This window comes from Streptomyces sp. NPDC060002, from assembly GCF_042737245.1.
Classification (GTDB): Bacteria; Actinomycetota; Actinomycetes; order Streptomycetales; family Streptomycetaceae; genus Streptomyces.
In genome coordinates, this window is the sequence record NZ_JBHWUW010000044.1 from 1 (window position 1) to 56839 (window position 56839).

The following is a 56839-nucleotide window of genomic DNA, read 5'->3' on the forward strand; positions in this document are numbered from 1 at the left end:
CAGCACCCGATCCGGGTGGGGGCGTCCGGGCCTGCCGACGCGGCCGGCGAGGAAGGAAGGCGGCTCACCGCACGGGTGTGAAGTCCCGCGCGCCGATGAAGTCCGGCCTGCGCACCGGCGCCGCGAACGGCTCCACGGCCGTGTTCTCCACGCTGTTGAACACGATGAACACATTGCTGCGCGGGAACGGCGTGATGTTGTCGCCGGACCCGTGCATGCAGTTGCAGTCGAACCAGGTCGCCGAACCGGCCTTGCCCGTGAACAACTTGATGCCGTGGTCGCCGGCCATCGCGGTCAGCGCCTCGTCCGACGGCGTGCCCGCGTCCTGCATCTGCAGCGACTTCTTGTAGTTGTCCTCGGGCGTGGCCCCGGCGCAGCCGAGGAACGTCCGGTGCGAGCCCGGCATGATCATGAGCCCGCCGTTGGTGTCGCGGTTCTCGGTGAGCGCGATCGACACGGACACCGTCCGCATGTTCGGCAGACCGTCCTCGGCGTGCCAGGTCTCGAAGTCGGAGTGCCAGTAGAAGCCCCTGGCCCCGAAGCCCGGCTTGACGTTGATCCGCGACTGGTGGACGTACACGTCCGAACCGAGGATCTGCCGGGCCCGCCCCACGACCCGCTCGTCGCGCACCAGCGCGGCGAACACCTCACTGAGCTTGTGCACCTCGAAGACGGAGCGGATCTCCTTGGACTTCGGCTCGACGATCGACCGCCCGTCGGCCCGGATCTCCGGGTCGGCGACCAGCCGCTCCAGCTCCCGCCGGCAGACGGTGACCTCGTCGTCGGTGATCAGCTGGTCGACGGTGAGGAAGCCGTCGCGCTCGTACTCCTGGAGGCCGGCCGCCGGGATCGGGCCGGGCGTGTCGGGGGAGCCCCAGACGACGGGGTCCTGACGGGGGACGGACACCTCGGTGGTGCCACGGGTGGGGTAGAGATCGGTGAGGGTGGTCACGATGCTCACACCTCCTCGGGCTCGGTCAACAGGGGGTACACGCCGTTCTCGTCGTGGTCCTCCCGGCCCGTGACGGGCGGGTTGAACACGCAGATGCAGCGGAAGTCCTCCTTGACGCGGAGCGTGTGCCGCTCGTGCCCGTCGAGGAGGTACATGGTGCCGGGCGTGATGCTGTGCGTCCGCCCGCTCTCGTGGTCGGTCAGTTCGGCAGCGCCCTCGACGCAGACGACGGCCTCGATGTGGTTCGCGTACCACATCGACGTCTCGGTACCCGCGTACAGAATCGTTTCGTGCAGCGAGAACCCGACCCGTTCCTGAGCGAGCACGATGCGCTTGCTCTCCCAGGTGCCGGACGCCGCCCGCACATGCCGGTCGGTGCCTTCGATGTCCTTGAACGAACGGACGATCACTGTGGTGCGATGCCTCCTAGGTAGGGGATACGGGGTCCGAGGGCGTCAGACGGTTTCCCGTACGGCGCGGGCGATGACACTGAGGCCCTCGTCCAGTTCCTCGGGGGTGATGGTCAGGGCCGGCAGCAGTTTGACGACCTCGCTCTCCGGGCCGGACGTCTCGATCAGCAGCCCGAGTTCGAAGGCCCGCTTCGCGACCCGCCCGGCCCGCGCCTTCTCGTGGAACTCCAGGCCCCACACCAGACCGCGGCCCCGGTACTCCTTGACGTCGGCGAGGTTCTCCTCGGTGATCGAGATGAGCCCCTGCTCGATCTGCTCGCCACGCGTCCGGGTCTGCTTCTCCATGGCGGACCCGTCGGCCCAGTACGTCTCGAGGGCGGCGGTGGCGGTGACGAAGGCCGGGTTGTTGCCGCGGAAGGTGCCGTTGTGCTCACCCGGCTCCCACACGTCCAGCTCGGGCCTGAACAGGCAGAGCGACATGGGCAGTCCGTAGCCGCTGATCGACTTGGAGACGGTCACGATGTCCGGGACGATCCCGGACTCCTCGAAGGAGAAGAAGGCCCCGGTGCGCCCGCATCCCATCTGGATGTCGTCGACGATCAGCAGCATGTCCTGCCGCTCGCACAGTTCCTTGAGCGCCCGCAGCCACTCCGGACGCGCGGCGTTGATGCCGCCCTCGCCCTGCACGGTCTCGACGATCACGGCGGCGGGCTTGTTGAGCCCGGACCCCTGGTCCTCGAGCAGCCGCTCGAACCACAGGAAGTCGGGGACCTGGCCCTCGAAGTAGTTGTCGAACGGCATCGGCGTGCCGTGCACCAGCGGGACCCCGGCCCCGGCCCGCTTGAAGGCGTTGCCGGTCACCGCGAGCGCCCCGAGGGACATCCCGTGGAAGGCGTTGGTGAACGACACGATGGCCTCGCGTCCCTTCACCTTCCGCGCCAGCTTCAGGGCCGACTCCACGGCGTTGGTGCCGGTCGGGCCCGGGAACATCACCTTGTAGGGCAGGTCACGCGGCCGCAGCACCAGATCCTGGAAGGTCTGGAGGAAGGTCCGCTTGGCCACGGTCGACATGTCGAGCCCGTGCGTGACGCCGTCCCGCATCAGATAGTCGACCAACGCCCGTTTCAGCACGGGGTTGTTGTGGCCGTAGTTGAGGGACCCGGCACCGGCGAAGAAGTCCAGGTAGCCATGACCGTCCTCGTCGTACATACGGCTGCCCTGCGCGCGGTCGAAGACGGCGGGCCAGCTGCGGCAGTAGCTGCGCACCTCGGACTCGAGGGTCTCGAACACGCTCAGGTCGGGCGGGGTGATGGTCACGACGAAACGCTCCTCGGGGTGGGGGTCGGAAGGGGAGACGGGCGGAGGCGGGGTGGGGTGGTCAGAAGGCGAGGGGGCCGATGCGGTACAGCACCTCGGGGTCGTGCGGGCCGTCGGGGAACAGCCCGGCGTCGAACAGCACCTCACGGGTGACGGTCGCCCCGTGCCGCTCGGCGTACGAGGTGAACAGCCGCTCGGAGGCGGTGTTGCCCGGTGTGATCGTGGTCTCCACGGCGGTGAGCGGGCGTTCGGCGGCGACGCGCGTGGTCAGCCCGTCCAGCAGAGCGGCGGCGAGGCCGCGTCCACGGTGCGCGGCGTCGACGGCCACCTGCCAGACCAGTAGGGTGTGCGGGTCCTCCGGCCGTACGTACCCGGTGACGAACCCGACCGGCTCACCGCCCTCCGCGCGGGCCACCGCCGAGGTGGCGGCGAAGTCGCGGCACCACAGCAGATAGCTGTAGGACGAGTTCAGGTCGAGCGTTCCGGAATCCTTCGCGAGACGCCAGAGCGCTGCTCCGTCTTCCACCGACGGGCGGTCGATACGTAGGTCTGCTTGTGCGGCAGTCATGCGGGTTGAACTTACCCAGCGAAATTCAAAAGCGCATGGAGAGGCCGTGGTGATTCCGTGATGCCGCCGGGGCAGGTTGCCGTTTCATCCGCTTTTGCACCGCGCAAAAGGGGCATATCGCCCTGCTTGTGCAATGCGTCACGCGCTTGAGACCTGCCCCAGATTCCCCGCGTTTAGGTGCGGTGAATCCGGGCAGACGAACTCAGGAAACCTATCGTGGAGAAAGAACTCGAGAAGGAACTCGATAAAAGTCTCGACGATAATTCGTGGATAACCCTGAATTCAGGTTCCGGTCACCCCGTCGATACGCTCCCGGAGAATGTCCGCGTGGCCGTTGTGCCGGGCGTACTCCTCGATCATGTGGAGCAGCATCCAGCGCAGGCTGACCTCGAGTCCGGCCATCGGCCCGTCGACGATCCGGCCGGTGGCCTCCAGTGGCCGCCCGGCGATCAGCTCACGCCCGCGCGCGATCTCCCGCCGCCAGACGGCCAGTGTCTCGTCGAGACCCCGCCCGGCGTCGAGGGCGTACCCGGTCCTCTCCTCGAAGACGGGCGGTACGTCGAGCCCGGCGAACGCCCGCTGGAACCAGTTCCGTTCGACCTCGGCGAGATGCTGGACGAGACCGAGCAGGGTCAACTCGGACGGCTCGGCCGCCGGTTGCCGGACCTGCTCGTCGTCCAGCCCCACGCACTTCAGCTCGAGCGTGGCCCGGTGGAACGCCAGCCAGCTCTCCAGCATGGGGAGTTCGTCACCGGTCAGCAGGGGGACGGGGCGGCCGTCGGGGAGGGCGAGGGGAGTGTCGGTTGTCATGCGGGGCAGCATGCCAGCCGCCACCGACAAGCGGGTCCCGGCGGCGGCCCAGCGGCGGCCCGGCGGCGCCTACCGCCAGGCGCCCTCCGCGGCCCGCCGGGCCCCTTCGAGATCCACGTCCCGCCCCTGCTCCGCCAGCGCGGCGCCCAGCGCCGCCAGACACCCCTGCACCACCCCGACGGTCGCGTCGCCCCCGTAGTGGTTGACCCGGATCATCTCCCTGGCCAGCGCGCCCCCACCCGCGGCCAGCGGCAGCGCCGGGTCGCTCGCCAGCGCCCGGGCCACCAGCTCCGACGCCACCACGCCCGACGGCGTCCGCAGCGTCGTGGCGACGGGCGCCGCCTCCGCCGCGTCGCGCACGTACGGCTCCAGTCCGCCGCCCAGCGCGAGCGCGCCCGCGCGCGTCGCGGCGGCGGCGGACGCGTGCCGGGCCATCACCGTCTCCGGCCGCTCCGCCTCGATCCGCTCGACGCACGCCTCCAGCGCCAGCATCTCCAGCTGCGCCGGCGCGTGCAGCAGCGTCTTGCGGCCGCCGTCGACCCACCGCTCCTTCCAGTCCAGCAGGGACAGGTACGACCGGCGCGGCGCCCCCGGGTTGGCGGCCATCCGCGCCCACGCCCGCTCGCTCACCGACACCGCCGACACGCCCGCGGGACCGCCCATCGCCTTCTGCGCGCCGATCACACACAGGTCCACGCCCCACGCGTCCGGCAGCACCGGTTCCGCACCGATCGAGGCGACCGCGTCCAGGTAGAACAGCGCGCCGTGCTCCCGTACCACCTCGCCGATCTCCGCGACCGGGTTGGTGTTGCCGGTCGCCGCCTCCGCGTGCACCAGCGACACGAAGTCGATCCCGGGGTGCTCGGCGAAGGCCTCCCGGATCTGCGCGGCCGTCACCGCCGTGTGGAAGGGCACCGCCAGATCGATCACCGTGGCGCCGCAGTCGCGCAGCCAGTCCCCGAAGGTCTGCCCGTACGGACCGGTGATCACGTTCAGCGCGGTGGTGCCCGGACCGGCCGTACCGCGGATCGCGCCCTCGAGCGGCAGCAGCGCCTCGCCCTGCATGATCACGACGTCCTGCCGGGTGTCCAGCAGCCGGGCCACCCGGTCCTCGATCGAGGCGAAATGTGCGGCGTTCAGCGGGGCAAGATCGAGGAACGGGTGTGTCACGGCGGTGCTCTCTTCACTCACTGGGTAGAGGTGACGAGACTAACCGGCACGCGCCCCACGCTTCCCGCCCTCCCCGCTCGTGACTTCGTAGGTCGCACGGCGCTGTAGCCATCGGTTTGATTTGAGAGCCTCAAACCTCTCCTTATAATCGGAACCCACAGTTCCCTTACAGGAAGGCCCGCCGTGAACACCCTCCCCGGCCGCCGGACCCGCGTCCTGGCCGCCACCACCGTGACGGCCGGACTGATGCTCGTCGCCGCCTGCACCTCCACCGATGACGGCGGCAGCGGCTCCAAGACCGCCGCCGGCGGGGTCGAGCTCGCCAAGGCGGGCCGGCTCACCACCTGCACCCACCTGCCCTACCCGCCGTTCCAGTCGGAGATCGACGGCAAGGTGCAGGGCTTCGACGTGTCCCTGATCGACCTGGTCGCCAAGGACCTGGGGGTGAAGCAGGCAATCCTCGACACGCCCTTCGAGAACTTCAAGACCGGCGCCTTCCTCAACTCCGGCGAGTGCGACCTGGCCGCGGCCGGCATGACCATCACCGACGAGCGCAAGAAGAACGTCGACTTCTCCGACCCGTACTTCGAGGCCACCCAGGCCGTCCTGGTCGACAAGGGCGCGGGTGTCACCTCGCTCGCCGACGTGAAGTCCAAGGACGTCAAGCTCGGCGCCCAGGCGCAGACCACCGGCGAGGACTACGCCAAGAAGCAGGGCTTCGACCCGGTCTCCTTCGAGTCCTCCGACGCCGTCCTCAACGGTCTGCGCACCGGCCAGGTCAAGGCCGTCATCATCGACTTCCCGGTCGTCCAGGGCTGGCTGAAGGACAAGGCCAACGCCGACGCCTACAAGGTCGTCGACAACCTCAACACCGGTGAGCAGTACGGCTTCACGGTGAAGAAGGGCAACACCAAGCTGGTCGCCGCGATCAACAAGGCGCTGGCGGACGCGAAGGCCGACGGCACCTACAAGAAGCTGTACGAGAAGTGGATCGGGCCGTACGACGAGTCGGCCGCCTCCCCGTCGGCCGCCGCCTCGGCCTCCTGACCCCGTGGCCGGCAGCGACGTACGACTCCAACCGAAGAAGAAGGGCCTGACCCGGCGGCAGAAGCGCAGCCTCTCGCGCGGCGCGCAGTACGTCGTCTTCACCGCCGCCGTGATCGTCTTCGCGGTCACGGCGGACTGGGGCCGGCTGAAGAACCAGTTCGCCCAGTGGGACATCGCCAGGGAGATGTTCCCGGACGTCATCACGCTGGCGTTGAAGAACACCGTGCTGTACACGGCGTCCGGCTTCGTCCTCGGCCTGGTGCTCGGTCTGGTCGTCGCCCTGATGCGGCTGTCCTCCGTGGGCCCGTACCGCTGGGTGGCCGGTGTCTACATCGAGATCTTCCGCGGTCTGCCCGCCCTGCTGATCTTCGTGTTCATCGGCGTGGCCGTGCCGCTGGCCTTCCCCGGCACGGAGATCGTCGGCGGCACCTACGGCAAGGCGGCCCTCGGGCTCGGCCTGATCGGGGCCGCGTACATGGCGGAGACGTTCCGCGCGGGCATCCAGGCCGTGCCCAAGGGACAGCTGGAGGCGGCCCGGTCGCTGGGCTTCTCGCCCGCCCGCGCGATGGTCTCTGTCATCATCCCGCAGGCGTTCCGGATCATCCTCCCGCCGCTCACCAACGAGCTGATCATGCTCTTCAAGGACTCCTCCCTGGTCCTGCTCCTCGGGGTGACGCTGGAGGAGCGCGAACTGTCCAAGTACGGCCGTGACCTGGCCAGCACGACCGCCAACTCCACGCCGATCCTCGTCGCCGGCCTGTGCTACCTGCTGGTGACCATTCCGCTCGGCTTCGTCGTGCGGCGCATGGAGGCCAAGGCCCAGGAGGCCGTGAAATGAGCCGACCGGAGATCGAAGTCCGCGACCTGCACAAGTCGTTCGGCGCCAACGAGGTGCTGCGCGGCATCGACCTGGAGATCGGCCAGGGCGAGGTCGTCTGTGTGATCGGCCCGTCCGGCTCCGGCAAGTCGACGCTGCTGCGCTGTGTGAACCTGCTGGAGGAGCCCACCAAGGGCCAGGTCTTCGTCGGCGGCACCGAACTCACCGACCCCGACGTCGACATCGACGCCGTACGCCGCCGTATCGGGATGGTGTTCCAGCAGTTCAACCTCTTCCCGCACCTGTCGGTGACCGAGAACCTCACGCTGCCGCAGCGCCGGGTGCTCAGGCGCGGCAAGGCGGAGGCGGCGAGGGTGGCCGCCGAGAACCTGGAGCGGGTGGGTCTGTCGGAGAAGGCGGCCGCCTACCCCGCCTCCCTCTCCGGCGGCCAGCAGCAGCGCGTCGCGATCGCCCGCGCGCTGGCCATGGGCCCCGAGGTGATGCTGTTCGACGAGCCGACGTCGGCGCTCGACCCGGAGCTGGTCGGCGATGTCCTCGCGGTCATGCGGATGCTCGCCGACGAGGGCATGACGATGATGGTCGTCACCCACGAGATGACCTTCGCCCGGGAGGTCGCCGACCGGGTCGTCTTCATGGACGGCGGGGTGATCGTGGAGGACGGCACCCCGGCCGAGGTCATCGCGAACCCCAGCCACGAGCGGACCCGCCACTTCCTCTCCCGCCTCCTCGACCCCGCGATGGCCGACGTGGAGGAGGGCTCCTCGGGCCAGGCGGCCGGCCGGACGGGCGACCGGAAGGGCGAGCCGGGGCAGTAGTTAGGGTGCACGGCATGAGCGATCGCGCGGTGCTGCACGTGAAGGGCCGGATCCTGACCGGATCCGACGAGGTCCGCGACGGGCTGTGGGTCGTCGACGGCCGGGTCTCCTACGACCGTCCCGTCGGCGCCCGTGACGTGCGGACCGTCGAGGGCTGGGCGCTGCCCGGGCTGGTCGACGCCCACTGCCACGTGGGCCTGGGCGCGCACGGCCCCGTCGACACCGACGTCGCCGAGAAGCAGGCGCTGACCGACCGCGAGGCGGGCACCCTGCTGATCCGCGACGCCGGCTCGCCCTCGGACACCCGCTGGGTCGACGACCGTGAGGACCTCCCGAAGATCATCCGGGCCGGCCGGCACATCGCCCGCACCCGCCGGTACATCCGCGGCTACGCGCACGAGATCGAGCCAGGCGACCTGGTCGCGTACGTCGCGCGGGAGGCCCGGCGCGGCGACGGCTGGGTCAAGCTGGTCGGCGACTGGATCGACCGCGAGGTGGGCGACCTGGCCCCCAGCTGGCCACGGGAGGCGGCCGAGGCGGCCATCGCGGAGGCCCACCGGCTGGGCGCGCGGGTCACGGCGCACTGCTTCGCCGAGAACTCGCTCCGCGACCTCGTCGAGTCGGGCATCGACTGCGTCGAGCACGCGACAGGCCTGACCGAGGAGCTGATCCCGCTGTTCGCCTCACGAGGCGTGGCGATCGTGCCGACCCTCGTCAACATCGCCACCTTCCCGGACCTCGCCGCCGGCGGCGAGTCCAGGTTCCCGCGCTGGTCGGCCCATATGCGCCGGCTCCATGAACGCCGTTACGACACCGTTCGCTCCGCCTACGACGCCGGCATCCCGGTCTTCGTCGGCACGGACGCGGGCGGCACGCTGCCGCACGGTCTGGTGGCCGCGGAGGTCGCGGAACTGGTGACGGCGGGCATCCCGCCGCTGGCGGCGCTCTCGGCGACGACCTGGGGCGCGCGCGAGTGGCTCGGGCGCCCCGGCCTGGTCGAGGGCGCACCGGCGGACCTGGTGGTCTACGACAGCGACCCGCGCGCCGACGTACGGGTGCTCGCGGCACCGCGCCGGGTGGTACTGAACGGCGCGGTGGTGAGCTGAAAGGCGCTGTGACACGGGCGGTCGTGGAGAACGTGCGTGCCGATGGATTCGAAGACATGCACGGAAAACTCACGTTGGAGTGAACTCGCGTCACCCTGCTGACCGTTCACCCCTCGTGACGTCAAGGCACAGGGCGCGCCCGCCCAGGCGGACCTGGCCCGGACCGGCGGCAGCTCGACGACCCCGTACATGGCGGGCGGCGCGCTGGCGCTGCTGGCGGCGGGCGGGGGAGCGGTGGCACTGGCCCGCCGCCGCGGCTGACCGGACGGAGCGCGGGGTACCGACCGGGGACGTCCCGCCCGGGTCCGTACCCCGCCCTCATCCCCGGGTCAGGGCCAACGCCTGGTCCAGCGCCTGGAGGAAACGGTTCACCGTCACCCGGTCCCGTACCGCCAGCCGCAGCCACTCCTCGTCCAGCCCCGGGAAGGTGTCACCGCGCCGGACCGCGAACCCCAGGGTGCGCAGCCGCCGGCGGACGGCGTCGGCCCCGGGCAGCCGCACCAGGACGAACGGTCCCTCCGCGGGTCCCGCGACCCGCACCCCGTCGACGCCGAACTCCTCGAGACCGGCCACGAGATGCGCCCGGTCCGCGGCGACGCGGTGGGCGGCGTGGGCGGCCTCCGCCAGTGCCTGGGCCCCCATGCAGGCCTCGGCCGCCACCAGTGCCGGCGTGGACACCGGCCACAGCGGCTGCGCCCGTTCCAGGTCGGCGACGGTCTCCGGCGCGGCCAGCACGTAGCCGATCCGCAGCCCCGCCAGTCCCCAGGTCTTGGTCAGGCTGCGCAGTACCACCAGGCCGGGCACGTCCGTGTGTGCGGCGAGGGCCTCCCGTTCGCCCGGCACCGCGTCCATGAACGCCTCGTCGACCACCAGCGTCCGCCCGGGCCGGGCCAGCCGCCTGATCGTCTCCGCCGGGTGCAGCACCGACGTGGGGTTCGTCGGATTGCCGATGACCACCAGGTCCGCCGTCTCCGGTACGGCCGCCGGATCCAGCCGGAAGCCGTCCTCGGGGCGCAGCAGCACCCGGTCCACGCTGTGCCCCGCGTCCCGCAGCGCCGCCTCCGGCTCCGTGAACTGCGGATGCACGACGACGGGCCGCCGGACCTTCAGGGCGCGCGCCAGCAGCACGAACGCCTCCGCCGCGCCCGCCGTCAGCAGCACCCGCTCGACGGGCAGCCCGTGCCGTGCCGCGACCGCCGCCCGCGCGGGCCGCCCGTCCGGGTAGGACGCCAGGCCGCTCAGGGACGCGGCGACGCGCTCCCGCAGCCACCGCGGGGGTGTGTCCGCGCGGACGTTCACCGCGAGGTCGACGAGTGCCGAGCCGTCGTCGCGCACCTCGGCGTCCCCGTGGTGGCGCAGATCGTGGGCGCCGGCCCGCCCCTCGGCGGGTCCCTCAGTGCGCATGGGAGTGCGCGTGTCCGTGATGGTGGTGGCCGTCGTGGTCGTGTCCCTCGTCGTCCGGGTGGAAGTGCGGCTGCTGCGCCAGCCCCACCTTGTCCTCGAAGCCCGGCAGCGCGATCCGGTACACGCACGAGTCGCAGTTCATCCGCAGGTCGCCCTTGACGGCCTCCTCGTACCGCTCCATCACCAGGTCGAGCAGCTCCGGCTCGGGACCGATGACGTCCGCCGAGCGCACCTCGACCTCCGGGTGCGCGGCCGCCCAGCCCTCGGTCTGGTGCCGTACCCGCTCGGGCAGGATCCCGGTGAACAGGAAGTAGGGGAGCACGACGATCCGCTTCGCCCCCAGCTTCACGCACCGGTCGAGCCCGCTCGGCACGTCCGGCGCGGCCAGCGACACGAACGCGGTCTCCACACCCGCGTATCCGCGTCCCTCCCACAGCAGCCGTGCCGCCTTGTACACCTCGGCGTTGGCGTCCGGGTCCGTCGACCCGCGCCCGACCAGCAGCACGGTCACGTCGGCCAGGTCCCCGGGGGTGCGTCCCACGGTGCCCAGCGCCTCTTCCAGCCGCCGCTCCAGCACGTTCAGCAGTGCCGGGTGCGGGCCCAGCGGGCGCCCGTACGTGTAGGAGATCCCCGGATGCCGCTCCTTCTCGCGGGACAGCGCCGCCGGGATGTCGCCCTTGGCGTGCCCGGCGGACACCAGCATCAGCGGAACGGCGGCGAACCGCCGTACGCCACGTTCCACCAGCTCCGTCACCGCCTCGCCCAGCGGCGGCGGGGACAGCTCGATGAAGCCGCCCGCGACGGGCAGTTCGGGGTGGCGGCGGCCCAGCTCCCGTACGAAGTCACGGAACGCCTCGGCTCCGGCTTCGTCCCGGGTGCCATGGCCGGCGATGAGCAGGGCGGGCGGCGGGGTGATCACTGTTTCTCCTCGTAGGGCGAAGCGGGGGACGAAAGAGGTGTGTACAGCAGGGCGTTGAGTGCGGCGGCGGCGACCGCCGACCCGCCCTTCTCGGACACGTTGCTCACGGCGGGCAGTCCGCTCTCGCGGAGCGCGGCCTTCGATTCGGCCGCCCCGACGAAGCCGACGGGCAGGCCGATGACCAGCGCGGGGGAGGTGTCGAGCGTCAACAGCTCCTCCAGGGCGGTCGGCGCGCAGCCGATCACCCAGAGGGCGCCGGGCCCGACCTCCTCGAACGCCAGCCGGATCGCGTGGGCGGACCGGGTCAGTCCGGGGCCGGACGTGGCGTCCCCGAGCCGGCAGACGGTGTCCCGCCGGGTGATGCCCGCGGCCACCATCTCCACGTCGACGACGACGGGCGCCCCGGCGTGCAGCGCGGTGTGCGCTTTCGCCAACTCGCCCTCGTCCAGCACGAGATCGCTCGCGTACTCCAGATCGGCGGCGGAGTGGATGACCCGCTCCACCACCGCCCGGCTCAGCGGAGCGAAGTGCGAGGTGTCCAGGCGGGCGCGCAGCCGCCGGAAGGACTCCTGCTCGATCGGATGGACTTCACGGTTCACAGGGCGCCCTCCTGGGAGCTTTCCTGGGAGCTGCTTTCGGAGGAGCTGCTTTCGGAGGAGCTGCTTTCGGAGGAGCTGCTCTCGGGGGAGTTCTCCTGCCAGCGGTAGCCGCGGGGCGTCACCATGCGCCCCGCGATGTTCCGGGTCGCCGTGTTCCCCACGGTCACGACCGTCATCATGTCGACCCACGCCGGGTCGAGTTCCGTGAGCGTCGTCAGCCGGGCGGTGCCGTCCGGGCGCGAGGCGTTGCGCACGACACCGACCGGCGTCGTCGGCTCCCGGTGCCCGGCGAGGATCGAGAGCGCCTTGGGGAGCTGCCAGTCGCGGCCCCGGGAACGGGGGTTGTAGAAGGTGACGACGATGTCCGCCTCGGCGGCCGCCCGCACCCGCCGCTCGATGACCTCCCACGGCGTGTGCAGATCGGACAGGCTGATCGACACGTGGTCGTGGCCCAGCGGCGCGCCGAGGATCGCACCGGCCGCGAGCGCGGCGGTCACCCCCGGCACCCCGACCACGTCGATGTCGTCGGACGCCTCGGCGAGCGCGGGGGAGGCCATCGCGTACACGCCCGCGTCCCCGCTGCCGATCAGCGCGACGCTCTGCCCGCGCCGGGCCTCCGCCACGGCGGTCCGGGCCCGCTCCTCCTCGGCGCCGAGCCCGGACTCCAGGATCCGGGTGCCGGGCCGCAGCAGGTCGCGGATCTGGTCGACGTACTGGTCGAGGCCGACGAGCACCGAGGCCCGCTCCAGTTCCGCCTTCGCGCGCGGTGTCAGCAGGTCCCGCGCGCCGGGCCCGAGCCCGACGACCGCGAGCCGCCCGCGCGCGGGACGCCGTACGACGGCGCAGGTGGCCATCGCGGGCCGCCCGTCCGCACGCTCCGACTTCCTTTTGGGGACGAGGAGTTCGCCCCCGCCGACGAGAGCGGCGGCCTCCGCCACGGACGGCGTGCCGACGGCGGCGAGCGGTGCGTCGGACGGGTTCGGAACCTCGACGACGGCCAGCTCCTCGGCGGAGTACGTCACCACGGGCACGCCGAGCCGACGGGCGGCCTCGACGATCCCCGGCTCGTCCGCCTTCGCGTCGACGGTGGCCAGCCCGGCGACGCTCGCGGGAGCCAGTCCCGCGTCCCGCAGGACACCCGTCACCAGGCCGAGCACCTCCTCGGCCGGGACCCCCCGGGACGCGCCGACACCGACGACCAGGGACGGCGGACGCAGCAGCACCTCGCGGGCGGCGGGCGCGACCGCGCGGTCCGTGAGCCGCACGGTGTACTCGCCCCGCTCCGCGAACGGCACCGGCGGCAGCGGCCACGCCACCTCGGCGGCCAGCGCGACCGGCTCACCGTCCAGCAGGGCCCGCGTCACGCCGGCCACATCGCCCTCCACGGGAAGGCCGAGCGTGTCGAGTCCGGGGATGCCGACGGCGTCCGTGGCCGTGGTCACCACGGGCTGCGCCCCCAGCAACTCGCCCACCGCCAGCGCGAGTTCATTGGCGCCGCCGGCGTGCCCGCCGACCACCGGGACGGCGAACCGACCGGCCTCGTCGACGCACACCACACCCGGGTCGGACGCCTTGTCGGACAGCAGGGGCGCGACCAGCCGGACAACCGCTCCGGTCGCCAGGAAGCACACGAGCTGCTCGCACTCGGCGAACGCCCGCCGGACGGCGTCCCCGACCGGGCCGTCGTACACGCGCGTGCGGTCCGGCCAGGCCGCGGCCAGCCGGTCGCGCGCCGCCGCCCCCGCCGCGGTGGCGGAAATGAGGCCGATCACAGGGCTACTCCTTCTCGGTGAACAGGGTGCGCGCCGACGGCGTTTCTGACACCCCACAGCAGGAAAACGGGATTGGTCGCGGCCAGCCGGGTCACATCGCCCGGCAGCGGCGCGAGCCGTGAGGAGTGCAGCAGCACACCGTCGCAGTCGAACCCGGCGTCGGCGAGCGCGGCGCGCACCGCCGGGACCCGGTCCAGCGCGGCCATCGCGACGACCACGGTCCGCCGGGCCCGCCGCGCGCACGCGCCGACGATGCCGGGCAGCTCGCGGCCGCCACCGCCGACGAACACGGCGTCGGGATCGTCGAGTCCGGCCAGCGCGTCGGGCGCGGTGCCGTGCACCACGTGCAGGTCGACGCCGTGCGCCTCGGCGTTGGCGCGGATCCGGGCGACCCCGTCCGCCGCCTTCTCGACGGCGCTGACGGCGGCGCCGAGCCGCGCGCACTCCACGGCCACGGACCCCGACCCCGAGCCCACGTCCCAGACCAGGTCGCCGGAGCGCGGCCCGAGCCGGGCCAGGGCCAGCGCCCGCACCTCGAACTTGGTGATCATCGAGTCCCGGTGGGCGAAGTCGCCCTCGTCCAGCGCCCACCCGGCGGGCCGGACCCCGGGCCCGGCCAGCGTCCGTACCGGACCGGGCGTCCGCGCCTCGTCCAGACACAGGACGACACTGACCGCCGTACCCCAGTCGCGTCCGGCGGCCTCGCCGGGGGAGACGCGCTCCACGCGCTCGCCCGCAGGGTCGCCCAGCGCGGAGGCCACGACGAGCACCCGCCCGGGCGCGCTGCGCGCGAGCGCGGCGCCCAGCTCGGCGGGCCCGGCGCCCGGACCGGTCAGGACGGCGACCTTCGGGTGCGCCCGGCACACGTTGACGGCCGTCCGCGGATCCCGCCCGTGCGCGCTGACGACGACGGCGTCGTCCCAGGTCAGTCCGAGCCGGGCGAAGGCGGTGGCCACGGAGGAGACACCGGGCCTGACGTCCAGCCGGTGCGCCCCGAACCGTTCGGCCAGCGCCCGCACGATCCCGAAGAACCCGGGGTCGCCCGAGGCCAGCACGACCACCCGCCGGTCCTTCCCGACGTACTCCCCGACGGCGTCGAGGGCCGGCGCCAGCGGACCGAGCACGATCCGCTCGACGGACGCGGGTAGCGGTACGGCGTCCAGATGGCGCCGGCCGCCCACGACGAGCTCGGCGCCGGCCACCGCGTCGGGAGGCACCGCCGCTCCCGTCCCCGTGCCGACGACGGTGATCAGCCGGCTCACGTACCGGCACCCCGCGACCGCAGCGCCCGGCGGGCCTCCGGGTCGGCCTTGCGATAGCCGTGGAAGTGACCGGGGTGGTACAGGTGCGAGCGGGTGCCGTGCGCGTCGAGCGCCGGGCCGACCAGGAAGAGGGTGTGCTTCCAGAGCTTGTGCTCCTTGACCGTCGCCTCCAGCGTCTCGATCGTGCACTTCACGACCAGCTCCTCCGGCCAGGTCGCCTGATAGGCGATGACCACCGGGGTGGCGGTCGGGTAGCCGCCCTCCAGCAGCTCCCGCACCAGCTGACCGCTGCGCGCGGCCGACAGGAAGATCGCCATGGTCGTGCCGTGCCGGGCGAACTCCCGCACCTCCTCGCCGGGCGGCATCGGCGTCTTGCCGCCGCCGAGCCGGGTGAGGACGACCGACTGCGCGACCTCGGGGATCGTCAGCTCGCGCCGGGCGAGCGCGGCGACGGCCGAGAAGGAGGACACGCCGGGCACGATCTCGGTCTCGACGCCGAGCTCCTCGCACCGGTCGAGCTGCTCCTGCGTACCGCCCCACAGGGCGGGGTCGCCGGAGTGGATGCGGGCGACCCTCAGCCCCTCCCGGCGGGCCCGCTCGTACACGGCGACGACGTCCTCCAGGGACATGGTCGCCGAGTCGAGGATCTCCGCGCCCTCGCGCGCGTGCTCGAGAACCTCCGCCTGGACCAGGCTCGCGGCCCAGATCACGACGTCGGCGTCGGCGATGGCACGCGCGGCACGGAACGTCAGCAGGTCGGCGGCGCCGGGGCCGGCACCGACGAAGGTCACCTTGCCGGTGGGGGCATCGGCCATGGGTTCGGGTCCTCTCATAGCGGGCTTTGTACGTGTTTTCCGGCGTCAGCGGGCGGCGCGGATGTGCGCGAACGGTGGTTGATCGGATAGCAAGGGCCTATGGCGGTCTTCGTCGCGCTCGGCGCGTTCCTCATGACGCTGGCCGGCGGCTGGACGGCACAACGCGTGACCGACCGCCGCCACCTGGTGCTGGGCCTGGCCGGCGGCCTGATGCTGGGCGTCGTCGGCCTGGATCTGCTGCCGGAGGCTCTGGAGGCGGCCGGCACGGAGGTCTTCGGCGTCCCGGCCGCGCTGCTGCTCTTCGTGGCCGGCTTCCTGCTGGCCCATCTGGTGGAACGTCTGCTGGCGGTGCGCCAGGCCGCGCACGGCGCCGAGGAGCACGACGGCAGGGCCCCCGAGGTCGGCCTGACGGCGGCCGCGGCGATGGTCGGCCACAGCGCCATGGACGGCGTGGCGATCGGCGCGGCCTTTCAGGTGGGCGGCGGTATGGGAACCGCCGTGGCCCTCGCGGTCGTCGCCCACGACTTCGCGGACGGCTTCAACACCTACACGATCACGAGCCTGTACGGGAACGCCCGCCGCAAGGCCCTGTTCATGCTGTTCGCGGACGCGGCCGCACCGGTGGTGGGCGCGGCCTCGACGTCCTTCGTCACCATCCCCGAGCAGGTGCTCGGCAGCTATCTGGGCTTCTTCGGCGGTGCGCTGCTGTACCTGGCGGCCGCCGAGATCCTTCCCGAGGCGCACCACGAACACCCCGCCCGCTCGACCGTGCTGTGCACGATCGCGGGCGCGGCCTTCATCTGGCTGGTGGTGGGCCTGGCCTCGTGACCGGGCGGCGGACGGACTCACAGCTTGCCGCCCCGGCCGCCCTCGCGCCGCGCGGGCGCGATGAGCGTGGAGAGGTAGGGCAGCGGCTCGCCGTCCAGCTCCCCGGCGGGCCGGATGGACTCCTCCGCGAGCCCGAGCGCCGACCCCCATACGGCGTCCCCGATCCGCCCGGTCTCCCGCAGCGCCTCGACGACCTCGGCGGCCTGCCGTCCGAACTTGTAGGCCACGACGGTCCCCGGCCCGGCCAGCGCGTCCTTCAGCACGGCCGAACCCGCGGTCACCGGCACCAGCGTCAACGGCTCGGTGCCCTCGGTCAGCACGGCACCCGACCGTGCCGCGAGATCCTGCATGGCGGTGATCCCGGGGACGGTCTCGATCACCACGCCCGGCACCGACTCCACGATGGTCTGCGCGAGGTAGGTGAAGGTGGAGTACACGTTGGGATCGCCGATGGTCGCGAAGGCGACGACGCCGTGCTGCCGCAGCAACTCGGCGACCCGCTCCCCGGCGGCGTCCCAGGCGGCCTCCCGCCGCGCCCGGTCGGTCCGTTCGTTGAGTGCGAAGACGACCCGGACGATTCTGTCCGCGGGCGCGTAGTGCAGCACGGTGGCCTCGGCCCGCCCGCGCTCCCCGCTGTCCATCACGGGCACGACGACGACCTCGGCGGCCCGCAGCGCGTTGACACCCTTGACGGTCACCAGCTCCGGATCCCCGGGGCCCACCCCGACTCCGACCAGCTTGCTGCTCATGACGTCCGGCACCTCTCCACGAACCGACGGGCCACACCGGGCTCGGACGCCCAGTGCGTGTGCAGATAGCTCGCGTGCACACCGCGCTCCACAAAACCCTCGACCCGCCGCGGGGCCAGCACCCCCCAGGCGGGAGCCGCCCCCGAGCCGGGCTCGACGACGGTCCGATGGAACTCGTGGCCCCGCATGCGCGTCCCGGCCACGGCCAGCACACTGTCGCTCACGGCCACGGCGTCCCGATATCCGAGCGTGAGCCGCTCGCTCATCCGCGCGGTGGCGTCCAGCACCCCGCACATGGGCCGCCCGTCCAGTTCCCGGCACAGGTAGAGCAGTCCTGCGCACTCCGCGGCGACCGGGGCGCCGGACTCCGCGAGCGCGGCGACCTCCTTGCGCAGCGCCTCGTTCCCGGACAGCTCGGCGGCGTACACCTCGGGGAACCCGCCCCCGACGACCAGCCCACGCGTCCCGTCGGGAAGTCCCTCGTCCCGAAGCGGATCGAACACGACCACCTCGGCCCCGGCAGCGCTGAGCAATTCGGCATGCTCGGCGTAGGAGAAGGTGAACGCAGGCCCCCCGGCAACGGCAACCCGCACTTTGCCTGCCGGGCCGCCCCCAACCAGCCTGTGTGGGGGCGCAGCCCCCGGGGTCGGGGCGGGAAGGGGCGGCGGGGGCGAGGAAACAAGCGCCTCAGCCGCGTCCCAGGCCGCACCCGACAAGACCCCCGCGGACCGCGCCAGCGCGACCAACGCCTCGAGATCGCACCCGTGCGAAACCTGCGCGGCCATGGCCGCAACCGCCTCCACCGCCGAAGCCCGCCGCTCGGCGACCGGCACCAGCCCCAGATGCCGGGACGGCGTCTCCACCTGAGCCACCCGCCGCAGCACGCCCAGCACCGGCACCCCGGCCGACTCGAGCGCCTCCCGCAGCAACTCCTCGTGCCGGTCGGAAGCGACCTTGTTCAAGATCACGCCCCCGATCCGCACCTCGGGATCCCAGGAGGCGAACCCGTGCACGAGCGCGGCCACGGACCGCGACTGGGACGACGCGTCGACCACGAGAACGACCGGCGCCCGCAGCAGCTTCGCCACCTGGGCGGTGGACGCCAGCTCACCCTCCCCGGCGGCGCCGTCGAACATCCCCATGACCCCCTCGACCACGGCGATGTCACATCCGTGCGCACCATGCGCGAACAACGGCCCCACCAGCTCGGGCCCGCACAGGTACGCGTCGAGGTTGCGTCCCGTCCGCCCGGTCGCGAGCGAGTGGTACCCGGGGTCGATGTAGTCCGGCCCGACCTTGTGCGGGGACACGGCGAGCCCCCGCGCGGTGAGCGCGGCCATCAGCCCGGTGGCGACGGTGGTCTTGCCGCTGCCCGAGGAGGGCGCGGCGATGACCAGCCGGGGGACGGAGGACGGGGAGGTCAGCACGGCTTCACCACTCGATACCCCGCTGCCCCTTCTGGCCCGCGTCCATCGGGTGCTTGACCTTGGACATGTCGGTGACGAGGTCGGCGAGGCCGACGAGCTTCTCCGGCGCGTTGCGCCCGGTGATCACGACATGCTGGGTGCCCGGCCGGTCCCGGAGCACGGAGACGACCTCGTCGACGTCGACCCATCCCCAGTGCATCGGATACGCGAACTCGTCGAGCACGTACAGCTTGTACGTCTCGGCGGCGAGATCCCGCTTGACCTGCTCCCAGCCTTCCCGGGCCTTCTCCTCGTTGTCCATCTGGGAGTCCCGCTGGACCCAGGACCACCCCTCGCCCATCTTGTGCCAGTCGACGGAACCGCCCTCCCCGGACGCTCCCAGCACGCGCAGCGCGTTCTCCTCGCCGACCTTCCACTTCGCCGACTTGACGAACTGGAACACCCCGATGGGCCACCCCTGGTTCCAGGCCCGCAGCGCCAGCCCGAAGGCGGCGGTGGACTTGCCCTTGCCGACTCCCGTGTGCACGACGACCAGCGGCCGGTTGCGTCGCTGACGCGTGGTCAGCCCGTCGTCCGGCACCACACTCGGCTGTCCCTGAGGCATTACGCGGCCCTCCTCGAAGTCCCCTGCACGTCCCTGACCAGCCCGGCGATGGAGTCCGCCCGCAACTCGTCCAGCGTCACGGCGGTACCCCCCAGCTCACCCGCGAGCTGCCCCGCGAGCCCCAGCCGGACGGGCCCCGACTCGCAGTCGACGACCACGGACGCGATCCCCTCGGCGGCGAACAGGCGTGCCGCCCGTCCGGCGAGAGCGACCGGTTCGGGGCCGCCGGTGGCCCGTCCGTCCGTCACCACGACGACCAGCGCCCGCCGCGCCGGATCCCGCAGCCGCTCGATCCGCAGCACGTCGTGCGCCTTGAGCAGCCCGGCGGCGAGCGGCGTCCGCCCGCCGGTGGGCAGCGACTCCAGCCGTACGGCGGCGGCGTCCACCGACGAGGTGGGCGGCAGCGCCAGGTCCGCGGTCGTCCCCCGGAAGCTGACGAGCCCCACCTTGTCGCGCCGCTGGTAGGCGTCGAGCAGCAGCGACAGCACGGCACCCTTCACCGCGCTCATCCGCTGCCGGGCCGCCATCGACCCGGACGCGTCGACGACGAACAGCACGAGGTTCCCCTCACGCCCCTCCCGGGTCGCCTGCCGCAGATCGTCCCGGCGGACGACGAGGCCGCGCCCGGACCTTCCCCGCTCCCGCTGGTGCGGTGCGGCGGCCATCACCGTCGCGGCCAGGTGCAGCTTGGTCAGCGTTCCCCGGGGCCGTCGCGCACCCGTCGTCCGCCCGTGCTCGGTCCGTGCCCGTGAGCGCCGTCCGGCGGCACCCTCACCGATCCCGGGCACGCTCAGCACCTTCGTGCGGAACGGCTCGGCGGCCCGTACGGCGGACTGCTCCGCGGCACCGGAACCGGCGGGCCGCGGCTCCCCGCCCTCCCCGCCTTCTCCGTTCTCCGTGCCTTCCGTGCTCTGTGTGCTTTGCGTGCTCTCGTCCGTCTCGGCCCGGGCGGCGGTGTCGTCGTCCCGCGGACCGTCGCCGTCGGACTGCGGCGGCTGCCCGCCGTCCCCGCCGCCGGGCCCGTCGGGGTCGGGGTCGGGGTCGGGATCCTTGTCGTCCGAGCCGCCGAACTCCTCCAGCGTCTCGTCCAGCTTGTCCTCGTCGAGGCCCGGCGCGTCGAAGGGGTTGCGGCGCCGGCGGTGCGGCAGCGCCAGCAGCGCGGCCTGCCGCACGTCCTCCGCGAGCACGTCCGTCCGCCCGGCCCAGGCGGCCAGCGCCGTGGCCGTCCGCGCCATCACGATGTCGGCCCGCATGCCGTCCACCTCGAAGGCGGCACAGGTCGCCGCGATCTGCCGCAGCGCCCCGTCGCCCAGCCGCACCGACGGCAACAGCTTCCGCGCCGCCACGATCCGCCCGCGTACGGCGCTCTCCTCGTCCGCCCACCGCTCGGCGAAACCGGCCGGATCGTCGTCGTGGGCGAGCCTGCGCCGTACGACCTCCACCCGCTGGTCGGGATCGCGCGAGGCGGCCACCTCCACCGTCAGCCCGAACCGGTCGAGCAACTGCGGCCGCAGCTCGCCCTCCTCGGGGTTCATCGTCCCGACGAGCAGGAACCGCGCGGCGTGGCGCACGGAGACGCCCTCGCGCTCCACGTACGAGGCACCCATCGCGGCCGCGTCGAGCAGCAGGTCGACGAGGTGGTCGTGGAGGAGGTTGACCTCGTCGACGTACAGGATCCCGCGGTGCGCGCCGGCGAGGAGCCCCGGCTCGAAGGCCTTGACGCCCTCGGCGAGCGCCCGCTCGATGTCGAGGGCGCCGACCAGCCGGTCCTCCGAGGCGCCGACGGGCAGCTCGACCATCCGGGCCGGCCGGGTCTCGAAGGCCCCCGGCTCGTGCGGCCCGTCCGGGCAGGCGGGGTCGGGGGAGTCGGGGTCGCAGGAGAACCGGCAGCCGCAGACCACGTCGAGGCTGGGCATGAGCGCCGCGAGGGCGCGGACCGCCGTGGACTTGGCGGTGCCCTTCTCACCACGGACCAGCACACCGCCCACCGCCGGCGAGACGGCGTTCAGCAGCAGCGCGAGCCGCAGGTCGTCCTGGCCGACGACGGCCGTGAACGGGAATGGGGTACTCACTTCTCGTCGCCCTCCAGGTCGCCTTCCAGCTCCAGGTAGGTGGCGCGCAGCCGCTCGATCGTGTCGGCGTCCGGCTCGGCCCACAGCCCGCGGTCGGCGGCTTCGAGGAGCCGCTCGGTGATGCCCCGCAGGGCCCACGGGTTGGACTTCTTCATGAAGTCCCGGTTCTCCGCGTCGAAGACGTACTCGGCGCTGAGTTTCTCGTACATCCAGTCGTCGACGACTCCGGCGGTGGCGTCGTACCCGAAGAGGTAGTCGACGGTCGCCGCCATCTCGAAGGCGCCCTTGTAGCCGTGCCGGCGCATGGCCGCCATCCAGCGCGGGTTGACCACCCGGGCCCGGAAGACCCGGTGCGTCTCCTCGCCCAGCGTGCGCGTCTTCACCTGGTCCGGTGTCGCCGAATCACCCACGTACGCCTCGGGGTTGGCGCCCGTCAGGTGCCGCACCATGGCGACCATGCCGCCGTGGTACTGGAAGTAGTCGTCGGCGTCGACGAGGTCGTGCTCGCGCGTGTCCACGTTCTTGGCCGCGACGGCGATCCGCTTGAACGCCGTCTCCATGTCCCCGCGCGCCGCCCGCCCGTCGAGCCCGCGTCCGTAGGCGTAGCCGCCCCAGACGGCGTACACCTCGGCGAGGTCCGCGTCCGAGCGCCAGTTGCGGGCGTCGATCAGCGGCAGCAGCCCCGCCCCGTAGGCCCCCGGCTTGGAGCCGAAGATACGGGCCGTCGCGCGTCGCCGGTCGCCGTGCGACGCGGAGTCCTCGTCCACGTGGGCGCGCACGAAGTTGGACTCGGCGGGCTCGGCCAGCTCGGCCACCGCCCGCACCGCGTCGTCGATCAGCCCCACCACGTGCGGGAACGCGTCCCGGAAGAACCCGGAGATACGGACGGTCACGTCGATGCGCGGCCGGCCAAGCTCGTCCAGGGGCACGATCTCGAAGCCCGTCACCCGGCGCGAGGCGTCGTCCCACACCGGACGGCAGCCGAGCAGCGCCAGGATCTCGGCGATGTCGTCGCCCTGGGTGCGCATCGCGGACGTGCCCCACACCGTGAGGCCGACGGACTTCGGGTACTCGCCCGTGTCCTGGAGGTACCGCTGCACGAGGGAGTCCGCGAGAGCCTGCCCGACCTCCCAACTCAGCCTGGAGGGAATGGCCTTGGGGTCGACCGAGTAGAAGTTGCGCCCGGTCGGCAGGACGTTGACCAGGCCGCGCGTCGGAGAGCCCGACGGGCCGGCCGGGACGTAACCGCCGTCCAGCGCCTTGAGGATGTGCCCGATCTCGTCGGTGGTCCTCGCGAGTCGCGGTACGACCTCCGCGCACGCGAACTCCAGCACCGCGACGGCGTCCGGGAGTTCGGTGCCCAGGACCTCACGCACGAGGGCCCGGCTCCCGGCGGCCTCCCACCCGCGCTCCTCCGCGCCCTCCGCGATCCGCCGGCACAGCTGCTCCAGCAGGTCGATGGCGTCGGCGGCGGTACGGGAGGGGCCGTCGACGAGGTCCGACAGCTCGACCGGCACCTTCACCGGCGCACCCGGCTCGGCGAGCAACTCCTTCTCGACCAGCCCGAAACGGTCGGCCAGCGCCGCCCGCAGCCCCGGCAGCGCGTTCGCCTGCCCGCCCCACACCTGTGAGGCGCGCAGCACGGCCAGCACGAGGTTCACCCGCGCCTCGCCGACCGGACCGCCGCCGAGGATGTGCAGCCCGTCCCTGATCTGCACGTCCTTGATCTCGCACAGATAGCCGTCGATGTGCATGACGAACGAGTCGAAGTCGTCGTCGCCCGGCTGCTCGTCCACGTGCAGGTCGTTGTGCAGCTCCGCAGCCTTGACCAGCGTCCAGATCTGCGCGCGCACGGCCGGCGCCTTCGTCGGATCCAGGTCGGAGACGAGCGCGTACTCGTCGAGGAGCTGCTCCAGCTTGGCCAGGTCGCCGTAGGTGTCGGCGCGCGCCATCGGCGGCACGAGGTGGTCGACGACGGTGGCGTGCCCGCGCCGCTTGGCCTGGGTGCCCTCACCGGGGTCGTTGACGATGAACGGGTAGACGAGCGGCAGATCCCCGAGGACCGCGTCCGGGGCACAGCCCCCGCTCAGCCCGAGCCCCTTGCCCGGCAGCCACTCCATCGTGCCGTGCTTGCCCATGTGCACGATCGCGTCGGCGCCGAAACTGTTCTCCAGCCACCGGTAGGCCGCCATGTAGTGGTGCGACGGCGGCATGTCGGGGTCGTGGTAGATCGCGATCGGGTTCTCGCCGAATCCGCGCGGCGGCTGGATCATCACGACGACGTTCCCGAACTGGAGGGAGGCCAGCACGACGTCGTCCCCGTCGACGTACAGCGAGCCCGGCGGCTCGCCCCACGCCTGGAGCATGCCGTCGCGCAGTCCCGGGTCGAGCTTGTCGAACCACGCCCGGTAGTCGGCCAGCGGCACCCGGGCGGGCGCTGCGGCCAGCTGCTCCTCGGTGAGCCATTCGACGTCGTGGCCACCGGCGTTGATGAGCCGGTGGATCAGCTCGTCGCCGTTGTCCGGATGCCCCGTGACGCCGTACCCGGCGTCCCGCAGCGCGTCGAGCACCCGGATGGCGGAGGCGGGGGTGTCGAGGCCGACCGCGTTGCCGACCCGCGAGTGCTTGGTCGGGTAGGCGGTGAAGACCAGTGCGAGCTTCTTGTCGCTGTTCGGCTTGTGCCGCAACCGGGCGTGCCGTACGGCGATTCCGGCGACGCGTCCGGCCCGCTCGGGATCGGCGATGTACACCGGCACGTCGTCCGGGCCCTGCTCCTTGAAGGAGAAGGGAACGGTGATGATCCGCCCGTCGAACTCCGGGATGGCGACCTGCATCGCCGCGTCCATGGGGGAGAGGGCGGCGTCGGACGCCTCCCAGACGCTCTTCGACGAGGTGAGGCAGAGTCCTTGCAGCACGGGGACGTCGAGTTCGGCGAGCGCGCCGATGTCCCAGGCCTCCTCGTCCCCGCCCGCCGAGGCCTGCGAGGCGTGCGTGCCGCCGGCGGCGAGGACCGTGGCGACGAGGGTGTCGGTGCGTCCGAGGATCTCGTACAGCCCCGGGTCCGCCCCGCGCAGCGAACCGCAGTACACGGGCAGGGCGTTGGCGCCCCGTGCCTCGACGGCGTCGCACAGCGTGTCCACGAAGGCGGTGTTGCCGCTCAGCTCGTGCGCCCGGTAGAAGAGCACCCCGATGGTCGGCCGCCCCTCGACGAAGACACGCTCGCCGTGGACGCCGTACTCGGGCATCTTCTGCGGCTCGACGAAACCCTCACCGGTCAGCAGCACGGTGTCGGAGAGGAACCGGGCCAGCTCGGTCAGGTTGTCCGGGCCGCCCTCGACGAGATACCGCAGCGCCTCCGCCACCACACCGGCCGGCACCGACGACTCGGCCATCAACTCCGCGTCGGGCACGGCCTCGCCGCCCAGCAGCACGGTCGGCACGCCGGACGCCCTGAGCGCGGCGAGCCCGTCCTCCCAGGCACGCTTCCCGCCGAGCAGCCGGACGACCGCGATGTCGGCGCCGTCGAGGAGCGCGGGGAGTTCCCCGGCGACGTCCACCCGGGTCGGGTTGCCGATCCGGTACGAGGCACCGGAAGCGGCCCGGGCCGCCAGCAGATCGGTGTCGGCGGTCGACAACAACAACACTGTGCTCATGCGGGCGCTCCCGGTGGAATGAAAGGCAGTCCTTGCGGCGCGCCCGACTCGATGAGCCGCCAGAGCGCGTCGGTGTCCGCGTGCTGTTCGATCAGGTCGCCGAGCCGGTCGAGCTGCTCCTCGCGCAGCCCGGCGAACGAGGTGTCGGCGGCGGGCACGAAACGACGGCCCGCGGCGGCCGCCACCTCGCGCAGGAAGGCCCGCCGGAATCCGTCGGACTCCAGTGAGCCGTGCCAGTGCGTGCCCCAGGTCTGGCCGACCCGGCAGCCGTCGAGGCTGTGCCCCTCGTCATCGGAGATGAACGGCTCCCCGCCGGTGACGTCGGCGACCCCGTGATGGATCTCGTACCCCTCGACCCGCTCGCCGAGGGCTTCCCCGACCGGCCGGGTGAGGGTCTTCTCGCGGGCGAACCGAACCCGGACGGGAAGGACTCCGAGCCCCTCCACGTGTCCGAGCCGGCTCTCGACCTCGTCCTCGATGTGTTCGCCGAGGATCTGGAAACCCCCGCAGACACCGAGGACGGGCCGCCGCTCGGCGGCCCTGCGGAGGATGGCCTGCGCGAGCCCCCGCTCCCGCAGCCACTCCAGGGCGCGCACGGTCCCCCGGGTCCCCGGAATCACCACCAGGTCGGCGTCGGCCAGTTCCTCGGGCCGGTCCACGAACCGCACGACGACGCCGGGTTCGGCGGCCAGCGCGTCCACGTCCGTGAAGTTGGACATGAGGGGGACGGCGCAGACGGCGACCCGCAGCACGTCCTCGCCGACGGGCGGGGCGGTGTTCGACTCCCGCACGGTTCCCCGCAGCGAGACCCTCAGCCCGTCCTCCTCGTCGATCCCGAGCCCGTGCCGGAACGGCAGCACGCCGTACGTCCGCCGCCCGGTGAGCCCGTGCAGCATGTCCAGGCCCGGCTCCAGCAGGGAGACGTCCCCCCGGAACTTGTTGACCAGGAACCCGGCGACCAGCTCCTGGTCCTCGGGCGAGAGCAGGGCGACGGTGCCGAAGAAGGAGGCGAAGACGCCGCCGCGGTCGATGTCGCCGACGACGAGCACGGGCAGCCGCGCGCCCCGCGCGATCCCCATGTTCACGATGTCGGTCCGCCGCAGATTGATCTCGGCCGGACTGCCCGCCCCCTCACAGATCACCGCGTCATACGTGCCCCGCAACTCGGCGAGGCAGTCGAGAACGGTTCCGAGGAGTTTCTGCTGCCGTCCCCCGTGATACCCACGGGCGCTCATCTCGCCCACCGGCTTCCCGAGCAGCACGACCTGGCTGCTCTGTTCACCGCCCGGCTTGAGCAGCACGGGGTTCATCAGCGTGGTCGGCTCCACCCGGCAGGCCTGGGCCTGCATGGCCTGCGCCCGCCCGATCTCGGCGCCCTCCGTCGTCACGAACGAGTTGAGGGACATGTTCTGCGCCTTGAAGGGCGCGACCTTCACCCCCTGCCGCACCAGCCACCGGCAGATCCCGGCCGTGACGACGCTCTTGCCGGCGTCGGAGGTGGTGCCGGCGACGAGGAGTCCCCCGCCCAGACCCCCGCTCATGTCGTACGCCCCTTCGGCTGGTTGCTCCGGTTGCTCTGGTTCCACGCGACGACGCTCGTGGCGACGACGCGCGCGGCGACGGTCACGCCGAGCGCGAGCAGAGCGACGCGGCGGGAGAGCCACGCGGCACGTTCGATGTCCCGGGCGACGACGGGCCGCCCGGCCGCGCCGTTCAGCACGGGCCGGTGCTCGACCCGGCCGGCGTACGACAGGGTCCCGCCCAGCCGCACCCCGAGGGCGCCCGCGAACGACGCCTCCACCGGACCGGCGTTGGGGCTCGGATGCTTGCGGGCGTCGGCCCGCCAGGCCCGCAGGGCGCCCCGGGGATCGTCCCCCGCGACGGCGGCGAGGACGGCGGTCAGCCGGGCTCCCGGCCATCCGGCGACGTCGTCGAGGCGGGCGGCGGCCCAGCCGTACCGCAGATACCTCGGCGACCGGTGACCGACCATGGCGTCCAGGGTGTTGACGGCCCGGAACCCGACCAGGCCCGGCACCCCGCCCACGGCCCCCCACACGAGCGCCCCCACGACGGCGTCGGAGGTGTTCTCGGCGACGGACTCCACGACGGCCCGGGCGATCCCGTCGGCGTCCAGTGCGTGCGGATCCCGCCCGCACAGACGCGGCAGCCGCTCCCGGGCGGCCTCGACGTCCCCCGCTTCGAGCGCCCGCCCGATGGCCCGGGCCTCCCGGACCAGGGAACTGCCCCCGACCACGGCCCAGGTGGCGGCGGAGACCAGAGCGACGGAAGCGGCGGGGGAACGGCGTACGGCCTGCTCGGCGACGGCTCCCAGGGCCACGGCCCCGCCCGCGCACACGACGGCGTGGAGGGCGCCCTGTCCTCGGTGGTCCCGCCACAGCAGTCGCTCGACGGCACCGGCGACCCGCCCGAACGCGGCGACCGGATGCCCCCGGCGTGGATCGCCGAGCAGCAGGTCGCCCAGAAGGCCGGTGGCGGCGCCGTACGCGTAGAGGCGATCGGCACGCATCGGCTCAGCCGGCCGTGGGGTCGGGGAGCGACCTGGTGCTGTACCTCAACGGCCGAGCGAGCATGGCGATATGTCCTCACTCAGGGTGTCCACGCCCTGGTTCGACGAGACCGGCGGCGAGAGTTCCTGGCTCCCGGGGGTTTCTACCCCGGTGACAGTGGCGGGACCGCGCCGGATTCGCACCGGCTTCCTCTTCTGCCGCCGTACATGGCTCGGGCAGTCCACCACGGCCCGCAGGACCCGTCAACTTGCTGTTGACCTGCGAGGCTGGAGTGTGCAGAACCCCACACAGGGCCGGTCGGCGATGCCACGAACGCCAAGGGGTGCGGGACGGTGATCCGTCCCGCACCCCAGGGGTGTTCGGATGGTGCGTCAGGCGACGATCAGTGAGATCCCGTACGCCACCGCCGCCGCGCAGGCCGCGAAGCACGCGTACGCGCCGGTCACCGCGAGGGTGGCCGAGTCGCCCTGCGCCGACGCGCGTTCCTGCCGCGACAGGCCCATGATTCCGAGGGTGAACAGGGCGACGAGGCCTACGGTGATCACGAGGCTGACGCCGAACACGGAGCCCAGGGCTGCCCAGTCGATCTTCATGCTGCTTCTCTTCCTTCGTGCCGGGTGCGCGGGCTCAGACGGCCGCGGCCGGGGGAGCGGCGGGGGTCGCGGGCTCTGCGGCCGGGCCGGGGATCGTGGCCGTCAGGTCCGTCGTGCGGCCGGCCGTGAGGTCCTCGGCCAGGGTGCCCGTGGGCGGCGGGGTGACGGCGGCGATCGCCGTCGTGACGACGCCCGCGGGCTCCTCGGGCTCGTTGACGTTCGAGGCGTCGACGACCTCGCGCCGGGAGACCTTCCAGATGGCCGCGCTGGAGGCGATCAGGAAGACCGCGACGACGGCCGTGCCCCAGTCGCCCAGGCCGGTGACGGCCTCGGCGAGCGCGCCCACCAGGGCCGCGGCCGGGAGCGTCAGGCCCCACGCGACGAACATCCGGGTCGCCGTCGACCAGCGGACCACACCGCCCTTGCGGCCCAGTCCCGCGCCCATCACCGCACCGGAGACCGAGTGGGTGGTGGAGAGGGAGAAGCCGAGGTGGGAGGAGGCCAGGATGACCGTGGCCGCGCTGGTCTGGGCGGCGAAGCCCTGCTGCGGCTGGAGGTCGGTCAGGCCCTTGCCCATGGTGCGGATGATCCGCCAGCCGCCGAGGTAGGTGCCGAGCGCGATGGCCAGGCCGGCGGAGAGGATGACCCAGGTGGGCGGGTCGGAGTCGGGGGCCACGGCACCGCCGGCCACCAGGGCCAGGGTGATGATGCCCATCGTCTTCTGCGCGTCGTTGGTGCCATGGGCGAGGGAGACCAGGCCGGCCGAGGCGATCTGGCCCGCGCGGTAGCCCTTGGCCGCGGCCTTGCCGTCGGCCTTCTTGCCGAGGGTGTAGGAGAGGCGGGTCGCGAGCATCGCGGCGACGCCCGCGACGATCGGTGCCGCGATCGCCGGGATCAGCACCTTGGTGACCAGGGCGTCACCGTGCACCGCGCCCATGCCGGCGGAGGCGATGGTGGCGCCGATCAGACCGCCCATCAGTGCGTGCGAGGAACTGGAGGGCAGGCCCACCAGCCAGGTCAGGAGGTTCCAGAGGATCGCGCCGACCAGGGCGGCGAAGATGACCTCGGGACGGATGCCGGTCTCGTCGACGAGACCCTTGGAGATCGTGTTGGCGACCTCCACCGAGAGGAAAGCTCCCACAAGGTTGAGCGCGGCGGACATGGCCACCGCAACCTTGGGCTTGAGTGCACCGGTCGAGATGGTGGTGGCCATCGCGTTGGCGGTGTCGTGGAAACCGTTCGTGAAATCGAACGCGAGTGCGGTGACGACCACAATCGCGAGGATCAGCGAGAAGTTTTCCATTTACCCAGGCAATCGTTCGAAGTCATTGGCGCGTTGACCGTAAGCAATCTGGGTGAACGGAAGATGAACTGGGCAGGGCTTCCGGGTGTCTGTGTGAGGGGGTCGGGGCGGCGTCCCGTCGCGGCGCGGGGGCGGGTCCCAAGCGCCGTACGGTCACCCGTCCTCGGCGAACCTGCGCAGCTGCGTCTCGGAGCCGTGGAAGAGATTCTGGTCACCCGGCAGGCTGCCGCTGTCGGCGTACTGCCAGAAGGTCCACGTCGGCCATCCGGCGGGCGGTGTTCCGGCGTCGGACGGCCGGTAGCGTGCGATCCACAGGGCGTGATCCGCGGCGAAGGCGCCGCTGCCGCCCGTGCAGAGATTCCACCAGCGGGTCGTCGTGCGGATCACCGGGCGACGGCCGGTGATCCGGTGCACCTCGTCGCTGAAGGCCCTGATCCAGGCGACCGTCGCGGCCTTGGTCAGGCCGTGGCACCGGCGCCCTGTCTCGTAGGGGTTGTGCTCGACGTCGAGGGCGGGCGGCAGGGTCCGGCCGTCGGCGCTCCGGCCGCCGCCATTGCGTACGAAATGGGCGGCCTGCTCCTCTGCAGTGCCCGCGCCCGGCGGCGGCCTCCGGTGGCTCCTGGCAGGATCGCGGCATGGCTGAGCAGCGACGCGAGCAGGGGGACGTCCGGGACCACCGGGACGGCGTACAGGACATGGCGGAGCGGCGGGGGAGGCATGCCGTCCTCGAGGAGGCGCGGGCCTGGGAGGCGCTCGTGACGACGGCCCGCCGCACCGTGACCGACGGGCTGGTCGTCGGCACCTCCGGCAACGTCTCCGTACGCGTCGGCGACACCGTGCTGGTCACACCGTCGGGCGTGCCCTACGAGCGGCTCACCCCCGACGACGTCACGGGCGTCGACCTCGCCGGCCGGCAGGTGCTCGGCACCCTGCGCCCGACGAGCGAGCTGCCCATGCACCTCGCCGTCTACCGCACCACGGACGCCGGGGCGGTCGTCCACACCCACGCCGTGCACGCGACCGCAGTCTCGACCCTCGTCACCGAGCTTCCCCGCGTCCACTACATGGCGGGCGCGCTCGGCGGACCCGTCCGGGTCGCCGCCTATGCGACTTACGGCACCGAGGAGTTGGCCGAGAACATGCTCGGCGCCCTCGTCGACCGAAGCGGCTGTCTCCTCCAGAACCACGGCACCCTCACCCACGGCGCCACCCTCGACCAGGCCTACGACCGTACGGCCCAACTGGAGTGGATGTGCCGCCTGTGGCTCACGGCCTCGTCCGTTCCCGGCCTGAACCCGGCGCTCCTGACGGAGGAACAGGTCGCGGAGGCGGGCGAGCGACTGCGTGGGTACGGGCAGCGGGAGTGACCCGCCGTCCCCCGACCGGCTCCACCACTGGCCGGGAGGGAGGCGGGCCAGGACACTGGACGGGTGCGCACTGTCAAAGCGACGGCCGCCGCCGTCACCGCAGCCCTGGCCGCCGGCGCCGCCAGTGTCGCCGCCGGCCGGCTGGCCAGCGACGCCGCTCTGAAGGCGCCGCCCGGCCGGCCCCTGCCCACCGAACCCCGGCTCACCGTGCACGGCACGGCCGCCGGCCGGATCACCCTCACCCGTGATCTGGCCGCGCTGCGCCCCGGCACCTACGGCCTCGCCGGCAACGGCTCCCACGCGGTCGTGGGTCCCGTCCTGCCCACCGCCCCGCACTCCGCCGACACCGTCGTACGCCGACTGGAGCGGGTCACCCACGGCAGCCTGAGCCCCGGCGACGCGGTCTGGCTCACCCCCAATCTCCATGTCGGCAACCCGAGCAGTGCCCTCGGTCTCGACCACGCCGACATCGACGTCCCCGGCGAACTGGGCAACCTGCCCGCCTGGTTCGTGCCCGGCCCGCGCCGCACCTGGGTGATCGCCGTGCACGGTCTGGGCACCACCCGGGAACACGCCCTGAACCTCATGGGCTTCCTGCACCGCCGCCGCTTCCCCGTCCTCGCCCTCGCCCATCGCGGTGACCTCGGCGCGCCCCGCTCCCCGGACGGCCTGAACCACCTCGGCGAGACCGAGTGGCGCGACCTGGACGCGGCGATGCGGTACGCCGTGCGCTACGGCGCCGAACGCGTCGTCCTCATCGGCTGGTCCACCGGCGCGACCATGGCCCTGAGGGCCGCCGCCGACTCGGGGCTGCGCGACCTCGTCTCCGGGCTGGTGCTGGACTCCCCGGTCCTCGACTGGCGGACGACGGTGCGCGCCCTCGCCGCCGCCCGGCGCACCCCGGGCGTGCTGCTGCCGCTCGCCGTCCGTGCCGCCGAGGGCCGCACCGGGCTGCACGCCGGCCACGGCGGCCACGGGGACGCGGCCGCCGATCCGGACCGGCTGAGGGTCCCGACCCTCGTCCTGCACGGCCCCGACGACACCGTCGCCCCCTGGGGCGCCTCCCGCCGCCTCGCGGCCCTGCGCCCCGAGCTGGTCACCCTGCACACCGTCCCGCACGCCCCGCACGGCGCCATGTGGAACCCCGACCCCGCGGCCTACGAGGAGGCCCTGCGCCGCTTTCTGACGCCGCTGATGTGACCCACTGACGTGACCGCTGGTGTGACCCACTGACGTGACCCGCTGACGGACCCGCTGACAGGACCCGCTGACGGACCCGCTGACAGGACCCGCTGACAGGACCCGCGCGGTGCGCCCCGACAGGGCGGCCGGACCGGTGCCGCTGGTTCCGTTTAAGCCCGTACCACTGGCCTGAAGGCGCCTCCCCGCCCGTCACGGAACCCCGTGCCTTGGCCAGTCCCATAGCCTGCCGTGACATTCCGTTTGGGTTTTCGGACCGTCAACCGGAAGACTGCACCCGTGACGTCCCGTATCCCGCGCGACTCCAGGCTTCGACTCGTCCGCCCGCGACCCCTGGCCGCCGCCCCCTCAGCTGTGAACGAGCGGCGCCCGCGCCGCCCCGCACCCCGCCCGCCGGAGGGCACCCCGGCCCCCGCGGAGCTGGCCAGAATGGCGCGCTCCGGACTGGCCGCCGCGGCCCGGGTCGCCCGCTGGGCCGACAACGCCCTCGGCCCCGGCCGAGACGCCGCCACGACCGACGGCAAGGCCACCCTCTCCGACGCGACCGCCGAACGGGCCGCCAGTGATCTGGGCCTGACCACGGACCGGATCCGCGCCGACTGGGACACCGCCCGCCTGGCCGGCCTCGTCGAGGTGCACGGCGACAGCGCCCGTCCCGGCTGGCGGCTGCGCGCCTGGAACCGCGACGACAGCGCCGTCCTGCGCGGCTGGGTCGCCCTGTTCGACGCCTGGTCGCTGGCCTCCCCGGAACCCGGGGACCAGGAGCCCGCCGCCGTCGCCGAGGTCGTCTCGGCCATGCCCCAGGTGCTCTCCTTCCTCCAGCTCTCCGCCGGACCCGTCCCCGTGGACCAGCTCCTGGACCTGCTGCGCCAGCGGGTCACCGAACTGCGCACCGAGCGCTGCGAGGTGCCCTACGGCGCCGGCTCGGAACCCCCGACCCCCATCGCCCCCGTCCTCCTCTCCGCCGACGCCGACCCGGCGGAGCCCGCGCAGGACGCCGAACTCGCCCCGCTCCTCGACTGGTCCCTGCACGCCCTCGCCGCCGTGGGCGCCCTGACCTGCGGAGCCGGCCAGGCCACGCTCACGCCGCTGGGCAGCTGGGCGGTCTGGGTCAAGCTGGAGCAGATCTGCGTCGCCGCGCAGAGCCCCGCCGGCAACATCGAGCAGTCGGCCGAGGCGATGCTCCGCGGCTGCGCCCAGCTGCGCCCGAACGCGGCCCGCGCCGAGTACCGCGCCTGGCTCGCCGCCCGGACCGTCGGCAGCGCCGTCGCCGAGCTGCTGTTCGCCGCCCGGGGCGACGACGCCCTGCTGCGCGGCCTCGCCTTCGAGGCGCTGCGCGTCGTCGGCGCCCCCGCCGAGCCCGACGTCCGCGCGGTCGTCGACGAACCGGCCCTGCGGCCGTACGCGCTGCTGTGGCTCGCCGAGCACGACGGCGTCGACCCGGAGGACGCCCACGAGGTGCTCACCCGGCAGGAGGCCACCTGGCTGTGGGTCGACACCGCAGCGGCCGTCGCCGACCACGGGGAGGCGCCGATGCTCGTACGTCACCTGGAGTCCGCGCTCCAGCCGACCGTCCCGGCCCTGCTGACCGAGGTGCGCGCCGTCGGGCATCCGCGCACCGTGCAGGTGCTGGTGGCGCTCGCCGCCGCGCACCCCGACCCGGCGCTGGCCAAGGCCGTCCGCCGGGCCGCCTTCCAGGTGCACACCGGGGGCAGCTGAACGAGTCCGGCACGGGCTCCGCGCGGGCCGGACTCCGAAGGTTCCGCCGGGGCCCTCAGCCCTGTGTCTCGGGCGCGTACGTGCCGAAGCTCCAGAGGTTGCCCTCGAGATCGCGGGCCATGTAGTCCCGGGAGCCGTAGTCCTGGTCCGTCGGGGGCATCAGGATCTCCGCGCCGTGCTCCACGGCCCGCCGGTGGTGTGCGTCGACGTCGTCCACCACGACGTACACCCCGGTCGGGCCCGCGTCCTTCATCGCCGTGTCGAAGACCCCGCCGCGCCCCTTCGAGCCGAGCATCACCGCGCCGTTGCCCTGCACCAGCTCGGCGTGCATGACCGAGCCGTCCTCGCCCTCGTAGACGGACAGCTCCGTGAACCCCAGGGCCTCCGTGAGCTGCCGGATCGCCGCCTTCGCGTCGGTGTACAGCACCGTCGGATAGATGCTGGGCCGCCCACTGCTCGTGCCTGCCATACCGATCACTCCCTTGTGATCCATGCCGGATTCGTCACCCGCTGCCCAGTCTGGCACCCGCCACTGACAACGCCCCCGGGAGGAAGATCCGGCGGCAGCGCGCAGAGATCGAACACCTGGACCCAGAAAAAATGCTTGCACGGTCCCGTTAGACTGGCCCTCATGGCCATTCTCCTCGCGCATTAGACGGCGGGAACGTCCTCGGCCGCCCATCCCGCCAACGACCCCCGCACTGGAGTCTGTCCGTGATCTCCGCCTCCGGCATCGAGCTGCGCGCCGGTGCCCGCATCCTCATCGAGAACGCCTCCTTCCGCGTGGCCAAGGGTGACCGCATCGGTCTGGTCGGGCGCAACGGCGCCGGCAAGACCACGCTGACCAAGGTCCTGGCCGGCGAGGGCATCCCGGCCGCCGGCCAGGTCACCCGCTCCGGCGAGGTCGGCTACCTCCCGCAGGACCCCCGCACCGGCGACCTCGACGTCCTCGCCCGCGACCGCATCCTCTCCGCGCGCGGCCTGGACATCCTGATCCGCAAGATGCGCGAGAACGAACAGCGGATCGCGAACGGCTCGGGCGCCACCCGCGACAAGGCGATGCGCCAGTACGAGCGCCAGGAGACGGAGTTCCTCACCAAGGGGGGGTACTCCGCCGAGGCCGAGGCGTCCACCATCGCCGCCGCGCTCAACCTGCCCGACCGGGTGCTCGGCCAGCCCCTGCACACGCTCTCCGGCGGTCAGCGGCGCCGGGTCGAGCTGGCCCGCATCCTGTTCTCCGACGCGGACACGCTGCTCCTCGACGAGCCGACGAACCACCTCGACGCCGACTCGATCGTCTGGCTGCGCGACTACCTCAAGACCTACCGCGGCGGCTTCATCGTCATCAGCCACGATGTCGACCTGGTCGAGACGGTCGTCAACAAGGTCTTCTACCTGGACGCCAACCGCTCCCAGATCGACGTCTACAACATGGGCTGGCGGCTCTACCAGCAGCAGCGCGAGTCCGACGAGAAGCGCCGCAAGCGGGAGCGCCAGAACGCCGAGAAGAAGGCCGCCGCGCTGCATTCGCAGGCCGACAAGATGCGCGCCAAGGCCACCAAGACGGTCGCCGCGCAGAACATGGCCCGCCGCGCCGACAAGCTGCTCTCCGGCCTGGAGGCGGTCCGCCAGTCCGACAAGGTCGCCAAGCTCCGCTTCCCCGAGCCCGCGCCCTGCGGCAAGACGCCGCTGATGGCCGAGGGCCTGTCGAAGTCCTATGGCTCGCTGGAGATCTTCACCGACGTCGACCTGGCCATCGACAAGGGTTCCCGGGTCGTCATCCTCGGTCTGAACGGCGCGGGCAAGACCACCCTGCTGCGTCTGCTCGGGGGTGCGGAGCAGCCCGACACCGGCGAGGTCGTCGCAGGCCACGGACTCAAGCTCGGCTACTACGCGCAGGAGCACGAGACCCTCGACCCGGAGCGCACGGTCCTGGAGAACATGCGTTCCGCCGCCCCCGACCTGGATCTGGTCGAGGTGCGCAAGACGCTCGGCTCGTTCCTGTTCTCCGGCGACGACGTCGACAAGCCCGCCGGCGTGCTCTCCGGCGGCGAGAAGACCCGGCTGGCCCTCGCCACCCTCGTGGTCTCCTCGGCCAACGTGCTGCTGCTCGACGAGCCCACCAACAACCTCGACCCGGCCAGCCGCCAGGAGATCCTCGGCGCGCTGCGCACCTACAAGGGCGCGGTCGTCCTCGTCACCCACGACGAGGGTGCCGTGGAGGCGCTCCAGCCCGAGCGGATCATCCTGCTGCCCGACGGCGTCGAGGACCTCTGGGGTTCCGACTACGCGGATCTGGTCGCGCTCGCCTGATCGGGAGCGGGCTCCCGATGTGATCCCGGACGGGCTCCACGACGTGGCCAAGGCGTGATCCCACACGTGATCCACGATGTTGGATCATTCGTCTGGATCATTCGGCCCACCGGTGATCCATCATCTGTGTGAGATCTCCTCGTATCGAGGTGTGTCCTACATCGATTTTTCGGCCGATCCCTTTGTCGACAAGGGATCGGCCGTCGCGCGTCTCTGACCTGCCACTTCGCACAACAACCCGTTCGGCCCCACGAACACCATCGGGTGGAATCGCATATTCCACTTGTGGGGACGCGCTCCTGTCGTCAAAACCCTGTCGCACGGACCTTGCCGAATGGGTGGCCATCGCGCGCCGGAGGGGTGATCATGATGATGACCAGAGCGCACTTCCCATGAGGAGGCACGGGTGGCCGAGACTCTGAAGAAGGGCAGCCGGGTGACCGGCGCCGCGCGCGACAAGCTCGCGGCAGACCTGAAGAAGAAGTACGACTCCGGTGCGAGCATTCGGGCGCTGGCCGAGGAAACCGGTCGCTCGTATGGCTTTGTCCACCGGATGCTCAGCGAGTCGGGCGTCACGCTGCGTGGGCGTGGCGGGGCGACCCGAGGCAAGAAGGCCGCCTCGTCCTGACCCGGTGCGGCCCACCGCTTTCGATGGTGATGGTGACCACCCGGTCGGTTGTCCGATCGGCCGGGTGGTTACTGTGCAGTCACTTAGCTGACCGCTAGCTGATCGCACTCATCGGAGGCGCCTCATGGCCACGCCCGACCAGGAACTCGTTCCCCTGCTCGACAAGGACGGCGTACGGCTCACCGTCGACGACGCGCTCGCCACGGTGACGCTGGCCAACCCGGCCAAGCGCAATGCGCAGAGCCCCGCCATGTGGCGGACGCTCGCCGAGGCCGGGCGACTGGTGCCGGGCTCCGTCCGCGTGGTCGTGCTGCGCGGCGAGGGCAAGTCCTTCTCCGCGGGGCTCGACCGGCAGATGTTCACGCCCGAGGGGATCGAGGGCGAGCAGTCCTTCATCGATCTCGCACGCAGTGGCGACGCCGAACTCGACGCCGCCATCGCCGGGTTCCAGGAGGGCTTCACCTGGTGGCGGCGCAACGACCTCGTGTCCATCGCCGCCGTCCAGGGCCACGCCATCGGCGCGGGCTTCCAGCTGGCTCTCGCCTGTGACCTGCGCGTCGTCGCCGACGACGTGCAGTTCGCCATGCGGGAGACCAGCCTCGGCCTCGTACCGGACCTGACGGGCACGCATCCCCTCGTCTCCCTGGTCGGCTACGGCCGCGCGGCCGAGATCTGCCTGACCGGCCGGTTCGTGCACGCCGAGGAGGCGGTGAGCTCCGGGCTCGCCAACCTCGCGGTACCCGTGCAGGACCTCGACACCGCGACTCGTGAGCTGGCCGCGGCGATCCTGGCCGCGCCCCGGGAGGCCGTCATCGAGACCAAGGCGCTGCTGCGCGGCGCCGGAGACCGCACGTACGACGAGCAACGCGCCGCCGAGCGCGCCGCCCAGGGCCGCCGGCTGCGGGACATGGCCGGCGTCGGCGAGTGACCCCCGGCTGACCGCCGACGCCGACTGCCGACTGCCGACTGCCGACGCCGACCGCTGACTGCTGACTGCCGACGCTGACTGCTGACCGCCGTCAGCCGACCGCCGGCCGCCAGCCGCCGTCAGCCGGCCGCCAGCCGCCGGCCGCCAGCCGCCGTCAGCCGGCCGCCGTCAGCCGACCGCCGTCACCAGCACGGCGACCGTCGGGTGATCCGGCAGCGCCTCCGACACCACGGCGCGCACCGCACGGGCCACGTCCAGGGCCCGGCGGTCCGCACCCACCGTGATCTCCACGCGCGCGTGCCGTCGCGGCAGCGCGGCCGTCGCGTCCTGCCGCTCCTCGATACGCACCGCCCGCCCCAGGACGCGGCTCGTACCCGTCACGCCCGGCACGGACAGCGCCGCCGTGGCCGCGAGCGCCTCGTCGCCGAGCAGGGCGGCGCCGCCCGGCACCGGTGCGGCGGACGGTGCGCCGGAGGGCTCGCGCTCCGGCTGCTCCTCGAGCATGTCGAGCACGTCGAGCAGCGCGGTCACCGTCAGGTCCACCGCCGACACCACCAGGCCCAGCCGTTCCTCGGCGGCCGCCGACAAGGCGCCCCGCAGCCGGGCCGCCGCCGTCGGCAGCGGCTCGGACGCCAGCGCCGCGCACTCCGCCGTCACCCGCAACGGCCCCGGCGCCAGGGCACTGGGCGGCGCCGGTACGACGGGCTCGAACGCCCCCTCCGGATCCGCCGGCCCGACCCGGAGCGCCCCCATCCGCACCCCCTCCACCGTCCGCGCCGCCCGTCGCAGCACCGCCTCGGCCGCCGCCTCCGTGATCCACGCACCGTCCCGCGGCCCGCCCAGCGGGAGCAGCCTGCCGAGGCCCAGCTGATGCCGTACCGCGCTCGTCCATCCGTCCGCTGTCATTGCGCCAGCCTGCCGCATCCCCGGGGCGCGGGCGGGCAACCGCGCTTACCGTGGTGGAAGGGACGAGGAAGAACCGGACGTAAGGACGTACGGCGATGACCGAGGCAGCAGCGGAGCAGCACCGGACACAGGTTCCCGAGGGCGGCACCGAGCCGCTGGGAACCCGCAAGACGACCCGGCGCGGCGGCGGGGATCCGGCGACCCGAGGGCGGACCACCATCGCCGACGGGGTCGTCGAGAAGATCGCGGGCCTCGCGGCACGGGACGTCCTGGGCGTCCACGCGATGGGCAGCGGGCTCAGCCGCACCTTCGGCGCCGTACGCGACCGGGTGCCCGGCGGCTCGAAGTCGGTGACCCGAGGTGTGAAGGCCGAGGTCGGCGAGGTGCAGACCGCGCTCGACCTGGAGATCGTCGTCGACTACGGCGTGGCCATCGCCGATGTCGCCCAGGCCGTGCGGGAGAACGTGATCGCGGCAGTGGAGCGGATGACCGGACTGGAGGTCGTCGAGGTCAACATCGCGGTGAGCGACGTCAAGCTGCCCGACGAAGAGGACGAGGAGCCGGAACCCCGGATCCAGTGACACGCAGACGGCCGGGTGACCGGACCGCTGAGGGGAGAGCACCTTGAGCATGGCCGTGGTCGGCATGATCGCCGGCATGGCGCTGGGCTTCGCCGGATACTTCGGCGGGTTCGGGGCCTTCCTCCTGGTGGCGGCACTGGGCGCCGTCGGGTTCGTCGTCGGCCGGTTCCTGGAGGGGGACCTGGAACTCGGCGACTTCTTCCGCACCCGCGACGACCGGCGCCGGTGACCTCCGTGGACGAGGGGGGCACTGCCGCCGGCGGGCGCCCGTCCGTGGTTCCCCCGGGTGCGCGCGGCGCGACCCGCATCGCCGACCGGGTCGTGGCGAAGATCGCCGCCCAGGCCGCGCGGGAGGCGGTCGGCCCCCTGCCGCCCGACGCCGCGGGACCGCACGCCACGGTGGTCGTCCACCATGAGGCCGCGCGCGTCCGGGTCCATCTCGAACTCGACTACCCGACCGATATCGGCGGACGCTGTCACCGGGTGCGTCGACATGTCACCGAGCGGGTAGGCGCGTTGGTGGGAATGGAGGTCCCGGAGGTCGCCGTCCAGGTGGAACGGCTGCACCTGACAGCGGCCCCCGGCGTGGCGCACGGGAGGGCGCGATGAGCGAGCCCGGAGGCTTGCGGGGCAGCACACTGCCCGTTCCGGAGAAACCCACGAAGGAAGACGGCCCCGGCGCGCCGGGCCCCGCCGACCACCGCTTCTGGTCGGCGCGCCGCCGGCCGGCCGGTGTCGTCGCGGCGCTGCTGCTGGTCGTCGCGGCCGCCTTCCTCTACGACGTGGCGGCCGTACGCGCCCACCGGTCCGCCATGGCCTGGCGGAGCGGACTCGCCCGGCAGCTCGCCGAGCGCCCCCTCGACGACACCTGGGTGCTGGCCGGCGCCGGGGTCGCGGCGGCTCTGGGCCTGTGGCTGATCGTCCTGGCGGTGACCCCGGGACTCAGGGACGTCCTGCCGATGCGCCGAACCCACCCGGACGTACGGGCGGGCCTCCACCGGGACGCGGCCGCGCTGGTGCTGCGCGACCGGGCCATGGAGGTCGCCGGCGTGCAGTCGGTACGGGTGCGCACGGGCCGCCGCAAGGCCGACGTCCGCGCGCTCTCCCACTTCCGTGACCTGGACGACGTGCACGCCGACCTGGACGCCGTCCTCACCGACGCGATCCGTGGCCTGGGCCTGGTCCGGCCGCTCGCCCTGTCGGTCCATGTGCGGCGACCCGGGAAGAAGGGGTGAGGACGATGCTCGGTACCGTCAACCGCGTGCTCCTCGGAGTCGTCGGACTGGTGCTGCTCGCCGTCGGCGGCGCGGTCCTGGCCGTGGGACTGGGCGCCTCCGCACCCTCCTGGTGGCTTCACGACGGCCCGCACGACACCCTTCTGACCACCGCCGAACGCACCCGCTGGCGCGGCGACGGCTGGTGGTGGCCGACGGTCATCGCGGTGCTCGCGCTCCTCGTCCTGCTGACCCTGTGGTGGCTGACGGCGGTCCTGCGCCGCCGCCGGCTCGGCGAGCTCCTCGTCGACACGGGCGACGGCGCGGGCGCGCTGCTGCGGGGCCGCGCCCTGGAGGGCGTACTCGCCGGCGAGGCGGAGCGGCTGGACGGCGTCGCCCACGCCCATGTGGCGCTCAAGGGCAGCAGGGAGGCGCCCGAGGCGCGGATCCGCCTGGTGCTGGAGCCCCATGTGGACCCGGCGACGGCGCTGGACCATCTGACGGCGCAGGCCCTCACCCACGCGCGGGATTCGGCGGCGCTCGCGGCGCTGCCCGCCGAGGTGCGGATGAGGGGCGTCAAACACAAGGCCGAAAGGGTCAGTTGAGGCACCCGGGAGTGCGGGTCGGGTGACGGTCGACGACACCGGCTCCGCCGCCCGCCCGTGGCCGGTTCCGCGCCCGGCGCCCGGTCGTGACCGGTCCCCGCGCCTGCCGCTCGACCGTCAACGGTCCCCGCGCCTGCTGCCGGCGGGCCGTGGCCGGTCCCTCGCGCCTGCCCGGTCGTGGTCGGTCCCCGCGCCTGCCGCCCGGTCGTGGCCGTGTCCCGCGCCCGGCTGTGTCCCGTGCCTGCCGCCCGCCCGTGGCCGGTTCCGCGCGCGGTGCGGGACACGGTTCAGAATCCGTGCCGCATCCCGCCGTCGACCGGCACCATGAGGCCCGTGAGATAGGAGGCCGCCGGCGACAGCAGGAAGGCGGCCGTCCGGCCGAACTCCGCCGGAGCCCCGTACCGCCGCAACGGAATCCGGGACTCGTTCGCGGCCCGGGTGGCCTCGGGATCCGCGGACAGCCCGTCCAGCTCCCGCACCCGGTCGGTGTCGATACGGGCCGGCAGCAGCCCCACGACCCGGATCCCCCGGGGCCCCAACTCGTCGGAGAGCGACTTGGCGAACCCGGCCAGTCCCGGCCGCAGGCCGTTGGAGATGGTCAGCCCGGGAATCGGCTCGTGCACCGACCCCGACAGCACGAAGCCGATGACCCCGCCCGCCTCCAGCTCGGCGGCGGCCGCCCGCGCCAGCCGGACGGCCCCGAGGAACACCGACTCGAACGCGGTCTGCCACTGCTCGTCCGTGTTGTCCGCGACGAACCCGGGCGGCGGACCGCCCACGCTCACCAGCACCCCGTCGAACCCGCCGAAGGCATCACGCGCCGCCGCGATGAGCCGCTCCGCCGCCCCGGGGTCGGCGTTGTGCACGGCGACCCCGACCGCGTTCGGCCCCAGCTCGGCCGCGGCGTCGGCGACGCGCTGCTCGTCCCGTCCGGTGAGCACCACCTTCGCGCCGTCCGCGACGAGCTCGCGCGCGGCGGCGTTGCCGAGGCCGCGCGTCGCCCCGGTGACCACGTACACCCGGTCCTTCAGTCCAAGATCCATGGCTCCTATCCTGCCTCCTCCGCGCCGAACAGGGCGAGGGCGGTGTTCACCAGGCCGATGTGACTGAAGGCCTGCGGGAAGTTGCCGAGGTGCCGGCCCGTCGTCGGGTCGTACTCCTCCGCAAGCAGCCCCACGTCGTTGGCCAGGCCCACGAGCCGTTCGAACAGCTCCCGCGCCTCCCGCTTGCGGCCCGTCATGTGCAGCGCGTCCGCGAGCCAGAACGAGCAGGCAAGGAAGATGCCCTCGTCGCCCGGCAGGCCGTCGACGGCCGCGCCGTCCGTGCTGTAGCGGCGCAGCAGACCGCCGTGCCCGAGCTCCGCACGGACCGCGTCGACGGTCCCGACCACGCGCGGGTCGTCCGGCGGCAGGAAGCCGACGCGCGGGATGAGCAGCAGGGAGGCGTCCAGTTCGCGCGAGCCGTAGTACTGGGTGAACGTGCCCCGCTCCGGGTCGTAGCCCCGCTCGCACACCTCCTGGTGCACCTCGTCGCGCAGCGCCCGCCAGCCCGTCAGGTCGCCGCTCAGGTCGGGGTACTCCTCCAGCGCGCGGACGGCCCGGTCGGCGGCCACCCACACCATGACCTTGGAGTGCACGAACTGGCGTCGGCCACCGCGTACCTCCCACAGCCCCTCGTCCGGCTGCCGCCAGTTGTCGCAGAGCCACTTCATCAGCGCGCACTGCAACGACCACATGTGCGGCCGGGGCGACATGCCGGCGGTCCGGGCCAGCGACAGCGAGTCCATGACCTCGCCGTAGACGTCCAGCTGGAGCTGGTCCACGGCGCCGTTGCCGATGCGCACCGGCCTGGAGTCCGCGTAACCGGACAGCCAGGGCAGCTCACACTCGGGCAGCCGGCGCTCACCCGCCAGCCCGTACATGATCTGGAGGTCCGCCGGGTCGCCCGCGACGGCGCGCAGCAGCCAGTTGCGCCAGGCCTCGGCCTCGTCCTCGTAGCCGGCCGCCAGGAGAGCGCCGAGGGTGAGGGTGGAGTCGCGCAGCCAGCAGTAGCGGTAGTCCCAGTTGCGGACCCCGCCCATCTCCTCGGGCAGGGAGGTGGTGAGCGCGGCGACGATACCGCCGGTGGGGACGTAGGTGAGGGCCTTGAGGGTGATCAGGGAGCGGACCACGGCGTCCCGGTGGGGCCCGTCGTAGCGGCAGCGGGCGGCCCACGCCTGCCAGTCGTCGACGCTGACCCGCAGCGCCTCCCACGGGTCGACGAGCGGCGGGCGCGGCTCGTGCGAGGGGTGCCAGGTCAGTACGAAGGCGACCGACTCGCCCTCGGCGACGGTGAACTCCGAGTAGGTGGTGAAGTCCTCGCCCCAGGTGTGCACCTCCGGCTCGCTGCGGAACCAGACGGCGTCGGGACCGCCGATCGCCACCCGATGGCCGTCGGCCCGGCGCATCCACGGGATGATCCAGCCGTAGTCGAAGCGCAGCCGCAGCACGCTGCGGACGGTGACCCGGCCGCGCAGCCCCTCGACGATGCGTACGACGTCGGGGGCCTGGTCGCGTTGGGGCATCAGGTCGGTGACCCGGATCGCGCCCTCGTCGGTCTCCCACTCGGTGTCCAGGACGAGGGTGTCGGGCCGGTAGGCGCGCCGCGTGCAGGGACCCTGCACGCCCTGGGGTGCGATGCGCCAGTGGCCGTTCTCCTCCTCGCCGAGCAGGCGGGCGAAGCAGGCTCCGGAGTCGAAGCGCGGCAGACAGAGCCAGTCGACGGAACCGTCCATGCCGACCAGGGCGGCGGTCTGCTCGTCGCCGATGAGCGCGTAGTTCTCGATGCGGGGGTGCACGCAGTTCCGGGTTCCCGGCGGGCCCCGGGGGCAATCAGGGCTGCGGCCGGGCGAGTGACGGCGGGGCCGCCGGGGCGCCCGCGCCGAGAAGACGGCACCCGGGTCCGACGGGGCCTGGTCCGGCACCCACAGGCCGATCGGCGTGGACAGGGTGGAGACGACGGCGATCGGCACGGCGAGCACGAGCCGCCGCCGGCGTTCGCGCCCCGGCAGGCTCGGCGAGGGACGGCCGGACAGTCGGGCGGGCCGGGGTGTCGGGCAGTCAGCAGTCGGACGGCCGGGGTGTCGTCGCCGGCCCTCGGTCGTCCGGCGGGTCCGGCGAGGGGGCGGCCGGGCCGCCGGAGTGGTCGCCGGTCTTCGGCTGTTCGGCGGCTGCCCGGCGGGTCAGAGGAGTGGGCGGCCGGGTCAGGCGAGTGGGCGGCGGGCGCATGGGGGGCTCCCGGCCTCGGACACGGGCGTGTCCGCGCGGCCGTGTCCGCGTCTGGGTCCGGGTACGTCAGACCGTCGCCGGCTCGGTCTGTTCCGCCTCCCGTACGGCGGCCTGAGCCCGGTCGCGGGTCTCGCGGCGGACCAGGATCACCCAGCCGACGGGGACGCCCACGGAGAACAGCCACCACTGGATGGCGTAGGCGTAGTTCAGGGCCGCGTCCTCGCTGCCGGGCCGCCCGACCAGCTCCGGGCTGTCGCCCTTCGGCTCGGGCGCCGTCTGCGCGATGTAGCCGCCGAGCACCTGCGCGCCGAGCCGCCGGGCCTCCTGCTCGCTGTTGATCAGCATGATCTGCCGGTCCGGCAGTCCCTTGAGATCCTTGATGCCGCTCGCCGCGGTCGTCTCGTCGGGCATCAGCCGCCCGGTGACGGTGATCCGGCCGGCGGGCGGCGCGGGGACCTTGGGGAACGAGGTCTGACTCGGGGCGTCGGCGGGGATCCAGCCCCGGTCGACCAGAAGTACCTTGCCGTCCGTCAGGACGAACGGGGTGAGGACGTGGAAGCCGACCGTCTCGTCGGCGTTGACCCGGCGCCTGACGACCACTTCGTGCTCGGTGTCGAAGGAGCCGGCGGCGGTGACGCTGCGGTACCGCTCGCCGCGGGTGACGGCGTGCCCCGGGGTGGTCAGCCTCTCCACGGGCACCGCCTCGGCGGTCAGCGCGTCGGAGACCAGCTGGTTGCGCGCCGTGCGCTCGTCGTAGCGATGCATCTGCCAGAAGCCCAGCCTGATCATCGTGGGGATGAGGAGGAGGGAGACCAGCGTGAGGATCACCCACTGCCGGGACAACAGGAAGCGGTACACCCCACGACCGTACAACTCGGTCGTGGGGCGCATTCGGCCGGGTACCGGAAGGGATTCTTCCGGCGTCGTGCCCCGGAAGCCGTCGGGTGGGCTCACACCTTGTCGACGATGCCCGCCCTGCCCTCCGCGCGGGCGCAGTGCGCGCCGCAGTACCAGTGACCCTCCACCTCGACGCCCTGGCCGATGATCTGCACCCGGCAGTGCTCGCAGATGGGGGCCATGCGATGGATCGCACAGGAGAAGCAGTCGAAGACGTGGATCGCGCCCTGCGCGTGCACTTCGAAGGTCATTCCGTAGTCATTGCCGCAAACTTCGCATCTCGCCATGCGCCACAGGGTGAGCCGTCGCCCCCGCGCGGGCGAGCGGACGGCGGGCGAGTCGCGCGGCAATCACCCGTACGCACGGGTCACTCGTCGGCGGACTCCACATCCCGCAGGAGTTGCCCGAAGGCGGCCTCGTCGACGACGGGTGTCCCGAACTGCCGTGCCTTCACCACCTTCGAGGTGCCCGAGTCGGGGTCGTTGGTGACCAGCAGGCTGGTCAGCCGGGACAGGCTCGTGGCGACGTGCAGCCCCGCCTCGGCGGCACGGTCCTCCAGCAGCTCCCGCTCGATCGACGTGTCGCCCGAGAAGGCGATCCGCATGCCCTGCTTGATCCTTTTGCCGTCTTCGTACCGTCCGGGGTTGGGATGGGGGCATGCGGGCCTTTTGCGGGACGGCCGCCAACTGCCGGGCCGATAGCTGCCGTAGCCACTGCCCGGACCGCTCGCCTGCCTGCCGATCCCGGGCGCGGGCCGGTCGGCCCACTCGGTCAGCGGCCTGCACTCGAGCAGCGGCAGCCGGACACCGCCCGCCGCCGCGGCGCGCAGACTCGGCCGGAACGCCTCGGCGAGCACGCGCGCGTCGTCCAGCGCGTGGTGCGCCCGCTGCTGCACCACGCCGAAGTGGGCCGCCAGCGACTCCAGCTTGTGGTTGGGCAGCGGCAGGCCGAGCTCCTTGGAGAGCGCGATGGTGCACAGCCGCTGCCGCACCGGCGCCTCGCGCTCCGCGCGCGCGTACTCCCGCGCGATCATCTGCCAGTCGAAGACCGCGTTGTGCGCGACGAGCACCCGTCCGTCGAGGCGGGCGGCGAACTCCGCGGCCACCTCCTGGAAGAGGGGCGCACCCTCGAGCACATCGCTCGTCAGACCGTGGATCCACACCGGGCCCGGATCGCGCTCCGGGTTGACCAGCGTGTACCAGTGGTCCTCCACCTCACCGCGCGCGTCCAGCCGGTAGACGGCGGCGGAGATGATCCGGTCGTCCCGGGCCAGGCCGGTGGTCTCCACGTCAACGACCGCGTACCCCGGGGGATACGCGGTCGGCCACTCCGTGGGGGAGGACGCTGTCGTCGTGTGGTCTTCGAGCATGGTCACTGAGGATACGGCCCCCCACCGACACCTCGCCGCACCCGCCCCGAAGAGGGGGCGTGCGAAGCCCTTCGGGTCGTACGGGAGTTCGCGGGGCGCACGCGCGCGTGCCTACGGCCGCCGGCTGACGCCAGGCCAACTCCGGCCCACCGGGAGTTGGTTCACGCTCCGGTCCACTCCGCTCCGGTCCACTCCGCTCCGGTCCACTCCGCTCCGGTCCACTCCGCTCCGGTCCGGGCCGTACCGGTCCACTCCGCTCGGTCTGGTCTGGTCTGGTCTGGTCCGCTCCGTTCCGCTCCGGGCCGCTCCGGTCCGTTCCGTTCCGTCGCTCCGGTCCGTTCCGGTCCGTTCCGGTCCGGGCCGTACCGGTCCGCCGCGCCCGGTCCCGTGCCCGCTCCCGCCACGACGAGCGTCGGTGCGGGGCGGGTGCCTCCCGGGGTGCCATCCTCCGTGCTGTGACGGAACCCACCCACGCCGAGACCCGCGCAGGCTCGCTCGGATCCCGGCTGAACCGGCTGCGCGCCGCGGTCCTCGGCGCCAACGACGGCATCGTCTCCACCGCCGGCCTCGTCGTCGGCGTGGCCGGCGCGACGGACGACCGCTCGGCCCTGCTGACGGCCGGCCTCGCCGGTCTGCTCGCCGGGTCGATGTCCATGGCGGCGGGGGAGTACGTCTCCGTGTCGACCCAACGGGACTCCGAGAAGGCCGCCCTCGCGCTGGAGCGGCGGGAGCTGCGCGAGCAGCCGGAGGCCGAGCTGGCGGAGCTGACCGAACTGCTGGCGGAACGCGGGCTGTCCGGGGAGGTGGCCCACGAGGCCGCCGTCCAGCTCACGGAACGGGACGCACTGAAGGCCCACGCGCGCGTGGAACTCGGAATCGACCCCGACGACCTCACCAACCCCTGGCACGCGGCCTGGGCCAGCTTCCTCGCCTTCACGGCGGGCGCCCTGCTCCCCCTGCTCGCCATCGTGCTGCCCCCGTCGGACCGGCGCCTCCCGGTGACCGTCGCCTCGGTCCTGGCGGCCCTGGCCGCCACCGGATGGAGCAGCGCCCGCCTGGGAGCGGCGGCACCGGGACGCGCGGTACTGCGCAACGTGGGGGGCGGGGTGCTGGCGATGGGGGTGACGTATCTGCTCGGATCGTTGCTGGGGGCGGCGGGGGCGTGAGGGCGGCGGGGTGTGAGGGTCGGGACGGTCGCCGGCGCCGGACAGCATGGCGCGCAGTCCGTCCGCGCTCGGCGCCCGTTGGTGGAGATCACCAACAAGCAAGCGCGTACCGTCGGTAATACTTGTGGGTAACAACGTCTAGCCGCAGCCCATGAGCCGTTCTACGGTGCCCACATGCCGAACCTGCCCGATGTCGTGCTGTGGTCGATACCCGCCTTCGTGCTGCTCACCGTGGTCGAGGTGATCAGCGTCCGGCTGCATCCCGACGAGGACGCGGCCGGGTACGAGACGAAGGATGCCGCGACGAGCGTCGGCATGGGGCTCGGGAGTCTCGTGTTCGACTTCGTCTGGAAGATCCCGATCCTCGCGATCTACACGGCGATCTACGAGCTGACCCCGCTCCGCGTCCCGGTCCTGTGGTGGACGCTCCCGCTGATGCTGCTCGCGCAGGACTTCTTCTACTACTGGTCACACCGCGGCCACCACGTCATCCGCGTGCTGTGGGCCTGTCACGTCGTCCACCACTCCAGCGAGAAGTTCAACCTCACCACCGCCCTTCGCCAGCCCTGGACCACACTGACCGTCTGGCCGTTCTACGTCCCGCTCATCGCCCTCGGCGTCCACCCGGCGGCGCTCGCGTTCTGCTCCTCGGCCAGCCTCGTCTACCAGTTCTGGATCCACACCGAGCGGATCGACAGGATGCCCCGGTGGTTCGAGTCCGTGTTCAACACGCCCTCCCACCACCGCGTCCACCACGCCTCCCAGGGCGGCTACCTGGACCGCAACTTCGGCGGCATCCTCATCGTCTGGGACCGGCTCTTCGGGTCGTTCGTGCCCGAGGTCGACCGGCCCGTCTACGGGTTGACCAAGAACATCAACACGTTCAACCCGATCAAGGTGGCCACGCACGAGTACCTCGCGATCGTCAAGGACGTGAAGGCGGCGCACGGTTGGCGCGAGCGGACGGGACGCGTGTTTTGCGGGCCGGGCTGGCAACCCGCGTCCGCGTCGGCACCCTCGTCCACGGCCACCGCGGTCGAGGAGACCACGGCCGCGTGACCCGCTCCCGCGTCCTCCTCGGTCTGTTCGCCCTCGCCGCGGCCGTAGACCTGCTCAGCCTCGCGGTCGGCCACGACACCGGGCACACGGTGGCCAAGCCCCTGCTGATGCCCCTCCTCGCCGCCTGGGCGGTCCTGCGCGGCGCGCCCCGGCTCCTGGTCGCCGCCCTCCTGTGCGGCTGGGGCGGCGACACCCTGCTGCTGTTCGACGCCGACCCCGCCTTCCTCGCCGGCATGGCGTCCTTCGCCGCCGGTCATGTCTGCTACCTGGTGCTGTTCGCCCGGGTCAGCCGGCCCCGCGCGCGCGGCGCCCTCCTCGCCCCCTGCTACGCCACCGCCCTGATCGCCACCGTCGCCCTGCTGTGGCCGGACCTCCCCGCGGACCTGCGTCTCCCGGTCGCCGTCTACAGCACCCTGCTCACGGCCATGGCGTACTCCGCCACGACCCGGCTCGGCCCCGTCGCCGGTGCCGGCGGCGCGCTGTTCCTGCTCTCCGACACCCTCATCGCCACCGGCGTCGCCGACTGGCCCCAGCCCCCGCGCCCCGATCTGTGGATCATGCTCACCTACATCGCCGCACAGGTCCTGCTGGTCCTCGGCGCGACAGGCCGCCGCCACCCGACAGCCGACCCTCGTCCCTTGCTCCTCAACCCCTGAGCTCAACCGTTGATGCTCAAGCCCTGATCATCAACCGTTGATCGGCAGCGGCAACGCCGTCAACAGCCCCGACACCGCGACCACCACCCCCAGCGCGACGATCTCCACGCGCGCGGGGGAGCAGGCGGCCAGCGGGTCGGGGGCCCGGCGCAGCCGTGTCCGTGCCCACAGGGCGAGCAGGGCGACCGCGCCCACGACGAGCACCTTGGCGAGCAGCACGCGCCCGTACGCCGTCGTCGTCAGCTGGTCGAGCACCGTTCCCGAGGGCATCCGGCGCAGGGAGCTGCACAACCCGGTGGCGGTGATCCCGGCGAACAGGACGGCCGCCACGCGCGCGTAGAGCCCGAGCAGCGCGGCGCCCGTCTCGGTGTCGTCCCATCGCCGCAGTGTGCGGAGCACGTTCAGCAGTCCGCCCGCCCACAGCGCCGAGCACGTCAGATGCACCACCGTCAGCCCGGAGCCGATCATCGGCGTGGACTCGGTGGGCGGGTGCGCGCGCAGCGCCTCCGCCAGGACCACCGCCGCGAGCGGCCACACCTGACGGTTCGGCCGGCGCGTGAGCGCGCACAGCCCCGCCACGGCGAACGCGATCGCCTCCAGCAGCGCGAGAACGCCGCCCCGCGAGCCATGGCCGTGCGGCGCCAGCTCGCCGACGGTCGCCGCGGCCGCGAACCCCACGACCGCCGCGTACGGCGCCCAGGTGACCGGTCGGCCGGGCGGGGCGTCGGGCACCCGGCGGGCGAGACCGGCCGCGAACAGCTCGCCCACCTGCACGCACAGCGCCGCGAACAGCAGCGTCCGCAGCAGCGCGACCAGGCCGGAGTCCGCGGTCGCGGCCTCCCCGGTGCCGCGCGCGGCGACGGAGGGCCCGAGCAGCGGTATCAGGGCCGCGATCCCCACCAGGACGAGCAGCGCCACCGCCCGTCCGGGGCCGGTACGGCGTATGGATTCGGTTGCGTCGGTCGGTCGTATGAGGGCCATGCCAGGATCTTCACCATTACCGGCAAATCGGGGCAACTCATCCTGAACTTGCCGGTGGGTGTGGCACCGGTACGGGAGTGGATCGTCCGGAGGCTCGGAGCCAGCGCGCCGGATCGGCTCCCCAGGGCCCCGGCGGCCGCGCCCAGTCGCCCGGCCCGCCGTCGAACGACACCGGCGGAAGGGCGTGGCGCAGCCGCCCGAGAGGGCTGTCGGTCTCCGCGAGCCAGGGGCCGGGGTCGACGCTCCCGCCCCCGCTGACCTCCCGGTCCTGCACCTTGGCCATCCCTTTGCCCTCCCCTTCGCCCATCCGGTCGTCCCTGCTCCGGACGTCCCCGCTCCGGTCGCCCTCGCTCCGGACCACCTCGCTCCGGACGCCCCCGCTGTGGGCGTCGTCCCCGCTCTCGCTCGCCCAGGCTCCCTCGGTGAGCCATGTCGCGGTCCGGGCCAGCGCCAGCCGTACGAACCGGCTGCCGCCGTCGTGCGACTGCTCGGTCAGCGCCCGCAGCACGGCCGCCGCCAGCAGATAGCCGGTGCCGTGGTCGAGGGCCTGCGCGGGCAGCGCGCCCGGCCGCCCGGCGGAGCCCTCGGCGGTCGCGATGCCGGTGGCCGCCTGGACCAGGCTGTCGAAGCCGCGCCGCCCGCCCCACGGCCCGTACGCGCCCCACGCCGACACCTGCGCCACGACCAGCCCGGGCCGACGCTCGGCCAGCGCCTCGGGGGAGAGCCCGAACCGGTCCAGGGCGCCCGGCCGGTAGCCGGTGACCACGACGTCCGCCGCCGCGAGCAACTCCTCGAAGGCGCGCCGGTCCGTCGTCAGGTCCAGCAGCGCCGAGCGCTTGCCGAAGCCCGTGTCGGCGTGCTGGTCGGGCAGCTCGGGCAGGCGGGGCGCGTCGACCCGCAGGACGTCCGCGCCCAGCAGGGCGAGGGTGCGGGTGGCGACCGGCCCGGCCAGGACCCGGGTCAGATCCAGCACGCGCAGTCCGGCGGCGGGCAGCAGCGGGCCGTCCTCCAGCGGCGCGAACGTACGCGAGCGTGCCCCGTCCGACCGCCCCCGCTCCACCAGGGGGCGGGCGTCGATCATGGTCGCCTGCTCCTGCGCCGCCCACTCCGCGGGCGTGCGTGACGCGACGGCCAGACCTCCGGCCGCGTACACCACGTCCTCCACGTCCAGGGCGGAGCGCTCCGCGAGCGATGCCTCGACGACGTCCGGGCCGGCGCCCTTTGGCAGTGCCAGCGCCCTGAGCAACCGCTCGCGGTGGTGCGGGTAGTTGGCATGGGTGCGCACCCAGCCGTCGGCCGTCCGCCAGAACCGTGACAGCGGGGCGAAGAGGACCGGCGCCCGCCCGTCGACCAGCAGCCGCCGCTCGCTGGCGAACGCGGTGGCCACCGCCCCGTCGTCCACCCGCACCCCGGGCACCTCCGGGAGGCCGGCCCGTCGCGCCCCCAGTTCGGCGCCGGCCAGCGCGCACACGCCGACGCAGGCGCGCGCCAGTTCCCGTACGGGAAGACGCGCCTGTAGGGCGTTCTCCCGGACGACGGTCGACACGTGCGTGAGGAGGGCGGGATCGCCGCCCAGCTCCGACCAGGCGAACTTGATTCCAGTCATGACTGAACTATGCATTATTGATTCAATCAATATTTGACCGCCACATGCATCACGCCCTGCATCACGGTCATGCACCACGGGCCGCATCACGGGATACGTCACCGCACGCACGAGGGCCGGGCGGATGTCCGCCCGGCCCCTCGCGTCGTCCTTCGGACGGCTACTTCACGGCACGCAGCGCGTTCACGACGCCGAAGCCGAAGAAGGCGTTGAGGCGCTTGCCGCCCACGCAGGTCGCGTCCACGACCCCGTCACCGTTGCCGTCGTACGGCTCGGTCGGGCACGCCGTGCTGTCGGCCTGGAGCTTGAGCAGCGCCTGGAGCTGGGCCGGGCTCGCGTGCGGGTGGGTCGACTTCAGCAGCGCGGCCACTCCGGCGACGTGCGGGGACGCCATCGAGGTGCCCTGGAGGAAGCCGTACGTGTTGTTCGGCAGCGTCGACAGGATGCGGCCGTTGGCGGACGGGGTGTCCGGGATCTGGTACTTGTCGCCACCCGGAGCCGCGACGTCGATCGCGCCCAGACCATAGGTGGAGTAGTACGACTTGGTGCCCTTGACGCCCGTCGCGCTCACCGTGACGACACCCGGCAGCTGGGTCGGGACGTCGAAGCACTCGTGCGGGTCGACGGTCCGCTCCACCGGCGTGGAGTCGTCCGGGCTGGAGGCGTCGACCAGGGAGTCGGAGTCCAGGTCGTGGTTGGAGTTGCCCGCCGAGGCGACGTTGAGCGTGCCCTTCTTCTGGGCGTACAGCTGGGCCCTGTTGACCGCGTCGACTATCGCCTTCTGGTCGGGGTCGTCCATGCAGTTGTACAGCCACGGGTCGACGTAGTAGCTGTTGTTCGTGACCTCGACGCCGTGGTCGGCGGCGAACACGAAGGCGCAGACGACGTTCTCCGGGTAGAAGAGGCCGTCCTTGGGGTCGCTCACCTTGATGCCGGCGACCTTCACACCGGGCGCGACACCCGCCACGCCGATGCCGTTGCGGGCCGCGGCGATCTCACCCGCGACATGGGTGCCGTGGTAGTCGTCCGCCGTGTAGGGGCGCCAGGCGCCCTCGCTGGTGTCCGCGACGCCGCCGACGCAGTTCGCCGACTGGGACGCGGAGAAGTTCGGCGCGAGGTCCGGGTGGGTGTCGTCGACGCCGGTGTCGATCACGGCGACCGTCACCTTCTTGCTGCCCGGGTTGATCCCGGCGGCCTTGTCGGCGCCGATCGCGCGCAGGTCCCACTGGTCGGCCTCGAGCGGCTCGCTCTGGCCCGCCGCGTCGGACACCTTCTCGATCTTCGCGGCCTCCGCCTTGGAGAGGACCTGTGCCGCCCCCTCGTCGGTGGTTCCCGCGGCGGTCAGCGGCGCGGTACGGGTCGCACCCGCCGACTGCACGCCGTGCACCGCGCGTATCCGGGGCCCGAAGTCGGGGTTCGCCGAATGGACGACGATCACGCCGATCTTCTCGTACGCCGCGACGACGGTGCCGCCGGCCGCGGCGATCGCCTTCTTCACCGACCCGATCGTGCGGTGGTCCACCTTCGTGTTGACGACGTACGCCAGGGTTCCGGCATCGGTCGTCTGGGTGGCGGACGTCGTGACGGGTGCCGCGGAGGCCGCCGTCGGCAGGAAGCCGAGGGAGGCGGTCAGCGACAGCACGACGGGCACCGCGAGTGCGAGGCGGCGTCTGGAAGGCAGATGAGCCATGGGGTCTCCACATCATCCGGAAACGGGACCTGACCCAAGCGCAGGTGCTGCTTGGGCAGGTACATGACGGGTGGTGCTGGTCCCGAAGCTATCTCCCTGACTCACCGGCCAGCAATGACTTCCAGGAGGCGAGTTTGCCGACCCATGACCTGACGCCGCCCACGCTCGTTGGTCATGACCTGCCGAAGGCCACTTCGACAAACCCGCCCGACGCGTTGAACCCGTCCTTGTGCGGCGCCGTGACCTTGGGCAGGGAGCGAGAGGACCCTCGCCTCCTTCCGCCGTCCGACCCGCATCCGCAACGAGGAGACTTCGTGGCCACCGAGACACCGCCCCCCTCGAAATCCCCAACCCGACTCCCGTCCACCGAGGAGTTCGTCGCGGTGCAGGAGAGCGCGGAGTTCGGTGAACTGCGCGGCTCCTACCGCAACTTCGCCTTCCCGCTGACCGTCGCCTTCATCGTCTGGTACCTGCTGTACGTCCTGCTGTCCAGCTACGCGGGCGACTTCATGGGCACCAAGCTCTTCGGCAACTTCAACGTGGCCATGGCCCTCGGCCTCGCCCAGTTCCTCACCACCTTCCTCATCGCCTGGTGGTACGCGCGGACCGCCGCCGCGCGGTTCGACCCCAAGGCCGAGGCCATCAAGTCCCGGATGGAGGGCGGAGCATGAGCCCCGCACAGCACACCCTGCTCGCCGCAGGCGAGGCCAGCGAGCACCGCACGCTGATCATCATCCTGTTCTCGGTGTTCGTCGCCGCGACCCTCGTCATCACCATCTGGGCCGGCCGCCAGACCAAGGACGCCGCCGACTTCTACGCCGGCGGCCGCCAGTTCACCGGCTTCCAGAACGGCCTCGCCGTCTCCGGCGACTACATGTCCGCCGCGTCCTTCCTCGGCATCGCGGGGGCCATCGCCCTCTTCGGCTACGACGGCTTCCTGTACTCCATCGGCTTCCTGGTCGCCTGGCTGGTCGCCCTGCTCCTGGTCGCCGAGCCGCTGCGCAACTCCGGCCGCTACACGATGGGCGACGTCCTGGCGTACCGCATGCGCCAGCGGCCCGTCCGCACGGCGGCCGGCACCTCCACCATCGTGGTGTCGATCTTCTACCTGCTGGCCCAGATGGCCGGCGCGGGCGTCCTGGTCTCCCTGCTGCTGGGCATCACCAGCGACAGCGGCAAGGTCGGCATCGTCGCGCTGGTCGGCGTCCTGATGATCGTCTACGTGACGATCGGCGGTATGAAGGGCACCACCTGGGTCCAGATGGTCAAGGCGGTCCTGCTCATCGCCGGCGCCCTGCTGCTCACCTTCCTGGTCCTGCTGAAGTTCGACTTCAACCTCTCCGACCTGCTCGGCTCGGCCGCCGACAACAGCGGCAAGGGCGCGGCCTTCCTGGAGCCCGGCCTGAAGTACGGCGCCACCGGCACCACCAAACTGGACTTCATCTCCCTGGGAATCGCCCTGGTCCTGGGCACCGCCGGCCTGCCGCACATCCTGATCCGCTTCTACACCGTGCCCACCGCCAAGGCCGCCCGTAAGTCGGTCCTGTGGGCCATCGGCCTGATCGGCGCCTTCTACCTGATGACCCTCGCCCTCGGCTTCGGCGCCGCCGCGCTGATCAAACCGGACGAGATCACCGCCTCCAACAAGGCGGGCAACACCGCGGCGCCCCTGCTCGCGCTCCATCTCGGCGGCGTCGACTCCAACTGGGGCGCGATCCTGCTGGCCACCATCTCGGCGGTCGCCTTCGCCACCATCCTCGCGGTCGTCGCGGGACTCACCCTGGCGTCGTCCTCGTCCTTCGCCCACGACATCTACGCCAACGTCATCAAGAAGGGCACCGCCACCGAGAAACAGGAGATCAACGCGGCCCGCTACGCCACCGTGGGCATCGGCGCCGTCTCCATCCTCCTGGGCGCCCTCGCCCGCGACCTCAACGTCGCCGGCCTGGTCGCCCTCGCCTTCGCGGTCGCCGCCTCGGCCAACCTCCCGACGATCCTCTACAGCCTCTTCTGGAAGCGGTTCACCACCTCCGGAGCCCTGTGGTCGATCTACGGCGGACTGGTCACCGCGGTCGGCCTGGTGCTGTTCTCGCCGGTCGTCTCGGGCAAGCCCACCTCGATGTTCCCGGACGCCGACTTCCACTGGTTCCCGCTGGAGAACCCGGGCATCATCTCGATCCCGGTCGGCTTCCTGCTGGGCGTCGTAGGCACCCTGCTGTCGAAGGAGGAGCCCGACAAGGGCAAGTACGCCGAGCTGGAGGTCCGCTCCCTCACCGGCACCGGAGCCCACTGAGCAACCGCTGACCACGCCCCCGCGGCCGCGTCGTAGCTCCCTACGACGTGGCCGCGTCCCGCTTCCTGGGATCTCGTGTGATCGGGCACTGTCGTTGTCACCGGTGTCACGTAGGCTCGCAAGTGACGGAGAAGGACACGCGACCGCTACGAGGGAGGGGGCCCACGTGCTCATCGACACCTATGGCCGAGTGGCCACCGACCTGAGGGTCTCGCTGACCGACCGGTGCAACCTGCGCTGCACCTACTGCATGCCCGAGGAGGGCCTGCAGTGGCTGGCCAAGCCCGACCTCCTCGACGACGACGAGATCGTCCGTCTGATCGGCATAGCGGTCTCCACGCTCGGCATCGAGGAGGTCCGCTTCACGGGAGGCGAGCCCCTGCTGCGCCCGGGCCTGGTCGGCATCGTCGAGCGGGTCGCGGCCCTGACGCCCCGCCCCCAGATGTCCCTCACGACGAACGGCATCGGCCTGCGCCGCACCGCCACCGCCCTCGAAGCGGCGGGCCTGGACCGGGTCAACGTCTCCCTCGACACCCTGCGCCCCGACGTCTTCAAGACCCTCACCCGCCGGGACCGTCACAAGGATGTCCTCGAAGGCCTCGAAGCCGCCCGCGAGGCAGGCCTGACCCCGGTGAAGGTCAACTCGGTCCTGATGCCCGGCCTGAACGAGGACGAGGCCCCGGACCTCCTCGCCTGGGCCGTCGAGCACGACTACGAGCTGCGTTTCATCGAGCAGATGCCCCTGGACGCCCAGCACGGCTGGAAGCGCGAGGGCATGGTCACGGCCGGGGACATCCTGGCCTCCCTGCGCACCCGCTTCGACCTCACCGCCGA

At 72.6% G+C, this 56839-nt stretch carries 53 protein-coding genes, 2 pseudogenes and 1 riboswitch (1 of these 56 cut by a window edge); of the genes and pseudogenes, 23 read left to right on the top strand and 32 right to left on the bottom strand.

All coding sequences use genetic code 11. The features are described from left to right. Positions 1 to 64: 64 nt before the first annotated feature. The 6 genes from thpD to ACFWBD_RS30360 form a co-directional block, all read right to left on the bottom strand. Positions 65 to 952, bottom strand: coding sequence for an ectoine hydroxylase (gene thpD, locus ACFWBD_RS30335; protein WP_385673793.1), 888 nt, complete (start codon positions 950 to 952; stop codon positions 65 to 67). A gap of 5 nt (positions 953 to 957) precedes the next feature. Further along, on the bottom strand, positions 958 to 1362 hold the full coding sequence (locus ACFWBD_RS30340; RefSeq protein WP_385673612.1) for an ectoine synthase: 405 nt from the start codon (positions 1360 to 1362) through the stop codon (positions 958 to 960). A 45-nt stretch (positions 1363 to 1407) separates the two neighbouring features. Beyond that, on the bottom strand, positions 1408 to 2679 hold the full coding sequence (ectB, locus tag ACFWBD_RS30345; protein ID WP_385673615.1) for a diaminobutyrate--2-oxoglutarate transaminase: 1272 nt from the start codon (positions 2677 to 2679) through the stop codon (positions 1408 to 1410). Positions 2680 to 2740: 61 nt separating this feature from the next. Continuing rightward, positions 2741 to 3247, bottom strand: coding sequence for a diaminobutyrate acetyltransferase (gene ectA / locus ACFWBD_RS30350; protein WP_385673618.1), 507 nt, complete (start codon positions 3245 to 3247; stop codon positions 2741 to 2743). Positions 3248 to 3529: 282 nt separating this feature from the next. Further along, a complete protein-coding gene (locus tag ACFWBD_RS30355; protein ID WP_385673621.1) occupies positions 3530 to 4057 on the bottom strand; it encodes a DinB family protein in 528 nt (175 codons plus the stop codon). 69 nt (positions 4058 to 4126) lie between these two features. Next, positions 4127 to 5227 carry a pyridoxal-phosphate-dependent aminotransferase family protein gene (locus tag ACFWBD_RS30360; RefSeq protein ID WP_385673796.1) on the bottom strand — a complete coding sequence of 367 codons (1101 nt, stop codon included), beginning with the start codon at positions 5225 to 5227 and terminating at the stop codon, positions 4127 to 4129. A gap of 183 nt (positions 5228 to 5410) precedes the next feature. On the opposite strand from ACFWBD_RS30360, the gene ACFWBD_RS30365 reads away from it, so the two are divergent. From ACFWBD_RS30365 to ACFWBD_RS30385, 5 genes and pseudogenes are all read left to right on the top strand, one after another. Continuing rightward, positions 5411 to 6274 (top strand): transporter substrate-binding domain-containing protein, encoded by an 864-nt coding sequence (locus ACFWBD_RS30365; protein WP_385673624.1) that lies wholly within the window; start codon positions 5411 to 5413, stop codon positions 6272 to 6274. A 4-nt stretch (positions 6275 to 6278) separates the two neighbouring features. Then, complete coding sequence (locus ACFWBD_RS30370) at positions 6279 to 7112, top strand: amino acid ABC transporter permease (protein WP_385673627.1); 834 nt, start codon at positions 6279 to 6281, stop codon at positions 7110 to 7112. Next, positions 7109 to 7927 carry an amino acid ABC transporter ATP-binding protein gene (locus ACFWBD_RS30375; RefSeq protein ID WP_385673630.1) on the top strand — a complete coding sequence of 273 codons (819 nt, stop codon included), beginning with the start codon at positions 7109 to 7111 and terminating at the stop codon, positions 7925 to 7927. Before ACFWBD_RS30370 ends, ACFWBD_RS30375 begins: the two co-directional genes overlap by 4 nt. 14 nt (positions 7928 to 7941) lie before the next feature. After that, positions 7942 to 9033, top strand: a complete 1092-nt coding sequence (locus ACFWBD_RS30380; protein ID WP_385673633.1) for an amidohydrolase family protein — start codon at positions 7942 to 7944, stop codon at positions 9031 to 9033. A gap of 117 nt (positions 9034 to 9150) precedes the next feature. Beyond that, positions 9151 to 9294, top strand: a pseudogene (locus tag ACFWBD_RS30385) (LAETG motif-containing sortase-dependent surface protein); the annotation flags it as partial. A gap of 57 nt (positions 9295 to 9351) precedes the next feature. Here the strand turns inward: ACFWBD_RS30385 and cobC are convergent. Genes cobC through cobM form a run of 6 tightly spaced genes read right to left on the bottom strand, consistent with a single transcriptional unit; the run spans position 9352 to position 15804 of the window. Next, a complete protein-coding gene (cobC, locus tag ACFWBD_RS30390) occupies positions 9352 to 10437 on the bottom strand; it encodes an Rv2231c family pyridoxal phosphate-dependent protein CobC (protein ID WP_385673636.1) in 1086 nt (361 codons plus the stop codon). Next, entirely contained in the window at positions 10427 to 11356 is a 930-nt protein-coding gene (locus ACFWBD_RS30395) for a sirohydrochlorin chelatase (protein ID WP_385673639.1), read from the bottom strand. Before ACFWBD_RS30395 ends, cobC begins: the two co-directional genes overlap by 11 nt. Next, positions 11353 to 11955, bottom strand: a complete 603-nt coding sequence (locus ACFWBD_RS30400) for a precorrin-8X methylmutase (protein ID WP_385673642.1) — start codon at positions 11953 to 11955, stop codon at positions 11353 to 11355. The genes ACFWBD_RS30395 and ACFWBD_RS30400 overlap by 4 nt, the downstream gene beginning before the upstream one ends. After that, on the bottom strand, positions 11952 to 13727 hold the full coding sequence (gene cobJ, locus ACFWBD_RS30405) for a precorrin-3B C(17)-methyltransferase (RefSeq protein ID WP_385673645.1): 1776 nt from the start codon (positions 13725 to 13727) through the stop codon (positions 11952 to 11954). Before cobJ ends, ACFWBD_RS30400 begins: the two co-directional genes overlap by 4 nt. Next, on the bottom strand, positions 13724 to 14980 hold the full coding sequence (gene cbiE / locus ACFWBD_RS30410) for a precorrin-6y C5,15-methyltransferase (decarboxylating) subunit CbiE (protein ID WP_385673799.1): 1257 nt from the start codon (positions 14978 to 14980) through the stop codon (positions 13724 to 13726). Before cbiE ends, cobJ begins: the two co-directional genes overlap by 4 nt. A gap of 5 nt (positions 14981 to 14985) precedes the next feature. Continuing rightward, entirely contained in the window at positions 14986 to 15804 is an 819-nt protein-coding gene (cobM, locus tag ACFWBD_RS30415) for a precorrin-4 C(11)-methyltransferase (RefSeq protein WP_385673648.1), read from the bottom strand. Positions 15805 to 15903: 99 nt separating this feature from the next. Between cobM and ACFWBD_RS30420 the strand changes: the two genes are divergently transcribed. After that, positions 15904 to 16632, top strand: coding sequence for a ZIP family metal transporter (locus ACFWBD_RS30420; RefSeq protein ID WP_351764552.1), 729 nt, complete (start codon positions 15904 to 15906; stop codon positions 16630 to 16632). A 17-nt stretch (positions 16633 to 16649) separates the two neighbouring features. Here ACFWBD_RS30420 and cobI read toward each other — a convergent pair whose 3' ends face one another. The 10 genes and pseudogenes from cobI to ACFWBD_RS30470 all read right to left on the bottom strand — a co-directional run. Then, positions 16650 to 17381 (bottom strand): precorrin-2 C(20)-methyltransferase, encoded by a 732-nt coding sequence (cobI, locus tag ACFWBD_RS30425; protein WP_385673652.1) that lies wholly within the window; start codon positions 17379 to 17381, stop codon positions 16650 to 16652. Next, positions 17378 to 18808 carry a cobyrinate a,c-diamide synthase gene (locus ACFWBD_RS30430; RefSeq protein WP_385673655.1) on the bottom strand — a complete coding sequence of 477 codons (1431 nt, stop codon included), beginning with the start codon at positions 18806 to 18808 and terminating at the stop codon, positions 17378 to 17380. The genes cobI and ACFWBD_RS30430 overlap by 4 nt, the downstream gene beginning before the upstream one ends. A gap of 4 nt (positions 18809 to 18812) precedes the next feature. Beyond that, positions 18813 to 19412 (bottom strand): cob(I)yrinic acid a,c-diamide adenosyltransferase, encoded by a 600-nt coding sequence (cobO, locus tag ACFWBD_RS30435; protein ID WP_385673658.1) that lies wholly within the window; start codon positions 19410 to 19412, stop codon positions 18813 to 18815. Then, positions 19412 to 21484, bottom strand: coding sequence for a putative cobaltochelatase (locus tag ACFWBD_RS30440; RefSeq protein ID WP_385673661.1), 2073 nt, complete (start codon positions 21482 to 21484; stop codon positions 19412 to 19414). The genes cobO and ACFWBD_RS30440 overlap by 1 nt, the downstream gene beginning before the upstream one ends. Continuing rightward, on the bottom strand, positions 21481 to 25137 hold the full coding sequence (gene cobN, locus ACFWBD_RS30445) for a cobaltochelatase subunit CobN (protein ID WP_385673664.1): 3657 nt from the start codon (positions 25135 to 25137) through the stop codon (positions 21481 to 21483). The genes ACFWBD_RS30440 and cobN overlap by 4 nt, the downstream gene beginning before the upstream one ends. Further along, positions 25134 to 26678, bottom strand: coding sequence for a cobyric acid synthase (locus tag ACFWBD_RS30450; RefSeq protein ID WP_385673667.1), 1545 nt, complete (start codon positions 26676 to 26678; stop codon positions 25134 to 25136). Before ACFWBD_RS30450 ends, cobN begins: the two co-directional genes overlap by 4 nt. After that, positions 26675 to 27664 (bottom strand): cobalamin biosynthesis protein, encoded by a 990-nt coding sequence (locus tag ACFWBD_RS30455; RefSeq protein WP_385673670.1) that lies wholly within the window; start codon positions 27662 to 27664, stop codon positions 26675 to 26677. The genes ACFWBD_RS30450 and ACFWBD_RS30455 overlap by 4 nt, the downstream gene beginning before the upstream one ends. Positions 27665 to 27763: 99 nt before the next feature. Continuing rightward, positions 27764 to 27916, bottom strand: a riboswitch (cobalamin riboswitch). A 120-nt stretch (positions 27917 to 28036) separates the two neighbouring features. Then, positions 28037 to 28258, bottom strand: coding sequence for a hypothetical protein (locus ACFWBD_RS30460; protein ID WP_385673673.1), 222 nt, complete (start codon positions 28256 to 28258; stop codon positions 28037 to 28039). A 34-nt stretch (positions 28259 to 28292) separates the two neighbouring features. After that, positions 28293 to 29561, bottom strand: a complete 1269-nt coding sequence (locus ACFWBD_RS30465; RefSeq protein WP_385673675.1) for an anion permease — start codon at positions 29559 to 29561, stop codon at positions 28293 to 28295. 153 nt (positions 29562 to 29714) lie between these two features. Continuing rightward, positions 29715 to 30161: pseudogene (locus ACFWBD_RS30470) on the bottom strand (GH25 family lysozyme); the annotation flags it as partial. Positions 30162 to 30196: 35 nt separating this feature from the next. Here ACFWBD_RS30470 and ACFWBD_RS30475 point away from each other — a divergent pair. From ACFWBD_RS30475 to ACFWBD_RS30485, 3 genes are all read left to right on the top strand, one after another. Further along, positions 30197 to 30928 carry a class II aldolase/adducin family protein gene (locus ACFWBD_RS30475; protein ID WP_385673678.1) on the top strand — a complete coding sequence of 244 codons (732 nt, stop codon included), beginning with the start codon at positions 30197 to 30199 and terminating at the stop codon, positions 30926 to 30928. Between the two features lie 63 nt (positions 30929 to 30991). After that, entirely contained in the window at positions 30992 to 32128 is a 1137-nt protein-coding gene (locus ACFWBD_RS30480) for an alpha/beta hydrolase (protein WP_385673682.1), read from the top strand. A gap of 279 nt (positions 32129 to 32407) precedes the next feature. Beyond that, on the top strand, positions 32408 to 33847 hold the full coding sequence (locus tag ACFWBD_RS30485; protein WP_385673685.1) for a hypothetical protein: 1440 nt from the start codon (positions 32408 to 32410) through the stop codon (positions 33845 to 33847). 55 nt (positions 33848 to 33902) lie between these two features. On the opposite strand, the gene ACFWBD_RS30490 is transcribed toward ACFWBD_RS30485, so the two are convergent. Beyond that, positions 33903 to 34316, bottom strand: coding sequence for a VOC family protein (locus ACFWBD_RS30490; protein ID WP_385673688.1), 414 nt, complete (start codon positions 34314 to 34316; stop codon positions 33903 to 33905). A gap of 245 nt (positions 34317 to 34561) precedes the next feature. Between ACFWBD_RS30490 and ACFWBD_RS30495 the strand changes: the two genes are divergently transcribed. From ACFWBD_RS30495 to ACFWBD_RS30505, 3 genes are all read left to right on the top strand, one after another. Continuing rightward, on the top strand, positions 34562 to 36160 hold the full coding sequence (locus ACFWBD_RS30495; protein WP_385673691.1) for an ABC-F family ATP-binding cassette domain-containing protein: 1599 nt from the start codon (positions 34562 to 34564) through the stop codon (positions 36158 to 36160). Between the two features lie 406 nt (positions 36161 to 36566). Then, positions 36567 to 36788 (top strand): helix-turn-helix domain-containing protein, encoded by a 222-nt coding sequence (locus ACFWBD_RS30500; RefSeq protein ID WP_004002281.1) that lies wholly within the window; start codon positions 36567 to 36569, stop codon positions 36786 to 36788. A gap of 124 nt (positions 36789 to 36912) precedes the next feature. After that, positions 36913 to 37716 carry an enoyl-CoA hydratase/isomerase family protein gene (locus ACFWBD_RS30505; RefSeq protein ID WP_385673694.1) on the top strand — a complete coding sequence of 268 codons (804 nt, stop codon included), beginning with the start codon at positions 36913 to 36915 and terminating at the stop codon, positions 37714 to 37716. 168 nt (positions 37717 to 37884) lie between these two features. Here the strand turns inward: ACFWBD_RS30505 and ACFWBD_RS30510 are convergent, their stop codons facing one another. After that, complete coding sequence (locus ACFWBD_RS30510; RefSeq protein WP_385673697.1) at positions 37885 to 38622, bottom strand: nucleopolyhedrovirus P10 family protein; 738 nt, start codon at positions 38620 to 38622, stop codon at positions 37885 to 37887. A 95-nt stretch (positions 38623 to 38717) separates the two neighbouring features. Between ACFWBD_RS30510 and ACFWBD_RS30515 the strand changes: the two genes are divergently transcribed. The 5 genes from ACFWBD_RS30515 to amaP are packed head-to-tail and all read left to right on the top strand — an operon-like array spanning position 38718 to position 41022. Then, positions 38718 to 39203 (top strand): Asp23/Gls24 family envelope stress response protein, encoded by a 486-nt coding sequence (locus ACFWBD_RS30515; protein ID WP_385673700.1) that lies wholly within the window; start codon positions 38718 to 38720, stop codon positions 39201 to 39203. A gap of 43 nt (positions 39204 to 39246) precedes the next feature. Then, positions 39247 to 39432 (top strand): hypothetical protein, encoded by a 186-nt coding sequence (locus ACFWBD_RS30520; protein WP_062649848.1) that lies wholly within the window; start codon positions 39247 to 39249, stop codon positions 39430 to 39432. Continuing rightward, complete coding sequence (locus ACFWBD_RS30525; protein WP_385673704.1) at positions 39429 to 39812, top strand: Asp23/Gls24 family envelope stress response protein; 384 nt, start codon at positions 39429 to 39431, stop codon at positions 39810 to 39812. The genes ACFWBD_RS30520 and ACFWBD_RS30525 overlap by 4 nt, the downstream gene beginning before the upstream one ends. Continuing rightward, a complete protein-coding gene (locus ACFWBD_RS30530; protein WP_385673707.1) occupies positions 39809 to 40438 on the top strand; it encodes a DUF6286 domain-containing protein in 630 nt (209 codons plus the stop codon). Before ACFWBD_RS30525 ends, ACFWBD_RS30530 begins: the two co-directional genes overlap by 4 nt. 5 nt (positions 40439 to 40443) lie before the next feature. After that, positions 40444 to 41022, top strand: a complete 579-nt coding sequence (amaP, locus tag ACFWBD_RS30535) for an alkaline shock response membrane anchor protein AmaP (RefSeq protein WP_385673710.1) — start codon at positions 40444 to 40446, stop codon at positions 41020 to 41022. A 287-nt stretch (positions 41023 to 41309) separates the two neighbouring features. On the opposite strand, the gene ACFWBD_RS30540 is transcribed toward amaP, so the two are convergent. The 5 genes from ACFWBD_RS30540 to ACFWBD_RS30560 all read right to left on the bottom strand — a co-directional run bounded on the left by ACFWBD_RS30540 (position 41310) and on the right by ACFWBD_RS30560 (position 46554). Continuing rightward, the gene (locus tag ACFWBD_RS30540) at positions 41310 to 42065 is read right to left on the bottom strand and encodes an SDR family oxidoreductase (protein ID WP_385673713.1); all 756 of its coding nucleotides are present in this window, start codon (positions 42063 to 42065) and stop codon (positions 41310 to 41312) included. Positions 42066 to 42070: 5 nt separating this feature from the next. Beyond that, the gene (locus ACFWBD_RS30545; RefSeq protein ID WP_385673802.1) at positions 42071 to 43858 is read right to left on the bottom strand and encodes a glycoside hydrolase family 15 protein; all 1788 of its coding nucleotides are present in this window, start codon (positions 43856 to 43858) and stop codon (positions 42071 to 42073) included. Positions 43859 to 44354: 496 nt separating this feature from the next. Continuing rightward, entirely contained in the window at positions 44355 to 45146 is a 792-nt protein-coding gene (locus ACFWBD_RS30550) for an SURF1 family protein (protein ID WP_385673715.1), read from the bottom strand. Between the two features lie 92 nt (positions 45147 to 45238). Next, positions 45239 to 45472, bottom strand: a complete 234-nt coding sequence (locus ACFWBD_RS30555; RefSeq protein ID WP_078615750.1) for a hypothetical protein — start codon at positions 45470 to 45472, stop codon at positions 45239 to 45241. An 80-nt stretch (positions 45473 to 45552) separates the two neighbouring features. Continuing rightward, complete coding sequence (locus ACFWBD_RS30560; RefSeq protein WP_385673718.1) at positions 45553 to 46554, bottom strand: DEDDh family exonuclease; 1002 nt, start codon at positions 46552 to 46554, stop codon at positions 45553 to 45555. Between the two features lie 455 nt (positions 46555 to 47009). Between ACFWBD_RS30560 and ACFWBD_RS30565 the strand changes: the two genes are divergently transcribed. The 3 genes from ACFWBD_RS30565 to ACFWBD_RS30575 all read left to right on the top strand — a co-directional run bounded on the left by ACFWBD_RS30565 (position 47010) and on the right by ACFWBD_RS30575 (position 49435). After that, positions 47010 to 47720 (top strand): VIT family protein, encoded by a 711-nt coding sequence (locus ACFWBD_RS30565; RefSeq protein WP_385673721.1) that lies wholly within the window; start codon positions 47010 to 47012, stop codon positions 47718 to 47720. 174 nt (positions 47721 to 47894) lie between these two features. Continuing rightward, positions 47895 to 48779, top strand: a complete 885-nt coding sequence (locus tag ACFWBD_RS30570; RefSeq protein ID WP_385673724.1) for a sterol desaturase family protein — start codon at positions 47895 to 47897, stop codon at positions 48777 to 48779. Next, on the top strand, positions 48776 to 49435 hold the full coding sequence (locus ACFWBD_RS30575; protein WP_385673727.1) for a lysoplasmalogenase: 660 nt from the start codon (positions 48776 to 48778) through the stop codon (positions 49433 to 49435). The genes ACFWBD_RS30570 and ACFWBD_RS30575 overlap by 4 nt, the downstream gene beginning before the upstream one ends. 30 nt (positions 49436 to 49465) lie before the next feature. Here ACFWBD_RS30575 and ACFWBD_RS30580 read toward each other — a convergent pair whose 3' ends face one another. The 3 genes from ACFWBD_RS30580 to ACFWBD_RS30590 all read right to left on the bottom strand — a co-directional run bounded on the left by ACFWBD_RS30580 (position 49466) and on the right by ACFWBD_RS30590 (position 53712). Then, the gene (locus ACFWBD_RS30580) at positions 49466 to 50416 is read right to left on the bottom strand and encodes a CopD family protein (protein ID WP_385673730.1); all 951 of its coding nucleotides are present in this window, start codon (positions 50414 to 50416) and stop codon (positions 49466 to 49468) included. A gap of 37 nt (positions 50417 to 50453) precedes the next feature. Beyond that, on the bottom strand, positions 50454 to 52022 hold the full coding sequence (locus tag ACFWBD_RS30585; RefSeq protein ID WP_385673733.1) for a CoA transferase: 1569 nt from the start codon (positions 52020 to 52022) through the stop codon (positions 50454 to 50456). 160 nt (positions 52023 to 52182) lie between these two features. Then, positions 52183 to 53712 (bottom strand): S8 family serine peptidase, encoded by a 1530-nt coding sequence (locus ACFWBD_RS30590; RefSeq protein ID WP_385673736.1) that lies wholly within the window; start codon positions 53710 to 53712, stop codon positions 52183 to 52185. A 314-nt stretch (positions 53713 to 54026) separates the two neighbouring features. Between ACFWBD_RS30590 and ACFWBD_RS30595 the strand changes: the two genes are divergently transcribed. The 3 genes from ACFWBD_RS30595 to moaA form a co-directional block, all read left to right on the top strand. Next, a complete protein-coding gene (locus tag ACFWBD_RS30595; protein ID WP_385673739.1) occupies positions 54027 to 54383 on the top strand; it encodes a DUF485 domain-containing protein in 357 nt (118 codons plus the stop codon). Beyond that, positions 54380 to 56005: a cation acetate symporter gene (locus ACFWBD_RS30600; protein WP_385673742.1), complete on the top strand. Its 1626-nt coding sequence runs from the start codon at positions 54380 to 54382 to the stop codon at positions 56003 to 56005. The genes ACFWBD_RS30595 and ACFWBD_RS30600 overlap by 4 nt, the downstream gene beginning before the upstream one ends. Positions 56006 to 56171: 166 nt before the next feature. Beyond that, positions 56172 to 56839: the 5' portion of a GTP 3',8-cyclase MoaA gene (gene moaA, locus ACFWBD_RS30605; RefSeq protein ID WP_385673745.1), read on the top strand. It continues 322 nt past the right edge of the window; the window shows 668 of its 990 coding nt (coding positions 1–668); the start codon lies at positions 56172 to 56174; its stop codon lies beyond the right edge, outside the window.

Coding starts and splice junctions, on each gene's coding strand:
- ACFWBD_RS30600 (WP_385673742.1), top strand. CDS start 54,380: ATGAGCCCCGCACAGCACACCCTGCTCGCCGCAGGCGAGGCCAGCGAG.
- cobI (WP_385673652.1), bottom strand. CDS start 17,381: ATGAGCAGCAAGCTGGTCGGAGTCGGGGTGGGCCCCGGGGATCCGGAG.
- ACFWBD_RS30510 (WP_385673697.1), bottom strand. CDS start 38,622: ATGACAGCGGACGGATGGACGAGCGCGGTACGGCATCAGCTGGGCCTC.
- ACFWBD_RS30580 (WP_385673730.1), bottom strand. CDS start 50,416: ATGGCCCTCATACGACCGACCGACGCAACCGAATCCATACGCCGTACC.
- ACFWBD_RS30380 (WP_385673633.1), top strand. CDS start 7,942: ATGAGCGATCGCGCGGTGCTGCACGTGAAGGGCCGGATCCTGACCGGA.
- ACFWBD_RS30465 (WP_385673675.1), bottom strand. CDS start 29,561: ATGGAAAACTTCTCGCTGATCCTCGCGATTGTGGTCGTCACCGCACTC.
- ACFWBD_RS30420 (WP_351764552.1), top strand. CDS start 15,904: ATGGCGGTCTTCGTCGCGCTCGGCGCGTTCCTCATGACGCTGGCCGGC.
- cobO (WP_385673658.1), bottom strand. CDS start 19,412: ATGCCTCAGGGACAGCCGAGTGTGGTGCCGGACGACGGGCTGACCACG.
- ACFWBD_RS30555 (WP_078615750.1), bottom strand. CDS start 45,472: ATGGCGAGATGCGAAGTTTGCGGCAATGACTACGGAATGACCTTCGAA.
- ectA (WP_385673618.1), bottom strand. CDS start 3,247: ATGACTGCCGCACAAGCAGACCTACGTATCGACCGCCCGTCGGTGGAA.
- ACFWBD_RS30505 (WP_385673694.1), top strand. CDS start 36,913: ATGGCCACGCCCGACCAGGAACTCGTTCCCCTGCTCGACAAGGACGGC.
- ACFWBD_RS30375 (WP_385673630.1), top strand. CDS start 7,109: ATGAGCCGACCGGAGATCGAAGTCCGCGACCTGCACAAGTCGTTCGGC.
- ACFWBD_RS30515 (WP_385673700.1), top strand. CDS start 38,718: ATGACCGAGGCAGCAGCGGAGCAGCACCGGACACAGGTTCCCGAGGGC.
- ACFWBD_RS30355 (WP_385673621.1), bottom strand. CDS start 4,057: ATGACAACCGACACTCCCCTCGCCCTCCCCGACGGCCGCCCCGTCCCC.
- ACFWBD_RS30450 (WP_385673667.1), bottom strand. CDS start 26,678: ATGAGCGGGGGTCTGGGCGGGGGACTCCTCGTCGCCGGCACCACCTCC.
- ACFWBD_RS30460 (WP_385673673.1), bottom strand. CDS start 28,258: ATGAAGATCGACTGGGCAGCCCTGGGCTCCGTGTTCGGCGTCAGCCTC.
- ACFWBD_RS30475 (WP_385673678.1), top strand. CDS start 30,197: ATGGCTGAGCAGCGACGCGAGCAGGGGGACGTCCGGGACCACCGGGAC.
- ACFWBD_RS30560 (WP_385673718.1), bottom strand. CDS start 46,554: ATGCTCGAAGACCACACGACGACAGCGTCCTCCCCCACGGAGTGGCCG.
- amaP (WP_385673710.1), top strand. CDS start 40,444: ATGCTCGGTACCGTCAACCGCGTGCTCCTCGGAGTCGTCGGACTGGTG.
- cobM (WP_385673648.1), bottom strand. CDS start 15,804: ATGGCCGATGCCCCCACCGGCAAGGTGACCTTCGTCGGTGCCGGCCCC.
- ACFWBD_RS30570 (WP_385673724.1), top strand. CDS start 47,895: ATGCCGAACCTGCCCGATGTCGTGCTGTGGTCGATACCCGCCTTCGTG.
- ACFWBD_RS30585 (WP_385673733.1), bottom strand. CDS start 52,022: ATGACTGGAATCAAGTTCGCCTGGTCGGAGCTGGGCGGCGATCCCGCC.
- ACFWBD_RS30455 (WP_385673670.1), bottom strand. CDS start 27,664: ATGCGTGCCGATCGCCTCTACGCGTACGGCGCCGCCACCGGCCTTCTG.
- ACFWBD_RS30590 (WP_385673736.1), bottom strand. CDS start 53,712: ATGGCTCATCTGCCTTCCAGACGCCGCCTCGCACTCGCGGTGCCCGTC.
- ACFWBD_RS30490 (WP_385673688.1), bottom strand. CDS start 34,316: ATGGCAGGCACGAGCAGTGGGCGGCCCAGCATCTATCCGACGGTGCTG.
- ACFWBD_RS30540 (WP_385673713.1), bottom strand. CDS start 42,065: ATGGATCTTGGACTGAAGGACCGGGTGTACGTGGTCACCGGGGCGACG.
- cobC (WP_385673636.1), bottom strand. CDS start 10,437: ATGCGCACTGAGGGACCCGCCGAGGGGCGGGCCGGCGCCCACGATCTG.
- cobN (WP_385673664.1), bottom strand. CDS start 25,137: ATGAGCACAGTGTTGTTGTTGTCGACCGCCGACACCGATCTGCTGGCG.
- ACFWBD_RS30530 (WP_385673707.1), top strand. CDS start 39,809: ATGAGCGAGCCCGGAGGCTTGCGGGGCAGCACACTGCCCGTTCCGGAG.